The organism is Paenibacillus sp. EB106-04-04-XG159 (assembly GCF_058791835.1).
In genome coordinates, this window is record NZ_JBYTDY010000003.1 from 56098 (window position 1) to 113768 (window position 57671).

General features: G+C 47.9%; 49 protein-coding genes (2 of these 49 only partly in view). 13 read left to right on the forward strand and 36 right to left on the reverse strand.

Features of this window, described 5'->3' with window-relative positions; genetic code table 11:
- Positions 1–276, reverse strand: the 5' end (the start) of a protein-coding gene (locus AC3WTP_RS04605) for an asparaginase (RefSeq protein WP_492393410.1). The gene continues 729 nt to the left of window position 1, outside the view; only the first 276 of its 1005 coding nucleotides appear in the window; it begins with the start codon at positions 274–276; its stop codon lies off the left edge, out of view.
- A 297-nt stretch (positions 277–573) separates the two neighbouring features.
- Between AC3WTP_RS04605 and AC3WTP_RS04610 the strand changes: the two genes are divergently transcribed.
- Positions 574–2838 (forward strand): helix-turn-helix domain-containing protein, encoded by a 2265-nt coding sequence (locus AC3WTP_RS04610; protein WP_492393411.1) that lies wholly within the window; start codon positions 574–576, stop codon positions 2836–2838.
- A 67-nt stretch (positions 2839–2905) separates the two neighbouring features.
- Here the strand turns inward: AC3WTP_RS04610 and AC3WTP_RS04615 are convergent, their stop codons facing one another.
- The 5 genes from AC3WTP_RS04615 to AC3WTP_RS04635 form a co-directional block, all read right to left on the reverse strand.
- The gene (locus tag AC3WTP_RS04615; protein WP_492393412.1) at positions 2906–4498 is read right to left on the reverse strand and encodes a type 2 periplasmic-binding domain-containing protein; all 1593 of its coding nucleotides are present in this window, start codon (positions 4496–4498) and stop codon (positions 2906–2908) included.
- 123 nt (positions 4499–4621) lie between these two features.
- Positions 4622–5533: a carbohydrate ABC transporter permease gene (locus AC3WTP_RS04620; RefSeq protein ID WP_492393413.1), complete on the reverse strand. Its 912-nt coding sequence runs from the start codon at positions 5531–5533 to the stop codon at positions 4622–4624.
- 18 nt (positions 5534–5551) lie between these two features.
- Positions 5552–6511: an ABC transporter permease gene (locus tag AC3WTP_RS04625; protein ID WP_492393414.1), complete on the reverse strand. Its 960-nt coding sequence runs from the start codon at positions 6509–6511 to the stop codon at positions 5552–5554.
- A gap of 719 nt (positions 6512–7230) precedes the next feature.
- On the reverse strand, positions 7231–8553 hold the full coding sequence (locus AC3WTP_RS04630) for a D-arabinono-1,4-lactone oxidase (protein WP_492393415.1): 1323 nt from the start codon (positions 8551–8553) through the stop codon (positions 7231–7233).
- Positions 8538–9746 (reverse strand): amino acid deaminase/aldolase, encoded by a 1209-nt coding sequence (locus tag AC3WTP_RS04635; protein ID WP_492393416.1) that lies wholly within the window; start codon positions 9744–9746, stop codon positions 8538–8540. Before AC3WTP_RS04635 ends, AC3WTP_RS04630 begins: the two co-directional genes overlap by 16 nt.
- A gap of 227 nt (positions 9747–9973) precedes the next feature.
- Here AC3WTP_RS04635 and AC3WTP_RS04640 point away from each other — a divergent pair, with 227 nt between their 5' ends.
- A complete protein-coding gene (locus AC3WTP_RS04640; RefSeq protein WP_492393417.1) occupies positions 9974–11164 on the forward strand; it encodes an MFS transporter in 1191 nt (396 codons plus the stop codon).
- Positions 11165–11495: 331 nt separating this feature from the next.
- Here the strand turns inward: AC3WTP_RS04640 and AC3WTP_RS04645 are convergent, their stop codons facing one another.
- Positions 11496–12965 carry a phospholipase D-like domain-containing protein gene (locus AC3WTP_RS04645; RefSeq protein WP_492393418.1) on the reverse strand — a complete coding sequence of 490 codons (1470 nt, stop codon included), beginning with the start codon at positions 12963–12965 and terminating at the stop codon, positions 11496–11498.
- Between the two features lie 82 nt (positions 12966–13047).
- Positions 13048–14229: a cation:proton antiporter gene (locus AC3WTP_RS04650; RefSeq protein ID WP_492393419.1), complete on the reverse strand. Its 1182-nt coding sequence runs from the start codon at positions 14227–14229 to the stop codon at positions 13048–13050.
- A gap of 246 nt (positions 14230–14475) precedes the next feature.
- Between AC3WTP_RS04650 and AC3WTP_RS04655 the strand changes: the two genes are divergently transcribed.
- The gene (locus AC3WTP_RS04655) at positions 14476–14829 is read left to right on the forward strand and encodes a winged helix-turn-helix transcriptional regulator (protein ID WP_492393420.1); all 354 of its coding nucleotides are present in this window, start codon (positions 14476–14478) and stop codon (positions 14827–14829) included.
- Positions 14830–14903: 74 nt separating this feature from the next.
- Here the strand turns inward: AC3WTP_RS04655 and AC3WTP_RS04660 are convergent, their stop codons facing one another.
- The 3 genes from AC3WTP_RS04660 to AC3WTP_RS04670 form a co-directional block, all read right to left on the reverse strand.
- Entirely contained in the window at positions 14904–15437 is a 534-nt protein-coding gene (locus AC3WTP_RS04660; RefSeq protein ID WP_492393421.1) for a YceI family protein, read from the reverse strand.
- 246 nt (positions 15438–15683) lie between these two features.
- Positions 15684–16313, reverse strand: coding sequence for a DedA family protein (locus AC3WTP_RS04665; protein WP_492393422.1), 630 nt, complete (start codon positions 16311–16313; stop codon positions 15684–15686).
- A 291-nt stretch (positions 16314–16604) separates the two neighbouring features.
- A complete protein-coding gene (locus AC3WTP_RS04670; RefSeq protein WP_492393423.1) occupies positions 16605–17156 on the reverse strand; it encodes a nitroreductase family protein in 552 nt (183 codons plus the stop codon).
- A 162-nt stretch (positions 17157–17318) separates the two neighbouring features.
- On the opposite strand from AC3WTP_RS04670, the gene AC3WTP_RS04675 reads away from it, so the two are divergent.
- Positions 17319–18296 carry an S-layer homology domain-containing protein gene (locus AC3WTP_RS04675; protein WP_492393424.1) on the forward strand — a complete coding sequence of 326 codons (978 nt, stop codon included), beginning with the start codon at positions 17319–17321 and terminating at the stop codon, positions 18294–18296.
- Positions 18297–18399: 103 nt separating this feature from the next.
- On the opposite strand, the gene AC3WTP_RS04680 is transcribed toward AC3WTP_RS04675, so the two are convergent.
- Together AC3WTP_RS04680 and AC3WTP_RS04685 are read right to left on the reverse strand one after the other, a co-directional pair.
- Positions 18400–18612: a DUF3006 domain-containing protein gene (locus AC3WTP_RS04680; RefSeq protein ID WP_492393425.1), complete on the reverse strand. Its 213-nt coding sequence runs from the start codon at positions 18610–18612 to the stop codon at positions 18400–18402.
- A 16-nt stretch (positions 18613–18628) separates the two neighbouring features.
- Positions 18629–19933 carry an MBL fold metallo-hydrolase gene (locus AC3WTP_RS04685; RefSeq protein ID WP_492393426.1) on the reverse strand — a complete coding sequence of 435 codons (1305 nt, stop codon included), beginning with the start codon at positions 19931–19933 and terminating at the stop codon, positions 18629–18631.
- Between the two features lie 305 nt (positions 19934–20238).
- On the opposite strand from AC3WTP_RS04685, the gene hmpA reads away from it, so the two are divergent.
- The gene (gene hmpA, locus AC3WTP_RS04690; protein WP_492393427.1) at positions 20239–21459 is read left to right on the forward strand and encodes an NO-inducible flavohemoprotein; all 1221 of its coding nucleotides are present in this window, start codon (positions 20239–20241) and stop codon (positions 21457–21459) included.
- On the opposite strand, the gene AC3WTP_RS04695 is transcribed toward hmpA, so the two are convergent.
- The 11 genes from AC3WTP_RS04695 to AC3WTP_RS04745 form a co-directional block, all read right to left on the reverse strand.
- Positions 21420–21947, reverse strand: a complete 528-nt coding sequence (locus AC3WTP_RS04695) for a Crp/Fnr family transcriptional regulator (RefSeq protein ID WP_492393428.1) — start codon at positions 21945–21947, stop codon at positions 21420–21422. The genes hmpA and AC3WTP_RS04695 overlap by 40 nt on opposite strands.
- 206 nt (positions 21948–22153) lie before the next feature.
- Positions 22154–23068 carry an N-acetylglucosamine kinase gene (locus tag AC3WTP_RS04700; protein ID WP_492393429.1) on the reverse strand — a complete coding sequence of 305 codons (915 nt, stop codon included), beginning with the start codon at positions 23066–23068 and terminating at the stop codon, positions 22154–22156.
- Between the two features lie 62 nt (positions 23069–23130).
- Entirely contained in the window at positions 23131–24270 is a 1140-nt protein-coding gene (locus tag AC3WTP_RS04705; protein ID WP_492393430.1) for an exo-beta-N-acetylmuramidase NamZ family protein, read from the reverse strand.
- An 80-nt stretch (positions 24271–24350) separates the two neighbouring features.
- Entirely contained in the window at positions 24351–25055 is a 705-nt protein-coding gene (locus tag AC3WTP_RS04710) for a PIG-L deacetylase family protein (protein ID WP_492393431.1), read from the reverse strand.
- 2 nt (positions 25056–25057) lie between these two features.
- Complete coding sequence (locus tag AC3WTP_RS04715; RefSeq protein WP_492393432.1) at positions 25058–26026, reverse strand: GNAT family N-acetyltransferase; 969 nt, start codon at positions 26024–26026, stop codon at positions 25058–25060.
- Between the two features lie 62 nt (positions 26027–26088).
- A complete protein-coding gene (locus AC3WTP_RS04720; RefSeq protein ID WP_492393433.1) occupies positions 26089–27291 on the reverse strand; it encodes an anhydro-N-acetylmuramic acid kinase in 1203 nt (400 codons plus the stop codon).
- A 1-nt stretch (position 27292) separates the two neighbouring features.
- Positions 27293–28153, reverse strand: a complete 861-nt coding sequence (locus AC3WTP_RS04725; protein WP_492393434.1) for a carbohydrate ABC transporter permease — start codon at positions 28151–28153, stop codon at positions 27293–27295.
- Positions 28154–28173: 20 nt separating this feature from the next.
- Positions 28174–29076, reverse strand: a complete 903-nt coding sequence (locus AC3WTP_RS04730; protein WP_492393435.1) for a carbohydrate ABC transporter permease — start codon at positions 29074–29076, stop codon at positions 28174–28176.
- A gap of 87 nt (positions 29077–29163) precedes the next feature.
- Positions 29164–30594 carry an ABC transporter substrate-binding protein gene (locus tag AC3WTP_RS04735; RefSeq protein WP_492393436.1) on the reverse strand — a complete coding sequence of 477 codons (1431 nt, stop codon included), beginning with the start codon at positions 30592–30594 and terminating at the stop codon, positions 29164–29166.
- A 62-nt stretch (positions 30595–30656) separates the two neighbouring features.
- Entirely contained in the window at positions 30657–31571 is a 915-nt protein-coding gene (murQ, locus tag AC3WTP_RS04740; RefSeq protein ID WP_492393437.1) for an N-acetylmuramic acid 6-phosphate etherase, read from the reverse strand.
- Positions 31572–31731: 160 nt separating this feature from the next.
- Positions 31732–32595, reverse strand: coding sequence for a MurR/RpiR family transcriptional regulator (locus AC3WTP_RS04745; protein WP_492393438.1), 864 nt, complete (start codon positions 32593–32595; stop codon positions 31732–31734).
- A gap of 330 nt (positions 32596–32925) precedes the next feature.
- Here AC3WTP_RS04745 and AC3WTP_RS04750 point away from each other — a divergent pair, with 330 nt between their 5' ends.
- The 3 genes from AC3WTP_RS04750 (at position 32926) to AC3WTP_RS04760 (ending at position 36036) form a co-directional block, all read left to right on the forward strand.
- A complete protein-coding gene (locus tag AC3WTP_RS04750; RefSeq protein WP_492393439.1) occupies positions 32926–34227 on the forward strand; it encodes a 6-phospho-beta-glucosidase in 1302 nt (433 codons plus the stop codon).
- Positions 34224–35237 carry an N-acetylglucosamine kinase gene (locus AC3WTP_RS04755; protein ID WP_492393440.1) on the forward strand — a complete coding sequence of 338 codons (1014 nt, stop codon included), beginning with the start codon at positions 34224–34226 and terminating at the stop codon, positions 35235–35237. Before AC3WTP_RS04750 ends, AC3WTP_RS04755 begins: the two co-directional genes overlap by 4 nt.
- Before the next feature lie 127 nt (positions 35238–35364).
- Positions 35365–36036 (forward strand): hypothetical protein, encoded by a 672-nt coding sequence (locus tag AC3WTP_RS04760; protein ID WP_492393441.1) that lies wholly within the window; start codon positions 35365–35367, stop codon positions 36034–36036.
- A 192-nt stretch (positions 36037–36228) separates the two neighbouring features.
- Here the strand turns inward: AC3WTP_RS04760 and AC3WTP_RS04765 are convergent, their stop codons facing one another.
- The 3 genes from AC3WTP_RS04765 to AC3WTP_RS04775 all read right to left on the reverse strand — a co-directional run bounded on the left by AC3WTP_RS04765 (position 36229) and on the right by AC3WTP_RS04775 (position 38744).
- On the reverse strand, positions 36229–36750 hold the full coding sequence (locus AC3WTP_RS04765) for an AAA family ATPase (RefSeq protein WP_492393442.1): 522 nt from the start codon (positions 36748–36750) through the stop codon (positions 36229–36231).
- A 176-nt stretch (positions 36751–36926) separates the two neighbouring features.
- Positions 36927–38027, reverse strand: coding sequence for an SGNH/GDSL hydrolase family protein (locus AC3WTP_RS04770; RefSeq protein WP_492393443.1), 1101 nt, complete (start codon positions 38025–38027; stop codon positions 36927–36929).
- A 78-nt stretch (positions 38028–38105) separates the two neighbouring features.
- Positions 38106–38744, reverse strand: coding sequence for a histidine phosphatase family protein (locus AC3WTP_RS04775; protein WP_492393444.1), 639 nt, complete (start codon positions 38742–38744; stop codon positions 38106–38108).
- Positions 38745–38955: 211 nt separating this feature from the next.
- On the opposite strand from AC3WTP_RS04775, the gene yhbH reads away from it, so the two are divergent.
- A complete protein-coding gene (gene yhbH / locus AC3WTP_RS04780) occupies positions 38956–40110 on the forward strand; it encodes a sporulation protein YhbH (RefSeq protein WP_492393445.1) in 1155 nt (384 codons plus the stop codon).
- Positions 40111–40180: 70 nt separating this feature from the next.
- On the opposite strand, the gene AC3WTP_RS04785 is transcribed toward yhbH, so the two are convergent.
- The 4 genes from AC3WTP_RS04785 to AC3WTP_RS04800 all read right to left on the reverse strand — a co-directional run bounded on the left by AC3WTP_RS04785 (position 40181) and on the right by AC3WTP_RS04800 (position 48514).
- Positions 40181–40573, reverse strand: a complete 393-nt coding sequence (locus tag AC3WTP_RS04785; RefSeq protein WP_492393446.1) for a gamma-glutamylcyclotransferase family protein — start codon at positions 40571–40573, stop codon at positions 40181–40183.
- A 620-nt stretch (positions 40574–41193) separates the two neighbouring features.
- Positions 41194–44463, reverse strand: a complete 3270-nt coding sequence (locus AC3WTP_RS04790; protein ID WP_492393447.1) for a UvrD-helicase domain-containing protein — start codon at positions 44461–44463, stop codon at positions 41194–41196.
- On the reverse strand, positions 44456–47380 hold the full coding sequence (locus AC3WTP_RS04795) for a PD-(D/E)XK nuclease family protein (protein WP_492393448.1): 2925 nt from the start codon (positions 47378–47380) through the stop codon (positions 44456–44458). The genes AC3WTP_RS04790 and AC3WTP_RS04795 overlap by 8 nt, the downstream gene beginning before the upstream one ends.
- Positions 47381–47626: 246 nt before the next feature.
- The gene (locus tag AC3WTP_RS04800; protein ID WP_492393449.1) at positions 47627–48514 is read right to left on the reverse strand and encodes a LysR family transcriptional regulator; all 888 of its coding nucleotides are present in this window, start codon (positions 48512–48514) and stop codon (positions 47627–47629) included.
- Positions 48515–48740: 226 nt separating this feature from the next.
- Between AC3WTP_RS04800 and AC3WTP_RS04805 the strand changes: the two genes are divergently transcribed.
- Both AC3WTP_RS04805 and AC3WTP_RS04810 read left to right on the forward strand, forming a co-directional pair.
- Entirely contained in the window at positions 48741–49790 is a 1050-nt protein-coding gene (locus AC3WTP_RS04805; protein WP_492393450.1) for a YeiH family protein, read from the forward strand.
- A 179-nt stretch (positions 49791–49969) separates the two neighbouring features.
- Positions 49970–50650: a putative endonuclease domain-containing protein gene (locus AC3WTP_RS04810; RefSeq protein WP_492393451.1), complete on the forward strand. Its 681-nt coding sequence runs from the start codon at positions 49970–49972 to the stop codon at positions 50648–50650.
- A 902-nt stretch (positions 50651–51552) separates the two neighbouring features.
- Here AC3WTP_RS04810 and AC3WTP_RS04815 read toward each other — a convergent pair.
- The 3 genes from AC3WTP_RS04815 to AC3WTP_RS04825 form a co-directional block, all read right to left on the reverse strand.
- Positions 51553–52227: a restriction endonuclease gene (locus tag AC3WTP_RS04815; protein ID WP_492393452.1), complete on the reverse strand. Its 675-nt coding sequence runs from the start codon at positions 52225–52227 to the stop codon at positions 51553–51555.
- 79 nt (positions 52228–52306) lie between these two features.
- Positions 52307–52900: a YqaA family protein gene (locus tag AC3WTP_RS04820; RefSeq protein WP_492393659.1), complete on the reverse strand. Its 594-nt coding sequence runs from the start codon at positions 52898–52900 to the stop codon at positions 52307–52309.
- A 379-nt stretch (positions 52901–53279) separates the two neighbouring features.
- Positions 53280–54260, reverse strand: coding sequence for a phosphotransferase enzyme family protein (locus AC3WTP_RS04825; protein WP_492393453.1), 981 nt, complete (start codon positions 54258–54260; stop codon positions 53280–53282).
- Positions 54261–54447: 187 nt separating this feature from the next.
- Between AC3WTP_RS04825 and AC3WTP_RS04830 the strand changes: the two genes are divergently transcribed.
- Complete coding sequence (locus AC3WTP_RS04830; protein WP_492393454.1) at positions 54448–54921, forward strand: SRPBCC family protein; 474 nt, start codon at positions 54448–54450, stop codon at positions 54919–54921.
- Between the two features lie 77 nt (positions 54922–54998).
- Here the strand turns inward: AC3WTP_RS04830 and AC3WTP_RS04835 are convergent, their stop codons facing one another.
- Complete coding sequence (locus tag AC3WTP_RS04835; RefSeq protein WP_492393660.1) at positions 54999–55469, reverse strand: Uma2 family endonuclease; 471 nt, start codon at positions 55467–55469, stop codon at positions 54999–55001.
- Between the two features lie 335 nt (positions 55470–55804).
- Here AC3WTP_RS04835 and AC3WTP_RS04840 point away from each other — a divergent pair, with 335 nt between their 5' ends.
- A complete protein-coding gene (locus AC3WTP_RS04840; RefSeq protein WP_492393455.1) occupies positions 55805–57247 on the forward strand; it encodes a SpoVR family protein in 1443 nt (480 codons plus the stop codon).
- Between the two features lie 54 nt (positions 57248–57301).
- Here the strand turns inward: AC3WTP_RS04840 and AC3WTP_RS04845 are convergent, their stop codons facing one another.
- A protein-coding gene (locus AC3WTP_RS04845) for a TIM barrel protein (RefSeq protein WP_492393456.1) crosses the window boundary here: on the reverse strand, positions 57302–57671 show its final stretch. It continues 416 nt past the right edge of the window; 370 of the gene's 786 nt are visible here — the last part of the coding sequence; its start codon lies beyond the right edge, outside the window; its stop codon occupies positions 57302–57304.

The window sequence follows — 57671 nt, forward strand, 5'->3', positions numbered from 1 at the left end:
TTCAAGCGCATCAATATGATAAGCTTCGCCGCGATGAGAAGCCGCAAACAAGGCAGCTTCTTTCCCTGTTAAGCCGAAGGCTGCATCCACTCCGCGCTTTATTGCTGGAAGCGCTTGGAACGGCTTTGCGGCCGAGCGCAAGAACGTCATATGCTCTGGATCCCCGACATGGTGGATCACTTCGCCGCGATCATTTACTACACTAATTGCCCCATAGTGCACATTTTCCAATACATCCGCACGATATTCATGAACCAGTACTTTAAAACCTTCCAATGCGCACACCTCTTTTCTATATAAAGTTTGTTGTCATGACAGCATTCCTGTGCAATTAGATAATTCGAGGTTTACCGGTATCTTTCCTGCTGTCACAACTCTATAGGGAGCCCGTTCAACGAGCGTCGCTATAATAAAATAGAAGCCAGCACCCTCTATTTCCTTTAATTACCTCTGTGAAAAAATAACATTTCTCGACAAAACTATATCATTTTTCGATAGAATATATAAGGATGACTATTTTTTATTGCGAGTAACATTTATATATTCTTCAAGGCTCATTAAGGAGGCTGTCAATTGAAATGGAACCGCTTTAAATCCAAAATACTGCTTAAGTACACGGTGTCATATCTTCTCATCTTTCTTGTTCCACTGACTGTGGTGACAGTTACTGTCTTTAAGAACTCGGGAGATACACTGCGTTCAGAAATCGAGCAGTCCAATCTGAATCAACTGACACAGGTTATGATATCTATCGATGAACGAATGTCAAAGCTAAATGAAACAGCCGCCTTAATCGCATTCGACGAACAACTGACACCGTACAATCTCCGAGACCCGTATTACAGCCGTGAGGCCATAAAAGCATTAGACAGATATAGGGTAAACAATCCATCAGTAGAAGAAATCTTTATATATATTCGAGGCGATGAAAATATTTACTCATCTCGGGGATTAACGAATACAAAGTCTCTATTTGAAGATACGTATCAATTTGAGAAGTGGGCAGCCTCAGATCTGCTCCGAGAGCTGAACGAGGTCCAATATCCTTACTTGCGACCTGCGGAAAAAATGACTTCTTATTCTCGCGAGCAATCGTTGCTTGCCTATCTCGTACCTATAACACCGAATAGTCCGTATCCACATGCAACTGTCATGTACTTTGTAGATGAATCCTATTTGACAGGGCTGATGGATTCCATCTTGAGCGATTTCACTGGAAACAGCTACATTTTCGATCAAAATGGGCAGATACTGACTGAAAATAATCATGGCGATATATTGCCTGCAGAAGACCTTGAACAATTATCTGCACTTGAATCTGGTATTCACAGCTTGAAGCTGAACAATCGTATGCATTCGGTTGTTTCCGTACATTCTGAGGAGTTCGGTTGGACATATGTCACTGCGATGCCTAGCTTCCAATTTTACGATCGGATGATTCATGTGCAAACCTGGATTATCGCAATCTTCTTAATCGTTGTTCTGCTTGGCATCCCAATCGCGATCCGTGTTGCGAAGCAGCAGTACCATCCGCTTCAGGACTTGATGGAATTTGCGAAGCTAAATACGAATACAACCGTAGCGGATACAGTAAAATCACATAATGAATGGGATTGGATTCGGCAAACGATTAATGACTATAGCGCTCGTATCGATCTCCAAGAACCTTACGTTCGCAATCAATGCTTGATGCTGCTCCTCAAGCACGGCAAGCCGGATGATACCGAGATGGAGCAATTGATTCGTTCTCTCAAGCTCGAAGTGGACAATGGTCGTTACTTTGTCATCATGATGGCATGGGACATGCCTCCGGAGATATCTATGACGGATGAGGATCGCCAGCAAATCGCGTCTATGCTGTATGAGCTTGAGCTGCCTACCCAGAAGGCGTATGCTTACGGCATTGAACAATCTCATTCGGATCAGATCGCTATTATGATTAGCTTGGAACACGATCCCGAGCAGCCGCTTCCGCAGCGTAAAGAACAGATCGTCGAAACGATCAGAGCACTCGTGATGGAGAATTCGCATCTCATTCCTTCTATCGGAATCGGTACCAGCTATGATAAGCTTGATGATCTGGTCGAATCCTACATTGAAGCCGCAACAGCACTAGAAATGCGAATCATCAGCGGCAATGGCAGTATCACTTATTTTGAGAAGCTGATACACAATGCAGATGAAACGTACTGGATTCCGAAAAATATACTGCTTAAACTTACACAAAGCTTGAAGCAAGGCAATGAAACGCTGGCCATTCACATGCTCGACTCGATCATCCAAATGATTCAGTCACAGACGTTATCGGTAGCTCTCACACGCTGCATATGCTTCGACCTGCTGAACACCATTCTAAAAACGGCTTCAGAGCTCGATATGCACGATGTTGTTCATGATATACCGAACATCACTTCATTCGAATCGTTAACGGAATTGAAGCAGAAGCTTTCCTTATTGATGATGCAAATATGTGAACAGTCCGTTCGCAAAACGGAAGGCGATCAGTATTCGCTAGTGGACGATATCGTCACCTATATTGATCAATCGTATGCCGATTATACATTAAGCTTGGAACATGTTGCTCTCAAATACTCCATCTCGACTTCTTACCTGAGCCGTACCTTTAAGGAACGGACAGGTTATAACTTTTCGCAATATATATGGAGGCGCCGTTTGGATGAGGTGATCCGTCTATTACTGACAACCAATGAACCACTGAAAGACATCATAACGCGTGTCGGGTATCTGGATACACCGAATTTCATTCGTAAGTTCAAGAAGGAGACAGGCTATACACCAGGTCAATATCGGAAGCAATATTCTAAGCAAAATGAATAGCCGTATCTAAACCAAATCCCCGAGATAACCGAAGTTATCTACGGGGATTTAGTTTATTGCAATACGATTAGTTAGAGTCCCAACGATCGTAAGCAGCTTGATAGATTTCTACCAGTCTGTCTCCGCCCATTTTCTTAATTTGAGCTACGTAAGTATCCCAGTTTGCCACAGGCTCTTGACCTGTTACAAATTTCGCTTCCATCGTCTTCACATAAGTGTCGAGGTCAGAACGCAATTTCGCTACTTCTGCTTGCTCTTCATCAGACAAGAATACGTTTGGATAAGGTACTTTTGCGTAAGGAACCAATTTCGTTTCAGTTTGTTCATTGAGCCACTCGTCGAAATCGCCTTTCAAACCGTTATATATTTCATTACTTACGAGACCTGGTGAAACGATACCATAGTCAGGTGTCATAGTTCCACGGTATTCTTCGCGATCACCGCCGCCAGGTACTGGAAGCCATTCTTTTACTTTTGCATCTTTATCTTTATACTGCCACAATGTACCTTCTGGACCATGCATGAACAAAGATGCGCCGTCATAGGAGTAATGGTAGTCAATCCAACGCATGGAAGCTTCCGGATTCTTGTTAGCACTTGTAATTGCAAACGCACCTGTTGACAGACCTGGATGCTTAGCAATTGCTGGCTCTGGTGACATAGGGCTTGATACAGGCTTGTACATTGGGTCAGTTTTATCTGGTTCACCGCCAAGCGTGAAGTACGCATGCCAGTCATTGAACAGACCTAACTGATTGTTTTCACCTTTAGCTTTCTTCTGCTCGCCAGTTTGAGAGAACGTTTCTTTATCCAACAAGTCTTCAGTCCACAGTTTGTTCATGAAAGTCAGATACTCTTTGTAGCCTTCTTCCATTGGTGTATAGTGAACTTTTCCTTCTTTATCTGCGTAGTAGACTTCGTTGTAAATGCCCCAAGAAGAGAGCAACCACATGCGAGTATCATCCAGCTTACCAGATGTAAATGGAATTTCGTCAGCTTTACCGTTGCCGTTAGGGTCTTCTGTCTTAACGCGCTTCAAGTATGTGTAAAGCTCATCAATTGTTTGAGGCTCAGACATATTCAAAGCTTTCAGGAATTCACCGTTATACCACATTGGACCGCGGTACCATACTGCATCCAAATCAATGCTCGGCAAAGCATAGATGTGACCGTCTGGCGCAGTGATCGATTTGCGAATGTCTGGGTTCTCGTCAAGAACCTTCTTAATGTTTGGTCCATAATTCTCAATCAGATCTTCTAATGGAAGGAGTACACCTTGACCGCCGTAGTTCACTTGCTCATCAGACGTGATATTTGCAGCGTAGAATACATCTGGCAAGTCACCGCTTGCGAACACCAGGTTTTTCTTCGTATCGAAGCTATCCATCGGCGCGTTGCGGAAATCAATCTTGACATTTGTCATTTTTTCCATTTCCTGGAATACAGGCATATCTGCCCACTTTTTGATACCGGTATCAGGTCCCATCATACTGATTGTGATTGGCTCTTCTACGATTGGGAAGCCTTCTTTTGCTACTTTGTCAGCAGAACCAGCTGCTGCTTCTCCATCTTTTTTGTCCGATGAGCCGCAGCCTGCAAGCAGACCGAACACCATCGTGACGGACAGCAGCAATGCCCATGTCTTTTTCATTTTCTTCATTGCATTAACCCTCCCTGTTTTTCTTTTGCTACCGAAGACTGTCTAACATTTTTATAATAATCGAAGACTTAATGCCCTCAGTTATTATCACGCTAGGGTAATCTTTACGTATACGGGCTTCTATTAACCTTTAACTGAGCCGATCATGACGCCCTGTACAAAGTAACGCTGCAAGAATGGATATACAGCTATAATCGGCAACGTCGACACGATCATGACAGAGTACTTAACTAGTGAAGCTACCTCTGCCTTGTTGTTCATCGCTGTTGCTACAGATGCGTTAACTACCGCACCAGTTGTCTCTGCACTCATTTCCTGCAAGACGAGAATCTGACGCAATACCATTTGCAATGGATACTTCGCATCATCGTTCAAGTAGATAAGGGCATTGAAGTAACTGTTCCAATGGCCTACACCATAGAACAAGGCCATAACCGCAATGATTGGTGCCGACAGAGGCAATACGATCTTAATGAACAATCTCATGTTCGTACAGCCGTCAATATAAGCGGCTTCTTGCAATTCCTTCGGCATCGTAGACTGGAAGAATGTGCGTGCTACGATAATATTCCATACTGACGCTGCTCCAGGTAAGATAAGCGCCCACATGCTGTCGATCAACCCGAGGTTCTTGATAAGCAAGTAGCTCGGTACGAGACCGCCGCTGAAGAACATGGTAAAGAGGAACATTCCCATAAAGAAACCACGTCCATAGAAGTCTTGACGGCTTAGTGCATATGCAGCAGGCAATGTTACTAGCAAGTTTACGGTTGTACCGACTAACGTATATACAATCGTATTGCCATAACTATTCCATATCGCCGGATTATCAAATACTAGCTTGTATCCTTCCAAGTTGAGGCCTTTTGGGAACAGCCACATTTCACCTGAGTTTACTAGCTTCGGATCACTGATCGATGCGCTCATAATGTAAACCAATGGATAGAGCACCACGATAAGAGCTAAAGTCAAAAATATATAGTTGCAAGCCAGAAATATCTTATCTGTCTTTGATTCTTTTACTGCTATAGCCATGTAACATTTCCCCTCCTTCTACCACAAACTATTTTCACTTGTACGTTTCGCAATAAAGTTAACGGTAACAAGCAAGATTGAGTTAACAACTGAATTGAACAAACCGACCGCAGTTGAGAAGCTGTACTGTGCATCGATCAAACCAGCACGATATACAAAGGTCGAAATAACGTCGGAAGATTCCATATTAAGTGAGTTTTGCAGCAACAGAATCTTCTCGTAGCCAACACCCAAGATGTTACCCATGTTCAAGATCAGCAAGATTACAATAGTAGGAATGATAGCCGGAATGTTAATGTTCCAGATACGCTGCAAACGGCTCGCGCCATCTACAACAGCAGCTTCATGGAGCATCGGATCGACACCTGACAGCGCAGCCAAGTAAATGATCGTACCCCAACCTGTACTTTGCCATACACCTGATAATACGTACATCGTCTTAAACCAAGCCGGGTCGGTCAAGAAATCAGGAGCGTCGAAGCCTAAGAACTCAATAATGTGGATAATGATACCTGTTGATGGAGATAGGAAAGTAATAATCATACCTGCCATTACAACGACTGAGATAAAGTGAGGTGCATATGTAACCGTTTGCACCGACCGCTTAAAGAACCCATCCTTAATTTCATTGAAAGCAAGTGCCAAAATAATCGGCAGCGGGAAGCCTACGACTAGTTCGTACAAGCTGATACTGAGTGTGTTCCAGAGCAGATCCCAGAAATAATAGGAATCGAAGAATCGCTCAAAGTGTTCGAAGCCCACCCATGGACTCCCCGTAATACCTTTAGTAGGGATAAAGTTTTTAAATGCGATTTGAACACCATACATCGGACCGTAATGGAAGATTAAGAAATACAGAAACGCTGGAGCAATAAATAAGTACAGTTCCCAGTTCCGCCATATTTTCTTTTTAAACGTACTTTCTTTCTTTTTAGGACTAACGTTCATCGAAAGGGCACCTTGACCATTTCCTTGCATCGCGTCCACTCCCTCCTTTCAAATTGCAACAATCTAATCTTATCTATCAGCATTAAGCATTAATCTTGCAGCGCTTGTCTTGTTCTGCCGCGGCGACTGCTAACGCTTACATTCCATATTGTAGGCTTCTTGTACCAGTAGTGAAATATGTCGATTTCGTTTTTGAGGTTCAAAACGCCCGAACACCGCGCCGCTATTGAAGTATACGCTTTCAAAATAGTATTTGTACATCATAAATGACATGGTAATTATCGACATTCAGAACTCGAAGGTACTCACAATATGTCGATTCAATCCAATGATTTACATACAATTATTCAATTCTCACAGTTATTTTTGTTCGTATTTACAAGCGACAATCACAGCTAGTTCATCTTTTATAGTGAAGTTCAAGTGCGTTTAGAACGCTATCTAGGCATTTCAGTCTATTATTATTGATCTATTGGATATATTTGATATATTTCTCGGGAAATATTAGTCGAATTATCGATTGTTACCGAAGCTGAACTCAACATTGTCATAAAAATAGCCCCGCTTCTAACTCGAAGCGGAGCAAACTATTCTTGCTATACATATGTTTTAGGCTGTTCGATCAATTTCAAGTATACAAACGCTTGCTCGGCTGTAACCGTGCAGCGCTCTGGCTGATCCAGCGAATCTCGTAAGTGAACGATCACGCCTAGAAATTGTCGTTTAAACAGCGTTAGTCAGGTCAAAAATTACAGAATTCCGAACAGTGATTTCAAATATGGATTAAGCAATACCCCTTTAGGGTCCAATCTGCGGCGAACTTCAAGGAAGTCATTCCATCTCGGATATAAGGAGGCCAGCTGCTCAGCCTTCTGCGTATGTAACTTCCCCCAATGCGGTCTGCCTCCATAGCTGAGGAGAATATCTTCCATAGCCTTGAAATATTCCTTATACGGCATACCTTTAAACATATGAACCGCGATATAAGCCGAATCTCGACCATATGCAGGGCTTAACCAGATATCATCACCACGGACATAACGGCATTCAATCGGAAAATGTACCGCGAAGCGACGCTTCTCCACACATGCGCGTATGTCCTCGAGTGCCGGCTTCATCGCTTCGGCAGGAATATTATATTCCATCTCACTGAAACGAACTAATCTTGGGGTTGCAAACAGCTCATGAGCATAACCGACCTCTTCCATCATGGGTATAAGCGCAGCCGATAATTTGCTTGCTGGGGCGGTAAGTTTAGGGACTATTCGGCACGCTTGGGATAAACACCAGAAGGAGTAATTCTCCAGAATAAGCTTATTAAAATGATTCCACGCTCCATTTTTCGTTGGCTGCTGGCTTGTTGCGTTCATAATCTTGACCTGCACTTGATCCGTGTGAGGGAACCAGTAAAACTCAAAGTGCCGATTGTCTCTGTTTAATGATGAGAGGTCGTTTAATACTTGCTCATGAGTCATGCGATAACTCTTAAAATGCATTCGAGAGGCCGGAATCACCTTCACTTGTACGTTGGTGATCACACCAAGCGCGCCCAGCGATACGAGCATCGCTTTGAACACATCCGGATGTTCGGCCTCACTGCATGTCAGAACCTCACCGCTGCCTGTCACAGCGGTAATTTGTGCAATTTGCGTGGAAATAATTCCATAGTTCGCGCCTGTTCCATGTGTGCCCGTGCTAAACGCGCCAGCAATCGACTGCTTATTAATATCGCCCAGGTTCTCTTGTGCGTAGCCTCTCTTGCACAGTTCATCTCCAAGAGTGTGCAGCTTCGTTCCCGCCCATACATCGGCCACGGAACGGACCTGATCAATTCCTGATATGCCCTGCATCTTGTCAAGCGATAAGTGAATATGATCTGTTTCCAGCAGCGGAGTGAAGGAATGACCGGAGCCCATAACGCGAACCGTTCTTCCACTGGTATTCGCTTCGCGAATAATTCCTTGCACCTCTTGTACGGATTCAGGATATACGAGTTGTTCTGGGGTGCTGTGGGCGAGTCCTGACCAATTGCTCCAGGCCCGCTGTTCTACCTTAATCACACAAAACACCATCCTTCTCCCCGATACGTCTTCATCGTGCCCGTTACTTGACCATCTGCGTATGTATGCAGTACTGTAAATCGTTCACACAGCTCTCCTGCCTTGCTGTGGCGCATAAAGACCGGGTCGCCAAGCATTAATGGCTCGGATCCTGCATAGTGAAGCGGCGTTTGCACTTCACCCGCCCCTTCCATCGCCAGCAGCTTGGCTCCATGCGGAAGATATGGCACAGGCAGCTTATCCGCTCCTGCGGCGCCAGAGCCAATATACCCTCCGCCGTGGCAGGTATACACTTGCGGCTTCGGGCGGCGCACGATCTCGATCGCGAAGCCTGCGGCGGGACCGTTGCGGAAGTCTTGATAGTTGTCGAATAAGCCAGGCGAATAGAAGCCTGATCCGACCGTCACTTCCGTAACGGCCTCCTCTGCGCAGGTGGAGGCGATGCTGCCGGTTCCGCCGCCATTAACGAAGCGAACGGCGATGCCCTTCTCTCGCAGGCGCTGCAGGATGTGCGCTCGCTTCGCAGCGAGCTCGACGATCGAGCGCCGCTTCATATGGCGGATAAGCGCATTCTTCAGCGCCTTACGCGGCGCCGCATCGCCGATACCCGCGATCTGCGCTTCGTAGCCCATGATGCCGTCCAAGCGCACATATTGAGATGCGGCAATCCGTTCAGCCAACTCTACTGCCGCTTCGACCGTCCTTACAGGTGAGCGCCATACGCCGAAGTGGATGCCGTATAGGTCAGAGGACATATCCACATCCAAGCATAGCGGGATAACGACGCCGGATAGTTTCGCTAGCTTCTCTAAGTGCTGCACCTGATCCCATTCATCCACCATGAATATGATCGTCTTGCCTTGCGCGATCATCCTCGCGGCTGACTTGACAGCTTCGACCTCCCAGGCCGGATAGCCAATCAGCAAGTCATCCAAGCCGCGCTCGGCCAAGCATACCGCTTCGCGCGGTGAGTAGCACATCACCCCGCGAATGCGCGCATCCTGCCGCAGGATATACTGCAGCACCTCCACAGATCGAATCGACTTGCTGGCGATTCGAATCTGCTTGCTGCCGCTGCGGCGAAGCGCATCCTCGATATTGGACTGCAGGATGTCCATATCGAGGAATGCATACGGCATTGGCACATGGGCGAATGCCGCCTTGTATTGCGCATACGACCTTCGGTTTAGCTCTAACTCTGCCATATACGGTCAGCCTCCTATGCATCTCCGTCCTCTAACGTTTGCTAAACATGCAATCGTTTCCATTTTAATCGATACTAAATGGAAATTCATTCTATTTTTAAAAGAGTTGTATGATCATTGCTGGACAGTCATATTTTAACAATATGATCTGGTAGAATAATTTATAGATCCTGAACTCCTGAACTGTTGATCACAAGAACTATAATATTCGGGAAGGAGCCTCATCCATGCGCATATGGCAGGACTTTAAAAGCTTTATGAATATACGCGGAGCAAGAATACTTATATTCGTTCTATTCATATATGGAATGGGAACAGGCATACTCGCGCCGATGAACGCCATCTATCTGCAAGACTCTATCGGGCTCGAGAAAGCCCAGATCGCCAGCATCTTTGCGTCCTCCCTGCTGCTTAATATGGTGCTCACCATCACTGTCGGCTTCTTCAGCGACCGCATGATACGCAAGAAGACGATCCCATTGATCGCATCGCTGCTGTGCGTCAGCGGGCTACTCATCTACATGCAAGCGGACAGCTATGCTTCAGCACTTATTGGAATGATCTTGGCTGTCGCGCCATCCGGCATGGTAAACGGGCAGCTGTTCGCGATGTCGCGCAATCATTTTACAAGATACGCTCCTAACCTGGTCGAGATCTCACAGATCTGGCTGCGCGCTTCATTAAGCATCGGCTTCTTCCTCGGACTTCTCGTAGGCGCTAATCTGTTCCTAATTGCTACATTTCAGGGTGTGCTATGGGGAAACCTAGCGGGGTATGCATCACTATTTATCCTGCTGCTGTTCTATAGAGAGGTTACGATCGAAACAGCCGCCAAAAAGAGCAGCGGTGGAGAAGCCTTCTCCCTCCTCATGCTGTTCGCTATCCTGCTGTTGTCCTGTGCGGACGCGATCCGCGGATTATATCTGCCGCTTGTCGTCAACCAGCTGTTTGGCGATCCGCGTCTCATGTCATACATATGGAGCATTCAAGCTGTATTCGAGCTGCTGTTCATGACAATGGCCGGCTACTGGGCGGCTAAATACGGCAGCAAGCCGATCATCGGGCTCAGCGCCATATTCGCGCTGGCCGCTTACTTAACTTACAGCAGCAGTACATCACTGCTGGGCTTCTTCCTAGTACAGCCGCTGTATTCTTTCTTCGTCTCCGTCTTATACGGAGTCGGAATGGGCTATGTCCAACGAATGTTCATCCATAAAGCAGGCTTCGGCGCCAGCTTGTACGTATTCATCTCGCAGACCGCATCCTTAATCGGTTATTTTCTCCCGTTATTTATTGAAGGTGTGACACCGAGCATCTTCTGGATTCCGTCTACCCTGATCATTGCCTCACTCGGATTGATGGGGTATATTCTGAGGCGAGATCGTTCGCTTGGCGCCAATATGAAGATGAGCAGCTAATCTTTGCGGTTGAATCGGGACGTTGATCAGGCTGCGCGCGCATCCCCTAAGACGTCAAAAACATGCACCTCAGCTCCAAATCAGCTCGCGCGAGGGCTGAGATGCAGAAATTTGACGTCTCAGCTGCAAAAACCACTGCGGCGAGCCAAAAAAAGCTAAGACGTCAAAATTTTACGCCTCAGCTCCAATATCAGCTCGCACGAGGGCTGAGATGCTCAAATTGACGTCTCAGCCTCTAAAACCACCGCGGCGAGCCAAAAGGGCTTGCCCTCATACATATAGGACAAGCCCCCTTTTGGCTTCATGGATGATTGCCTGCTATAAACTCACTCTACAGCAGAAATTTATACAAAGGCGACAGAACCGATAATATTCCTACACCAATCTTCTTGAATTCAGAGACTTCGCGCTCTGCCAGATCATCATTAGCTTCATAGTTATTCTGTTCATTTACCAGGAGAGACTGGGACTGATAAACATCCATCTTCTGCTCCAGCAGATCTGCGAACTCTTCCCCATGTATAACCAACATGACCTCCGTGTTAATATATGTGCTTCTGATGTCAAGGTTATAAGAGCCCACAATAGATAGCTCATCATCCACGATAAAGGATTTGCCGTGAATCGAGTGCTCTCCTTGGTATTCGTACAATTGAACACCCGTACTTGCAACGCTCTCTCTTTCGCCCATATAACTGGAGAAGGCTGCCACATTCGGTGTGGAGGCTAGTGAGTTCGTCAGCAAAGTATACTCATCGAGGTCACTGCCAATCTCCGTCATCGTGTCCCGCATGGATGAATTAAGAACCGTATACGGGCTCTGTATCTTCACCTTGTCTTCTGCATTCAACAGTAGAGAGCTAATCTGATACCATACATGCGGCTCCTTCTTACCATTGTGGATCGGATTATGAATGAAGCTGATCTTATGCGTAGGAACGGTAACGTCCATATAATCGAAACTTCCATTGAATAGACTCGCCTTATTTGCCTTCAGTTCAGCATATTTATGCTTCAAACGAACCGCTTCGGCTTCGGCATCCCTTTGATGCTGTGCTGACAGATTACGATAAGGCTTCTTACTTATGTCTAGATTCCATATTTCCTCAAAGTACTGTTTAACGGAGAATATAACGCTGTCCTTCACCTGTTCCGTATCATAAGCTGTATTGTATACCAATACATCCCGATCCAAGCTTAAAGTCTTCTTATATCCTTCCGTATCAAAATATTTATCGCCTATGTTGCGTCCGCCTAGTATGAGAAGCTTGTCATCTGCAATCAAATATTTGTCATGCAGCCTGCCATTGAAGGTCCACGGTTTAAGAAACATAGGTTCATTATAAAATTTCAGTTCAATGTTAGGATGGATAGACAGCGCATGTGCAGCAGCTTCAGCATCCCTCTTCAAATGGTGAGCTACACCGTCTATGATAAATCGAACATGAACGCCTCGATCGGCTGCATCCAGCAAGGCTCCCATGAAATATTCCGTACTATCGCCCCAATGTGTAGCGTAGCAGGATATCTCAATGGTGTCCTCCGCTGAATTAATGAGACGCAATCTATCATCAAAGCCATCCTTGCCATCTTCAACAATTCCCGCCCTGTCTACCGACGGGCGATCTGTTCCGTAAAATTGCTCTGCATTCGTGCTACGACTAAATTCATCATTTACATCCAGATATGAAGCATAGGGAAGAATGCCAAAGGCAAGCACATACAACATGTATACTGCTGCTAGAAGGACAAGCACTTTGCCTACTTTGTACTTTTTCAACGTTGCCTTAATCTTGTTCAACTGCAATGACCTTCCCCCGCTTATCCTATACCAAGATGCTCATCATGAGATATTATTAACATGCTCATATGAATTAGACGACTTAGGCTTCTACTGCCCCTTCATTCTTAACCTGCGATCTTGTTTGTCCCTTATCGCTAAACACAATCTTCAACATAGGAGGAGTCACTAGTGTAGTGATGATGACCATAATAACAACTGAAGTGAAATACTCTGGCTGCAGCAGCTTAGACTGCAATCCTGTAGCAGCGATAATTAACGCAACTTCTCCTCTTGATACCATTCCAGCGCCAATAGCCAATGAAGAATGATTGCTAAAGCCTGTCAGGCGAGCACCTATCCATCCTCCTGCCAGCTTCGTTATGATGGCTACAACTGTCATCACGATCAGGAGACCAAGCTGATCGCCAATCCCCGCGAAGGACACATTTAATCCGATACTCACGAAAAATACAGGTACGAATATGCCGTATGCAATCGGCTCAATCTTCTTCTCTACCTCATGCTGGAACGGAGTTTGGGAAACGGCAATTCCAGCTGCAAAAGCGCCGATAATGCCGGCCAGCTCCATCCAATCCGCAAAGTATGAAAACGAAAAGCAGACGATCAAGGCCGCACTAATCTTTGCCTCGGTTATCCGAAGCTTAGACAGCCATTTCATAAACACAGGAACGGCGAACACACTCGCAAGCAGGATGATAACAAAGAACAGCACTTGCTTGCCGACCAGGAGACCGATCGAAGTGTCTGAACCTTCACCCAGCAGGCTCATAATGAAGGCTAACAGAATGACCACGAGCACATCATCGACGACGGCTGCCCCGAGTATCGTGGTGCCTTCTCGCGTACTGAGCTTATTCATCTCCTTCAGTACTTGTACGGATATGCTCACGGAAGTTGCGCAGAAGAGAACCGCGAAGAATAACGCATACTTCGATGAGAACCCGAAACCAATCGCAGTATAATATCCACCGATAAATGGCAAGATGATGCCGCCGACCGCTACCGCAAAGGATGATTTCCAATTACGTCGCAATTGGTCCAGATCCGTCTCCAAGCCTGCGATGAACATAAGCAGCAGCACTCCGATCTCGGACATATAATGGATAAAGTCGTTGTTTTCGATCCAGCCTAGAACCGCAGGTCCAAGCAGAATACCAACGACGAGTTTGCCTAAGACAGCAGGCTGACCAAGTCTTACAGACAAGTCCCCAGCTATTTTGGTACTGAACAGAATTAAAGCAAGATACAACACAAATTCCATCTTAAGTTCACACTCCTTGTTGATAATTATTGAAAAAAAGACAAAGAGGAGCCTGCAATGACAGGCTCCTCCAGATCAATCTGATTCAATTGTCTTTAATTATAAATAAAAATTCATGAATACTCAATATTTTATTTCATCTTCGCTAACATTTACCATTACATGAAATTGGATGCTGCGAAATATTGTTATATAATCAGTATTATAGTGCTTGTTAAATTATGCATAGGGGGGCTCAGCTCGATAATGGATGCAGATTCTTCACAATGCAAGGTACCCGAAACATTGAGCATCATCGCCGGAAAGTGGAAACCGACGATTCTGTATTATTTATATCGCAACGGTACGATGCGGTTTAGCGAGCTCAAGAGTCAGATCCCGAATATTACACAGAAGATGCTGACATCACAGCTCAGAGAGCTTGAGAAGGAGGATCTCATACATCGAGATGTTTATCCTCAGGTTCCGCCTCGAGTAGAATACTCCATTTCTCATCACGGCAGGACTTTGTTTCCGCTCTTAGATGCGATGCATGCATGGGGCTTAACTCATCTTGAGCATATGAATACGAAACAATCGGACGATACAGAGGCATTATAATCTGTATCTCTTATACAAGTCGAAGAGCCGCGGATATGTCCGCGGCTTTCTCTTAATCTAAATCTATTATGTTATTAGGCTTGCTTAGCAGCCTCTATACCAATCGTAATCTTAACCGTATCCCCGATCAGAATACCGCCTGTTTCCAGAGCCGCGTTGTATGTCAGTCCATAATCGCTTCTATTAATACTTCCAGTACCGCTGAAGCCGGCTTTCTCATTGCCCCATGGATCTTTGCCCGCACCTTCAAATGTCACGACAAATGTTTCTGAGCGAGTAACTCCGTGCAATGACAGATCGCCCGTTACATCATAATCGCCGTCTGCGCGTTTAACGATATTTGTCGCTGTGAAAGTCATCTGAGGGAACTTCTCGATGTCAAAGAAATCAGCCGAACGCAAGTGGTTGTCACGATCATTGTTGCGAGTATCAATACTCGAAAGATCTACTGAGAATTGAATGTCTGCTGTAGTTAGATCGCTTGGATCTGCGCCAATTGCTGCTTCGAAGGAATGAAACGTTCCTTTTACATTGGCTACCATCATATGACGTATGGAAAAATCAAGACTGCTGTGCGCTGGATCAACTGACCATTTGGATTTATTCACTGTACATTACTCCCCTACATTAATTTTATCAGATAGTTACTTCGTGTAACTATAAGTATACAGCTCCTATTTTAGTTGTGAAGTACGCACTTTTTTGTATGATAGTTACTTAAAGGATACTATTGCGCCTGGCTTGAGCTTTGAGCTTAGGGGCAATATCCCATTAAGACATAAAAAAGAAGCTCCACATTACAAGTAATATGCAGCCCCTCTATGATTCATGTAAACTACGATATCGTGTTAGACCTAATCCACTTTCTTGTCTTTCTTGGCAATTCGCTTGAAATAGTAAACAACTGCCGCGATGACAAATAATGCGACCAATACGTAAAGTGTGATGGATGAGTACGTGTCGATGTAACCCGCAATAACTTCCCAAGAAGCTCCAAAGAATGCCCCCAAATAAACGAGCACGATGTTCCAGATGCATGTACCAATCGTTGTCAGCAGCGTAAAAGTAATAAAATTCATACGTGCCATACCAGCCGGGATCGAGATGAGACTCCGCACGATCGGAATGAATCTGCAGAAGAATACGGTTGTTTTACCCCGTTTAGCAAACCACCCTTCTGCCTTTCGGACATCCTCTACCTTAAGACGAAGCATACGCCCCCATCTGCTCTCCAACCAGCGTTCTAAGCGTTCTCTATTAAGGAAAAGGCCGATGCAGTACAGCACAATCGCTCCAAACACCGAGCCAAGCGTTGCAAACAGAATAACTCCCCAGACTTCCATGTTCGTATAAGTAGTCATAAACCCGCCGAAGGTCAAGATGACTTCAGAGGGAATCGGAGGAAATAAATTCTCTACTGCAATGAGCAAGAATACCCCCAGATACCCGAAATCATTCATAATCTGAATAATCCAATCTTGCATTATTGAAATCTCCTTTACTGCAATTAAGTGATATAGTCACACCAGAAATTCTTCATTCAAAACTTATCATATAAATGATCATCATTTCAACCTAATGCCTCCGTGCTCGTGTTGAATCAACAATGATGCGGTTGACCAATATGTAACAACTGTACTTTATCTCCTATCATATTTCAATTAGAAAAAGGGACGTCCCTTAGTTACTCACATAACTTGTTGAGACAATCCCTGTTTCGTGCACCTTATTCATTTAGATATTATCTAAGTCTATAAAACCGTTTCATTTTCAATTTATAGCGATATCGAATCCACAACCTTAAGCTTCTGCTCGATTGGCGTACGTTCACGCGGTTCAGGAAGAGCATTTGGATAGCCTACTTGCAGCACACCTATGAGCTTCTCTCCGGCCATAACTCCTACTTCCTCTAAAAAGCTAGGTGAGAAGATATATGGGCCTGTCTTCATGATCGATCCAATCCCTCTTTCCCAAGCAGCTAATTGAAAGTTTTGAATAAACATAGCTGCAGCCGTTTGATCCTCTTCCCGCTCCTTCTGGCGCGGATCTTGCTTCACGATAAAGAGCAGGAACGCTGGAATCTGGAGCAGCGGTTCCGGGTCGCTCTTCTTGGCTCCATTGTTGGCAATAGCGTTTGCGATAATCTGTTTACCCTCGCCTGTGAACAGCACAACACGCCACGGCTCGCGCAATCCGTGATTGGGTGCCCAAGCGGCGATGTCCAGCAACTCGCTGATCGTTTCAGTAGGAACGGGATCCGTCTTAAACTGCTTGATGGAACGTCTTGTACGAATAAGCTCAGCCATAGGATATGTTGTCGTTTGCATGTTTTCATTCCTTTTTCATCATGATATTGATATTCATTATCAGACTATTATACCTTACTTCATTAACAATTAAAATAGATGCAACCTTTTTGGCTCGTTCACGTCAGAAATAAACAAATTCAAAAAAATATGGTAAATTTACAATAAGGAGGAGTATCCACCATGAAGAAGCTCAAACTATGGACTAGACTAGCACTGATGATGATCATGGTCATCTGCTTTACGTTTAGCGGAACAGTATCGGCTTTCAGCGATGTGAAGAATGATCCAGAGAAAGACGCTATCGAGCGTCTGCAGCAGCAAGGAATACTATCTGGGGACACATCAGGTCTGTTTAAACCAACCGCCAAGCTGAACAACGCATCCGCTATCGCACTAATTGTCAACGCGATGGATCTGAATCTCCATCACATTAAATTCGTGAAAGAGCCTAAAGCCGGCGACTATTTCACGAAGGTGAAGGATAACGTCTGGTACTCTCAAGCCTTCATCGTCGCCCTGCACAATAGTCTAAATCTGGATGAGACTATCGATCCTGCTGCAGAGGTATCCAGAGAACAATTCAGCCACTGGCTGTTTCAAGCGCTCAGCAAGAAAGGCGATTATGCTTGGATTGAGGTGTATCGAATGATTAATGACGACGAATCCATTAACCCCGCATTTGCGGACAGTATTCAGAAGCTGTTGATCGCGGATATCGCCAAGCTGGACTCGAAGCAGAATTTTCGTCCGAAGGATGCGATTACTCGCAGTGAAGCGGCAGGTATGATCGATAGAGCTCATCAATTTCTAAGCAAAAATAATCCAACATTGCCTATCGAGGAGAATCCGTACGAGGTTAGTCTGACATCAGAGAAAGTTAACGATGATATACTTCTCGTCACGATCACTGCTACGCTGCCTCATCCGGGATACGGGCTGGAAGTGTCCTCCATCGACTTTGACAAGAAAGAAGCCGTGATCAACTATCGGATCCTGCCGCCTGAACCAGGCATGTTTTATCCGCAAGTCATTAAGGAAGGGAAAGCGACAACTTATATATCCACCAAGTATACTCCTAGATTGGGCAGTCAAGAGTCTGGACTGCAGCTGATCCCTCCTGGTTCAAATACGCATTCAGCTCCTCCAGCAACGAAATAAGGCGACTTGAATAAAGCCGCATCCCGAATACAGCTCAGGCTGTCGAGACACTCTCGACAGCCTTTTAATGCTGCACCGGTATACGGCTGCACCTGTTTACTTCTCAATCTTCCCACACATCATCCATCAGCTTCTTCATATCCTGTGTTCGCCGCTCAGTCGCTGACTTATTTGTGATCCAGATCCCATTCAGAAGCTCGACCACATCTCCTAAACTTACTGATCGTGCGACTTGTTCTCCGGGGATGTCCTTCATCACGCCTTCGATCTCTATGACAACGTAATTGTTCTCGAATCGATCAACGATCCCGATCATCACTTGTTCCCTCCGATCATTGCGGTGTAAAGGCGACCTGAGCTTCACTCGACTTTCCATTATGTGTCACGGAGATATCTCCGTTAACCGTAAATCCTTTAGATGCTTTACCAATCTCAAAAGTTAACGCTGCTTCTCCCTTGGCATTTGTGATGCCTTCGTAAGGAGTATCCTTCGATTTATAATGCAGGTTCAACGCCACGTTCGCTCCGTTTACCGGCTTCCCCTTGCTGTCCTTCACTGTCACAGTTACCGTAACAGATGAATTCTGCTTAGGCACATCGTTATCGATAATCGCCTGAACCGTTAAGCCTTCATCAGCCGCTTTCTGCTGCGGTGCCGTTGATGTTCCAGCCCCCTTAGCCTTAGCCTTCCCGCTCCCCGATTCGGTCGATGAAGCAGCTTGCTCATTCCATGGATTCACGTCAGCGGTGATCTGCTTCCCATCCGTCGTAAAGACGATATTACCCTGCTCATCATTGCGATAAATCTTAATCCCTTTCCCTTGCAGACGATTCAGCACTTCCTGCTCAGGATGACCATATTTATTATCCTTGCCAACCTGAATCACGGCATAGCTTGGATCGACCTTATTCAGAAACTGTGGACTTGTCGATGTCTTAGACCCATGATGACCTACAAGCAGAACATCGGATTCAATATCTTGACCTGAAGCTAACATATCCTTCTCGCTCTCTATTTCTGCATCCCCTGTAAAGAGGAACTTCGTCTGCCCGTAAGTTAGATGTACAACAGCGCTCATCTCATTCGGATCATCATAAGTATGGACTGGGGCGATCATCTCCACTTCAATCCCAGGCTCCCAATCCAGCACCAAGCCCGCCTTAGCTGTAGTGACCTTCAGCCCCTTATTCTTGATGGATTGAAGCACAGATTCGTATGTTTTTGTGTTTGCTTGGATCTTAGGCATATATATTTTGCCAATATCAAAGTTGTCAATAACTTTGTCTAATCCCCCAATATGATCCGCATCTGGATGAGTACCGATTAAAATGTCGATCTTCGAGACTCCCATATGCTTCAAGTAACCTACAACCGTATCTTCCTGACTGTTGTCGCCGCCATCAATCAACATCGTTTTGCCCGTCGGTCCGATTAGAAGCTGCGACGCTCCCTGTCCGACATCGATATAATGAACACTAAGTTCTCCTTCCGCCTGCATACTGCCTGAAGCTGTGTTAGTGCCTGCTTGATCAAGCTGCTTAATCTCATCCGCGGCGACTGAACAACCGGCAAGCAGCGGAATGAGCAGCATGAACATTAGAAGCGGCCACTTCCAGCGCTTGTTGAAGCTTTTCATATTCTCTAATACCCCCTATTTCTTGATGTATAAGCACTCTGCGCAAGGAGAATAACTCTGGTATAGAGTTTAGCCTACATTACCCACTATTGTAACCTACAATATGAAACAATGTACATAGATGGCCATAAGCATACTTAACCTTCCGGACAAATCAAAGAAAGACTAAGTTGACAGCCTTAGCCGATCATCATTCACAGATTGTTAGCATTTGGTGTGATCTACATCACAATTTCGTTTTTATACGGATTCTATAATTTTTAATATATACAAATTAAACTATGCGTGCGAAAGGACGAATGAATATGCTTAGTGAGAAGACGATACAAATTATTAAATCAACTGTTCCAGTGCTGGAGGTTCACGGGCAAGAGATTACGAAACGATTCTATCAAATGATGTTCTCCAAACATCCTGAGCTGTTGAATGTGTTTAACCATGCCAATCAGAAGCAAGGCAGACAGCAGGCGGCATTAGCTAACGCGGTATATGCGGCGGCCATGCATATTGATAATCTTGAAGCGATCCTTCCGGCTGTGAAGCAGATCGGACACAAGCATCGCAGCTTAGGCATTAAGGCAGAGAGTTACCCGATCGTCGGCGAGAATCTGCTTGCGGCGATCAAAGATGTGCTTGGCGATGCCGCGACGGATGAGATTATTAATGCTTGGGCTGAGGCTTACGGCGTTATCGCAGATGCCTTTATCAGTGTAGAAGCCGAAATGTACGATCAAGCAGAGCACCAAGAAGGCGGATGGAGTGACTTCCGCGCCTTTACAGTCGCCAAGAAAGTGAAGGAAAGCGACGTTATCACTTCCTTCTATCTCGTGCCTCAGGATGGCAAAGCTATAGCTTCGTTTATTCCAGGACAATATGTGACTGTTAAGATCGATATACCAGGTGAAGAATATACCTTTAACCGTCAATACAGCTTATCGGATGCGCCAGGCAAGCCATATTACCGCATCTCAGTGAAACGTGAAGACACAAACCCCGACCTGCCTGCGGGCAAGATTTCGGTTTATTTGCACGATTCCATCCAAGAGAATGATACCTTGCAGCTGTCGGCTCCAGCAGGTGACTTCACACTTCAGCAATCTGACGATCAAGAAGTTGTTCTGATCAGCGGCGGTGTCGGTCTGACTCCAATGATCAGCATGCTCAACTGGTTGGTTGAACATCAACCGCAGAGATCCGTTAAATATATTCACTCCGCGATCAACAGCAGCGTACATGCGATGAAAGAGCATGTGGACGCATTAGCACACCAGCATCAACAGTTGTCCGTATACACCTGTTACGAACGACCAACTGAGCATGACGTATTCGGAACAGATTATCATAAGGAAGGGTTCATCGATCAGAATTGGCTGCAGTCCATCGTTCCTTCAACAGATGCGCAGTTCTATATCACGGGACCGCGGCCATTTATGAAAGCCGTGTACCAAGCACTGCTAGCGATGAATGTATCCGCAGCAAATATTCATTATGAGTTCTTCGGTCCAGCAGGCAGCTTATTGGATTGAGCCCGCAGCAGGCGATTAACCGTCTCTCGACGCAAACCGATAAATTGCGCGATCTCATCCTGAGTTAATATGTCTGTCAATCTGGCTGGCGCGATATAGCTGTCAAACCATTGCTGCAGCATCTCGAGCTTTTGCGCGGAAGTGACCTGGGTCAGCTGATCTATGCGCTGCTGCATCATTTTCAACTTGTCTTGCAACATTATAGCGATGTCACGGTACTTCTCAGGATCCTGAGCCAGCATGCCATACCATTCCAACGAGGTAATCATCTCAATCTCACAGGGTACGAGAGCGATAGCTGTGCCATGATAAGGATTAGGACTTACTAAGGAATGGTGAGGAATAACTTCACCCGTTACGATAATGTTCATGAGAAGCTGATGCCCGTCTTCGTGAATACGGACAATCTTTAGCAGACCGCTCTTTACACGATATAGGGGACCGCTGTCCCCTTGATGAAATAATATTTCACCTCTATGCAAATGCATATTGATCACCTCGTTAGAATCAATGGAGCTGTCTCGTATGTGGATAATACAACACTATGGGACAGCTCCTATAAATTAAATCCATTATGCAACACTCTTATAAACAAAACAAAAGGACTGCCCGTTAGCCTTCTGGATGACTAATCGATCAGTCCCTCAATATGACACAATCTGTTGGAATAAGATTATACCCAGCTTATCTTATACTAACCTAAACCCTTCAGTGCCATCAAGACAGCCCCGTAAGAAGCATCTTTCTTTGGAGTAAAGCAGTGTAAATCCGGATAATTCTGCATCAGCAGATCCATGAAGGCAGTCCGTACATATCCATTGTTGAGCAGCACACTCCCGGCGATAGCTAGATCTCCCCATTGCAGTGACAAGGCTTCAATGACGGGAAACGCCAATTCGTACAAAGCATGAGCACTTCGATTCGCAATCATCATCGCCGTCTGGTCACCCTTGGCGCATGCCTCTGACAGAATCGGCGCTAGAGCCGCGATATCCTTCTTATGGGTTCGCTTATCGTAGACAAAGCCAATCAGCTGCTGAACCGACTCCAGCCGCAGCTGGTCGTATACCATTCGAGTGATCAAGGTTTCGGGTATGCGGCCGTCATTCGACCGCACCACAGCAGAGATCAGGTCACGGCCGATGCTGTACCCGCTCCCCTCGTCATCTATCAGATGACCGCAGCCACCTGTGCGGTGTGTCTGACCGGATTCGTTATGTCCACAGCAGATCGATCCTGTTCCCGCAATAAGAATGATGCCGTATTCGCTCTCATGTGCGCCGTATAACGCGGTTTCATGATCTCCCTTCAGGAGCAGCCCGCCTCGGTAGCCGCATGCACGAATCAGAGAGGTCAGCCGATCCCTGACAATTGGATTGCTGATGCCTGCCGTACCGATGCAGATGTGCTCGCAGCGATCAAGATCTCCGCATATGCTGGCAATCGTATCTACGATATCTTTTACATGACGATGAACGCTGGCCTCATCCATTCCATTATAGTTAATGGCCCCAGAGGTAAAGGTGCGCACCACCATTCCATGTTCATCTGCCACCGTCACAGCAGTCTTGGTCCCGCCGCCGTCAATACCAGCCACATATCTCTTCATCTCATCACGTCCTTCTCAAGCCAATGCCTAGCAAGTTCCCGTTTCGAAGCTTCCCCGCTCGCTTAATACAAATGATACTTCTCTTTGCGAACAGCAAATTCCCTGCTCTCCTCACGGAATTGCGCAAGCAGCTCTGTTACGTCAATAGACTCATTCCGATACAGATTATCCCCGCACAACAGGTCGATGAATGGTCTGCCGTTCTCCCGGACAGGCGGGATGAAAGAGAATGCCTCGTATCGCTCCTTAATCGTATACATCAGCTTGACACCTGTTTCATAAGGCTTAAGGGCGCGCGCATCTGTAACGTGGAGCTGAACCCCGCCGCACATCTCTCCCGTATGCTTCGAGAATGTCGGCTTAAAATAGGCAGGTCGAAACACGACTCCAGGGAGCTTCTTCTTGTTCATCTCGTCCGCCAGCTTCTCTGCTTCAATGAACGGAGCTCCTATCATCTCAAAGGGCGCTGTCGTTCCTCTGCCTTCCGATAGATTCGTCCCTTCAAATATACAAGTTCCCGGATACAGTAGAGCGGAGTCGAATCTCGGCAGTCCCATAGAAGGCATTACCCAGGGCTTGCCTGTGTCCGTAAGCAGCATTTCTCGTTCCCAGCCTGCACAAGGAACGACATGAAGGTTAGCGTTCCAGTTCATCTCGTCGTTGACCATTAATGCTACCTCGCCTGCAGTCAACCCGTAGCGTACACATAAAGGATAGTTGCCTATGAAGGATTGATAACCATCCTTGAGCACATTGCCTTCTACCGTTACGCCATCCAACGGATTGAGACGATCCAAAACAACGAACTCCTTGCCTGCCTTAGCGCAGTCCTCCAACGCATATAGCATCGTATAGATGAAAGTATAGTATCGAGTGCCTACATCCTGAATATCATAAATGACCATGTCGACAGCATCCAGCATTTCTTGGCTCAGCCGTTTCGAATCCGTTCGATATAAGCTGTACACCGTGATACCTGTATACGGGTCCACATAGGTATCGACCATCGCTCCAGCGGCTAAATCGCCGCGCACCCCATGTTCAGGCGAGAAGAGCGCAGTCAACTGATAATGCTCATGCAAAATGTTAATGGTCGAAACGAAGTCGCGATTCAATCCGGTAGGGGCCGTAATCAGCCCCAAGCGCTTTCCTTTAAATAAGTGAGCGTACTGGGCGATGCGATCAATGCCATTTTCGATCATAAGCAGGAATCCCTCCCCATCTTATCGTGCATAACGGTCAAAATGACCGCAAATAGAAGTCACGGCCATTTATTGTACGACTATAATTCAGTTTTAAGCACACGCATACTTTCTTCTGGAATCATGAACGTTTGCGCATATTGCTTGCGCGCTTCAATCCCGCGAACTCTCGATAGATGCTTATAATATTCGAGATAAGGGAACGACTTGCTGCCCGTCACGAACCAATGCTGGGACACTGCCTTGATCCAGAGCTCGTACGCTTCTTCCGAATAGTCCACGTAGATGTAGGGTTTATAACCAACAGCATCCTCCCAGTTCTCCGCATAGTACAATCTTGAGGCGAAATGAGACGGCTTCTCCCGCTCGATCGTCGGCAAGCCCGCATAGAAACGCGCGTCATTCACGATTCGATGCGTTGTCATATGATCTTTATGCATACTGTTCTTAAAATGCGTTATGAGAATGGTGGGACGTACGTCGCGAATGACATCGCATACTCTGAAGCGAAGTTCATCGTTGTCTGGAAGCTCGCCGTCAGGAATATCGAACACGATCGCTTCACCGCCTAGCATTTCGGCAAATGCCTTCGCCTCATTCACTTTCTGCTCTCGGTATTCCGCTACGTCTCTCCCAGCAGGCGCACCACGCTCGCCGGCAGTTAATGCTAACGTGACAACACGGCCGCCCTTAAGGGAATGACTCGCTAATACCCCGCCCGCTGTCAGCTCCATATCCCCTACATGGGCGCCTATAGCTAGAATCGTTACTGGCTGATCGCTCATCGTTACAACTCCCTTCTCATAACTGAAAATTGCTTCACTATGGTAAAGCCAGCCTTCTCATAGATTCGAAGCGCTGGATTCGTAATGCCTGTATAGAGCGACATATATTCTGTGCCGATACTCTTAAAGGCATCACACAGCTTGAAGAACAACAGACTTCCTAATCCATGCCCTTCATGATCAGGATGCACGCCGATTCCTGTGAAGTAGCCGCGACCGTTCTCCTGACGAATGACGGGTCCAGCGAAGCCAACTGTCTTGCCCTGATGCGCTGCGATCACGACTGGCACGCCATTAGCTGTGCAGTCCGAAATCTCCCGCTGCCACAGCTTATTGTCGAAGCCAGCGAGCATCTCCGTTATGCCCCTGTGCTTGCTCGCGTCGAATAGCTCCACGCTGTAGCCATCCGCGCCAGCTCGAGCTTCTTTCAGCTGGATCTCCTCTGGAATGGAGAACTCCGCCAGATGGAGATACATCGCGCATTGCAGCGCGCGCTCACAGTATCCTTGCGACAGCAGAAACTTATGCAGCCTGCTGTCCACTGGCACGCCGGGAGCATTGTTATGCTCATGCCGAGGCGTATTTGGTATGTACCATGGAAGCATCATCGGATTAAAGAACAGAAGCTCCGCTTGCTGCTTCCCTTTCTGTCGAAAGCCATCTTCAAGGCCATCAAGCATCATCCGATAGTGCTTAGGTGAACTGCATTCACTGGCCAATATGATGCAAGTGATGTATCCTGCTGCATTTCCCAGCGGCAGGTCATCGCCTGTGCAGCCGCAGGCAAAGCCTGTGACCCGATCCTGATCCAGCAAGACAAAGGTAAGATTCCGATCGAAGTAAGGATTGTTCTCGAATATGCGCTGGAAGCTTTCCTCTGTCAGCTCCTTATAGCCGTCTCTCACTGCTTCTTCATTCCACAGCGCGATTACTCCATCCATGTACTGACGATCCCAAGCTGCAATGTTCATCTTTCGATCCCCCTGATATCTCCAGACCTGAAACCACCTGACAGCTTCGCGCTTGCAGGAATCTAATAGGATATCTTCCCCATGATGACCTGGCGCTCCGCTCCCGTAACGCTCGGCAGATTGTTAGGCTGCTTCCTCATCGTATAATCCGCCAGCAGAGCAAACGCGATGGCTTCCTTAGCATCGCTGTTGAAGCCGATCTGCTCCTGCGTCTTTACCTCTACGCCCAACGGCTCCAGCTCTTGCTGCAGCATCGCGAGCAGCACCGGATTATAGCTTCCGCCGCCGCCGACTATCATCAGATCAGCTGGATGCTGGTGGTGAATAAAGCTCCGATAGGCGTCAGCGATCGACCAAGCCGTGAGCATCGTGACCGTGGCCACAGTATCCTGTGGCGCGAGCCCCTGTTCACGCGCATAACGAAGTACCTCTTCGGCATAAGCAGCGCCGAATCGCTCTCTGCCCGTCGACTTCGGCTGCGGCAGCTTATAATATGCATCCTGCTGCAGCCGTTGAAGCAGACCTTCGTCGACACGGCCCGTTCGCGCGATCGTGCCGCCAACATCCATCGTCAACTGCCCCGGATATAATCGCTCAACGACACCGTCGATCAGCATATTACCGGGACCGGTATCGAAGGCATAGACCTGCTCGGGTGAGCTGTTAGTGGGAATTACCGTGATGTTGCCGATGCCGCCGATATTTTGCAGCAGCAGCGTCTGATTCGGACTCCGATAGAGCAAGTATTCCGTAAACGGAACGAGCGGTGCACCCTGTCCGCCAACGGCCATGTCTGCGGCACGGAAGTCAGATACACAAGGAATCCCTGTTCGCGCCGCAATAATAGAGCCTTCTCCGATTTGCACCGTGTAATGCACATCATAGCCGAATAACTGAACCGTATCTGGTGCATGATAGATCGTCTGCCCGTGAGAGCCGATAACTGCAATATCACTAGGCTGTAATCCCGCCTTCTCGATTACCCACAGGGCAGCCTCCGCATACAGCTCACCCAGCAATACATTCATCCTGCCTACTCGATCTACTGTAGCTTGAGCAGGGTCAAACAACTCGAATATCGCTTGCCGAACCGGAGCCGGATAAGCTCTATTCACGAATGCGATTAGCTTAACATCTGATCGCTCGTCAAACGACAGATCGCTAATCTGAATAACAGCCGCATCGATGCCGTCTACGGAAGTGCCTGACATGATACCAACTGCGTATCGACAATTAGAGCTCGCTGGATTAGCGCGCTGCGTCATATCAGCCCTTCACCGCCCCAACGGTAACACCTTCAAGGAAATATTTCTGCAAACTGAAAAATAGAATGAACATTGGCAGCGCAGAGATCACAGCGCCCGCCATCATCGGCGCGAAGTACGTCGTATTCGCGAATCTGAAGTACTTCAAGCCTACCTGAATCGTCTGCATCTCCATCGAACTCGTCATCAGGAACGGCCAGAAGAACGTATTCCAGCTGTCCATGAACGTAAGAATGGCCATCACGGCGAGCACGGTCTTGGATAATGGGAATATAATCTTCGAATAGATCTGGAATTGGTTGCAGCCTTCAATCTTCGCACACTCCAAGATCTCATTCGGAATGCTGCTCATAAACTGCTTCGCCAGAAAAATATTATATACAGTCACAATACCAGGAAATATCAAAGCGCCGTACGTGTCCTTCATATCGAAGATGTTGACCATCAGGATGTATAATGGCACTTGAGTCACCTGATAAGGAATCATCATCGCGACTAATAGAATCGAGAACAGGACTGCTCTGCCTTTGAAGCGTATCTTGGAGAAAGCATAGCCTGCCATACTAGCAAAGATTACATTCGTAATCATGACAGTGGTTGCTATAAACAATGAGTTGCCAATCCACCTGAGCGAATGCTTGCTGTAGTCAAAGAAAAACTTATAGGAATCTAGCGATATTTTGGTAGGAAACAAATCATAGCTTATTGCTCCGGCTTCGACGGGATCGCCAAAGGAGGAAATGATCATGAAATAAATCGGGAACAGCGTTGCTAGAGCGAACAACAACAGTACAATCACGATGATCGTATTGCGGATATACTTTGCCTTTGCATTGCCTGTATGTTGGCTGTACAGCGACATATGGATGTCTCCTCCTCTCTTTAATACTCCACGTCTTTACCTAGATACTTAAATTGCACCAATGAAATCGTGGCAATGATACCCGCTAGTACGAGAGACTGAGCAGCTGCTTTGCCGAATTCAAAGTATTTGAAAGCGTTGTTAAAGATAAGCAAGCCTACCATGGTCGTGGCATTGTCCGGTCCACCGCCGGTCATCAGATACGCATTCTGGAACACTTGGAAAGAACCGATAACTCCTGTGACCAATAAGAACAATGTGGTCGGCTTGAGGCATGGGAGGACGATATACCACAGCTTCTTCAAGAAGGATGCGCCGTCGATCTCAGCAGCTTCATAATACGTATTGTCGATTCCAAGCAGCGCAGCCAAATAGATGATGATGCTCGTGCCGTGACTGGACAGCCAGGACATCAACACTAAAGAGAACATCGCTGTCGCGCTTGATCCGAGCCAGTTCTGATTCGAAATACCAAACTGGGCGAGCAGCTCGTTCAATATGCCGGTCGGCATCGGATCATAGATCCATAGCCAGACGACAGACAAGGCAACGCCCGATGCGACAGCAGGCAGATAATAGATCGCTTTGAAGGTAGTTTGCCATCTCTTCTTCAGCGGAAGAATCAAAATAGCGACACCGAATGATAGAAGCAGATTCACTGGGACGGTTAACAAGGTGTACACGACGGTATTGACGATCGCCTTCCAGAACAGCGAATCGTTAAAGCTAGCCACATAGTTATCAAAACCAATGAAGGTAGAACCGAGCGGTTTATATTCCTGCAAGCTGATGACAAATGCACTGAGCACCGGATATGCGGTAAATAGAGCATACACAACTAGGGCGACAGCGATAAAAGCATATCCCCAAGCCCCATCGGTCATTTTAAACCGCCTCTTGCTTGACTTGGCGAGCTGAGTCATGTGACGTACCTCCTTTCAAGCACTCGATTAATGAAAAATGTTCGGATAGCCGTATGAACATGTCACAGGGCTATCCGAAACGTAAGCTTATTCTTTAACTACTCCGTCTTCACCGAATGCTTGAATAGCTGCGGTTTTCACAGCGTCAAACATCGCTTCAGGTGTAATCTCATTTGCAAGCAGCGCCTGCAGCTTCGGAATGATGACCTCATCTTCGAGCTTGATTGCTTTCGCAGCCAGCTCCGTAGGGATGTCTGGACGAGCAGGCGTTGCTTGAGCAAGCAGCGTTTCAACAGCTGCTTTGTTGTCAGCGTCTCTCGTAACTGTCATGCTTTCTGCCGCTTTCTTAGCGCTATTTGTAATGTGTGCTACGAAGAGCTCGTTGTTCGTATGTGCCGCTACATTGCCGCTAGCAAGGAAGTACGCTGCTTTCACAACGTTAGCCTTGTGCTCTTCAGATGGCTCCTTCTTGCCACGGAATGTCACGAAGCCGTCAACAGCAGCGCTTGCTTGCTGCTTCTCTCCAAGGAATGTAGGTACAGGCAACACAGTGTATTGTACTTCAATGCTATCTTTCACGGCGCTGCCGTCATTTGCTTTAATCTTGGCGTTGTTCTTGTTCGCAGAGTTTTCGAATGTTGCCAGACCTTTACCTGTAATCATCGTTTGGCCTGTCAGGAACATATTCCAGCGCTTGCCGGCATCAACAGAGCTGAGCTCCTTCGGCATTGAGCCGTCGTCGATCATCTGGCGGACTGCTTTCAATACTTCCAGGTAATTTTTGCTCGTATAAGCGTACTTAAGATCTTTCGTGAATGCATGCGGCATGCCTGCATTCTTTACGAGAATATTCAGATAGTCCTTACCGGTAACGCCCGCAGTCGCGAATACGAAGCCGTAGCGTGTCTTGTCGCCTTCCTTGACGACACCCTTCTTGATCGCTTCACGGAACTCCTCGTAAGTCCAGCCGTCCTTCTGAACCTTCTTCCAGTCAATGCCTGCCTTATCTAGGAATTCGCGGTTGCCGCCCAATGCATGGATCTCCATGTAAGCTGGGAAGCCGTACAGGCCATCGCCTTTCTTCATGTATTCAAGTGGAACCGCGTCAAAGTCACTAATCATGTCTTTCGTTGCAATATCCTTGATGTCTATTAACATGTCTTGCTGCAGATACTTGGAGATGCCGTCAGAACCGATGAACGCAATATCAGGAGGGGAGCCCGCATTAACCTGTGTATCGAGCTTCTGGGTCATATCCTCCCAGCTTGCAGGTTCAATCTTCAGTGTCAAATTCGGATATAAAGCGTTAAAGTCCTTCTCAAGCTGTTCAAATGAATCTTGGAACGTTGCAGAAACTGGAGGAAGAAGTGCTGTAATGGTGTCTTTCGCATCTGACTTGCCACTCTCGCCTGACTTGCCGCTCTCGCCGCTGCCGCTTCCGCCACCGCACCCTGCTAACACGGATAGTGCTAATGTTACTGCCATAACTGATGCTAATACTCGAAGCTTCATTTTCATCAAAATAACCCCCTTGATCCTATTTAAAGTTATCGTGAAACCGCATTGTACCGAGCCTCAAGTTAAGGAGCGCTGACATAATGGTGTATGGCTCTCTTCAAGCTGCCGTCGCTTGATTGTAATACTTGTTCAGAAGCTGCTGCATCCAAACCTGTCTTTATCATCATAATCGCTAACTTGCAGTTCATGGAAGCGTTTTCTAAATATTCAGCAGCAGTAGCGGCATCTACTCCTGTCGCCGACTGAATGATCCGTACGGAGCGATCATGCAGCTTGTAATTGCTAGCCTTCAAATCTACCATAAGGTTGTTATAGGTCTTTCCGAGTTTAACCATCGTACAAGTTGTAAGCATATTAAGAACTATCTTCTGTGCAGTACCCGCTTTCAAGCGAGTAGAACCCATGATGACCTCAGGTCCAACTACAGGCGCTATACAGACATCGGCAACATGCTCCAGCTTGGAATTGTTATTGTTGACAACACCGATCGTAACGGCGCCCAAGCTCTTCGCCTTCTCCAATCCAGCAATAACGAATTGCGCGCTGCCGCTGGCTGTAATGCCAATCACGACATCCTTGCTCGTTACGCCGCAGCGTTCAATTAGTGCGACCCCCTCCTTTGCATTATCTTCGAAGCCTTCCACCGCTGTCCTCAGTGCGATATCTCCCCCAGCAATATGCCCTTGCACCAGCAAGGGATCGGTTCCGAAAGTAGGCGGACACTCAGATGCGTCGAGAACACCAATCCTGCCAGATGAACCAGCGCCGATGTAGAACATTCTGCCGCCATTCTTAAGGGCTTGATGCAGAAGATCAACTGCCTTCGCGATTTGCGGAATAACGGCGGCTACAGCGGTCGGAACCTTTGCGTCCTGCTCGTTCATGAGAACGAGCATTTGCTCCGTCGTACATTCATCGATCATGAAGGTCTTCTCGTTAATCTCTTCGGTCGTCAATCCCGCAAGGTACTCATCCATAGCTATCCTCCTATCAAAGTTTTCCATTTTTAATGTTATAGTAACGAAAAATTTCATATTGGTCAATATGTTTTGAAATTTTATTTTAGAATCAAAATTTAAATTCATTCTCATGAAAAAAAACACCGGTTCTCTATCGGGAAGCCGGTGTTGGCAATCTTTATTTGCGGTATTTGGTCGCAATGACATTGTGGGTCGTCGTCAAATATTTCTTCACTTCATCGTATTCCACGCTGGCAACCCCAGCAAACAATATATCAATAACCGTCAACATCGCAATCCGCGATCCCATAGCGCCGCTGCGAATCGTTACTTCGGGTGTTGAAATATGGAGTACTATGCTGGCCTTGTCAGCCAACATGCTCTTAGTGTATTTCGTGATCGCAATCGTACATGCGCCATTCTTCTCCGCGAGCTCCAGCGCATCCAGTATGTCTATGGTTTCACCAGAGTTCGAGATGAAGATCGCAACATCGCCCTTCTCGAGCATCGTCGCGGCAGTCAATTGACTATGCCCGTCTACATAAGCGTGGCATATCTTCTTAATTCGGGAGAACTTCTGTTCCGCATCGATTCCGACCAAGCCGGAAGCCCCGATGCCGAAGAATACGATGCGCTTGCACTCGCGAAGCACCTTGACAGCACGATCGACCTCGTTCTTGTCGATGACGCTTAAGGTGTCTTCAATCGATTTCATATTGTTTCTCGAAATGTTCGAGATAATGATAGACAGATCATCACCAGGCTGAATATCCGTATATTGATCCTTCTCCTCATCGTCCATTGAGCCGATGGATGCAGAGATGCTGACGATAAAGCTGCGGTAGCCTGGATATCCCATCGTCTTGCAGAACCGCAGGACAGATGCGTCGCTAGTCTTCGTCAGCTGCGCAAGATTCTTGATCGAAAGATGCGGGATCTCTTCTACATGGTCCAGCACATACTCCGCGACAAGTCTCTCAACGGGAGTCAAGCTGTCTCTCATATCCCGAATCTTAATTAGAATATTATCGTTGATTGACATATGTACTCTTACTCACCTCTGCATTCTATGTGTATCATGTTTAAGCTATATGAAACATTCGCTAAGCGGAACAACTCATCATGATTCATTGGATTAACGATCTCAAAATCATTATTATCATAAGCGGATTATCTCCGAAACACAATAATGCAAGTTCACTAGAACAGGGTAAATTCATCTTTTTTTTGAAATTTTATTTCGAAATTATTTCATAATTATAATATTTTATTTCCAAAAGTCATTGAATATCTTCTTCTACCGGTGCTATAATATCTCCGAAAATGGTAATGATTAGTCTATTTCATTTCTTATAGAAGGGGCGTCATGTTCATGAATAACAAGTTGAAGATCGCGATCATCGGATCAGGCAGTACCTATACACCTGAATTGATAGAAGGCATGATTAAGCGGAAAGACAACTTGCCCATTGACGAGCTTGTGCTGATGGATATCGACGAGCGGAAGCTGGATATCGTTGGCCGCCTATGCGAGCGCATGATACAGGCTGCTCATCTCCCCTGCAAGGTTACGATGACGATGGATCTGGATGAAGCACTGCGGGATGCAAGCTTCGTGTTGGCACAGATCCGTGTTGGCAAGCTGCCAGCGCGCGTGCTTGATGAACAGATCCCGTTAGCCCATAACATGATCGGCCAAGAAACCTGCGGCATAGGCGGGTTCTTCAAAGCTATGCGCACCATTCCAGTCATGCTTCATATTGCGGAACGCATGAAGGAGCTCTGTCCAGACGCCTGGCTCATTAACTTCTCTAATCCCGCTGGAATCATTACGGAGGCGTTGTTGAACCATAGTGAGATTAAGATGCTTGGCCTATGCAATGTACCGTTTAATATGTTCAAGAGCATAAGAGAAACGCTGCAGCTGGAAGATCCTCAATTTACCTATGTTGGGCTGAACCATTTGAGCTGGATAACCGCTATAGAGCAGGATGGAACGGATTATCTGAAGCAAGCCTTACAGATGGGACTCAACAGCGAGGCGATGAAGAACATTCCTTCCAGCGGCTTTAGCAAAGAGCTCATTCAGATGGTTGGAGCGATACCTTCCTCCTATCTTGAATACTATTATTTCAAGAATAAGAAGCTGAACACGCTTCATGCTAGTGAACAAACACGCGGACAGAAGTGCATGCAGATTGAAGAGGAACTGTTAGCGATCTATGAAGATTCTGAGCTGCATACGAAGCCGGATCTGCTCTCCACACGCGGAGGCGCCAATTATTCGGAGGTTGCGATCAGTCTAGTGGATGCCATCTATAACGACAAGCAAGAGGTGCATGTCGTGAATCTGCTGAACAACGGGGCGTTAGACTTCATGGAAGATAGCGACGCCGTTGAAGTGTGCGCGATCGTCGGCAAGGATGGAGCTAAGCCGATCAAGGTTCCTCACTTCGACAATCGCCATATCATCGACTATATGCGCATGGTAAAGGCGTACGAGCGCGAAACTGTTGCTGCAGCCGTCTCGGGAAGCGAGGATGCGGCCATGCGCGCGCTGCTTATGAACCCATTGGTTGGCGATTATGATGCTGCTTATTCCTGTTTTCAGGAGATGAAGGAAGCGCATAAAGCGTACCTTCCGCAGTTCTTTTCTGAGGCTGTGAAGCTATGACGAGCTTGAGTCGACCGTATATCATCGGCGTTGACGGCGGAAACAGCAAGACGGATTACTTTCTATTCGATATTCACGGCGGCTTCGTTGACCATCTCCGTGCAGGCACTTGCAGCCATGAACAATTCCAAGATGCCTATGAAAGCTCCTACCGCATCATGAATGAGAACATTCAGCTGCTGCTGCAGCGCAATCAGCTCACGATGGCGGATTGTGCCGCGGGCGCCTTCGGCTTGGCCGGAGCCGATGTTCCTACACAGAAGAGCAAGCTGCGCGAGGTGATCGAGCGAATCGGCTTTACCCTATATGCCGTGGACAATGATTCATTCCTCGGCGTTAAAGCGGGAATCGAGAAGGGCTATGGCATCTGCTCCATCAATGGCTCCGGCACTTCTACCGGCGGCATCTCCCCGAGTGGGAACCGCCTTCAAGTCGGCGGGGTCGGCAGCGAGCTGTCCGGTGACGAGGCCGGCGGCTTCTATCTCGCGCGCAAGGTGATTCGCGCGGTGTATGACAGCTTCTACCGGATGGGGCAGCCGACTCAGATGACCGAGCCGGTTATGGCGCTGCTGCAGATATCGGATCGAGCGGCATTCATCGAAAGCGCGCTGGAGGGCGTGCTGAAGCAGACGCTTCCCAATACGGAGCTGATGCGGATTCTGTTCTCCGCTGCTGACAATGGAGATTCAGCAGCGCTCGATATCATCGACAATTGTGCGCAGCAGTTGGCCCGTTCAACGGTCGGCTGCATGCACAATCTCGACTTCGATCAGGACGTCGAGATCGTGCTGGCGGGCTCCGTCTGGGTCAAGGCGGAAAGCCCGCTGCTGCTGAATAAGTACAAGCAAGCGGTTGCGGAATTGACCAACCACCGCTGCCATTACATCATGCTGCACATACCGCCTGCGACAGGCGCTGTCCTATGGGCGTTGGAGCTCGCTTACGGGCATCCGGTAGATGCGGATACCCGCGGGCGTGTCATCAACGCCGTCATGAGCCTGCAAACGTAGCAGCAATAACCCATATGCAAGTGACGAAGAACGTCCCGTTACACTCCTGCGAGTGCGAACGGGACGTTTTGGCGTTATGACGGCAATGCTGAATCAAGCTAACCATTTCCTAGAGAGGATGAGAGCAATGAACTTCGAAGAAGCACAAGCTTCATTTCACGAGCACCATCTAGCCGTCAGGTCTGGTGAACGGCGCGGGCGTTTGGAACGAGGACAGCGGCACGCTGAAACCTTATTCCTGCGCAACGTGTGGTGGCCGCTGCAAGGCCATTTCCACGATCTTCATCCCGAGTATGAAGTATTGGATTGGAGAGGAAGATCTTATTTCTCTGAATACGCATGGCTGCCGGGCCATGTCAGGTTACTAATCGAGATCAAAGGCTACGCCTCTCACGTACGCGATATGGACAGACAGAAGTATTGTAATGAGCTCAATCGAGAAACCTTCCTTTACGCTATGGGTTACCACGTTATCTCCTTTGCCTACGATGATGTGGAACTGCGGCCCGAGCTGTGTATGACCCTGCTGCGTATGGTGATGAGCAGACATCAACCCTCATCCATCTCTGTAACAAGAACTCTCATGACCGAGAAAGAAATGATCCGTTTCGCGATTCAGATAGCCCGTCCCATCCGTCCAAAGGATGTGGAGCAGCACTTCGAGATCAGTCATCGAACAGCGATCAAGATGCTGCATCGCCTATGTCAGAAGGGTTGGCTCTCGTCCGTTCAGCGTGGCAAGGGAGTGCGAGTCGTTCAATATGAGCTAGCTCAGGATGTGCTGAAGTATTTTGATTAGTTGATTAATGCATATCGTGCAGTTAATTTGCAGCATTCATCTTTATGGCACAGCTAACTGCATTTCCTACAGTTAATTCGCCCAACTTTCCGCCAATTCAACCAAAGCTTCTGAATTAGATGCAGGATTTGCAGTTAATTCATCCCATTCCGCAACATGAAGCATAAATAACTGCACAAAATGCTGTTATTCTCAAGCATATTGCAGAACCCATTTTTTAATTTGAGCTGCCACATCAGCTACGTCGGTATTCGTAGTGTCCACGATCAGCATTGGCGGCGTATACTCCTTATCCGCGTTATCTACCAACCATTTTGCAAAATTGATGTACTCTTGAATCATTTCATCCGGCCAGTTTCTGGCACGCAATCGTTTCTCACGAGTGTCATCATCACAATGTAAGTTCAGGTAATAGACATGCCTAAAATAAGAATAGTCTGGACACTTCTCGATATCCCAAGACATAGCTGTCCCGCATATTATCGTCATCCGTCCGCTTTCAGCCGTATTTCGCGCAACACGCAGCCAGACGTTACGGATCTGCTGCTCATCTGTTACGCCTAGCTCGCGGAGATTATCGATATCGAAGATATCGTATTCCGGCAATATTTTGCGCAGCTCCGTAATAACGTAGGTTTTCCCTGAGCCGCTAGAACCTGTCACGATAAATAGGGGGATCTTCCGCCTCATGATCGAACTCATTTGGTTGCCCATTTACGACTCCACCTTTGCTGAAGATGTACATGCTCCATTCATCTTATCTACACGAACGATCACTAACAATTGACTATATAGTTATAGTTAATTATTACGTTCAGAACGCACAAAAGCGGCTTACCTCCCGACCTAACCGATCAGGAAGCAGCCGCTCTTCTCATTCATTTCCTTAACTAGAGCTTTACCAGTTCAGCGATAATCGGAGTCAGCTTCTCCGCCATGCGCATAAATCCGAGGTCTGTCGGGTGAACGCCATCCACAGTCGACTCAAAGTCTGTGCCTGCAATCTCTTCGCCATCGCAGAAATATATATGCTCATCCCCCGCATGACGCAATTCCTCGATCAAGTCGATCTGGAACTGCTTGCGCTCCAAACGAATCTCTTTCGCATCCTTCTTCAGCACTTCGTCAGATGTCGCAATCTTCGAGACGACCAGTATCGGCACTTCTGGATACTTTGATCGATAGATGCGAATAAATTCAGGCAGTGTCTGCCTGAATAGCTCTATGTTCACGCAGTTCGCTTCATAATCCAGCACAAGCAGGGCAGGATTCTCAATCTCGCAGATCAGCTTGGCGAGCTCAGGTTCTCCTTTGCCGTTTCCAGAGAAGCCCAGATTGATATGCTCCAACGGTATTGTGCGGCTCACAATATTGGTATAAGCCATGCCCGGTCTATTGGCGCATCCGCCTTGAGTGATCGAAGTTCCATAATAGATAATCTTCTTATCGCTAACGTATGGAATAGGTGCGGCAAGCTCCGCCTCCCTGTTAAATCCGATCTGTACTTCCTCCACTCCTGAGTACAATGGGAAGTTCAGCGTAATATGCCGCATCTCAGCTTCCGGGATATCGATCAGCACGCACTCATATTCTTTATTAAATATGCTGAATCGAGTAGTCGAGTAATACTGCATATCGCCGATCGTACCAACATAGCAATCGAAACCGCATTGCCCTGTAGCCGGCATATGATCCATCAAGGAAGGTTCACTCAGCTTAACACGTACGCATAGCTTAGTTGCATTCGTCTGAAAACGAAGCTGCCCTCCAGCCGTACAATTCGCTAATAGATTAACCGGACCCGTAATGCCGTACTCATCGTGTACAGGAAGTCTGCGGTAAGCATGATCGCGCTCCCACCAAGCGAAGCCCGCAATCTGTATAGGCTCATCCATAGGTGTCAACCAGATCAATTCGGAATCATACTGCTCATTTGTCTTCATATTCGAATCCAGATCGCTAATGCGTATGACTTTCGTTGAATTAGACATGAAACAAGACCTCCATATCGTAATGTGAAATGAATGCTAGATAGTCTAAGCTCATCGCTGCTCATTAAGCGTCACCTGCTAACGAACAGTAGGCTCTTCCTTATAATGCTGAATATCTCCATGCAGCAAGATCTCAGAAACATGATCGGTTAGCTCAACCTTGCACAAACAAGCTGGATGAATATACGGCGGATTCCAAATATCCTTCAGTTCGCGACCTTCAAAATAAGCCATCAGTACTTTAACGACGACGGAATGCGCGACAATTAATATGGTCTTGCCCTGTTCCTCATCAACGATCTGCTGCAGCTTACGAACAGCACGCTGAGATACCTCTTGAAAGGTCTCGCTCTCATGAACATGGAATTGTTCAGGGTTATTCCAAAAATGATGAAATTGCTCCTCGTATTCACGCTCTTCAGTCTCTTGCAATTGGCCTTCCCAGACGCCAAGGTTAATCTCCTTCAAATCATCGCTTTCGATAATCTTCAAGTCTCGCGGAGTGATAATGATTTCTGCTGTTCTGCGTGCCCTTGGACTTGAGCTTGAGTACACCGCATCGATCCGCTCATGCTGCAGGGATTCACCCAGCCACTCCGCTTGTCTAACGCCTAATTCGGTTAAAGGAGAATCTTGATGACCCTGGAATCTGCGAGCAACATTCCACTCCGTCTGTCCGTGTCTTACCAACAAAATGGTCGTTTTCTGCTTCACCATCCACCCTTCTTCCTATCCCAAATATTTCAATATCTCCTTATAGCTATTCGCCAGTATTTTGTAAATACCTTCATATTGCCTGCGGATGCCATCGGCAGACTTCATCTAGAATAATATCCTTCAGCTCCCTACTCTCACATATCTCCCCCTCTCCTGAATACATTAAGTAACAACGCGCTTCGCGCGGTTTGAGCGCTGGGAGGTGTCAGATATGGATAACAGCAGCTTCAGAAACTTTGTCGTGTCTCGAGAGGACTGGTCACTGCATCGCAAGGGATATCAGGACCAAGCCCGCCATCAGCAGAAGGTGCGCGAGGCGATCAAGCAGAATCTGCCCGATCTCGTAACCGAGGAGAATATTGTCATGTCAGACGGCAAGCAGATCATTAAAGTTCCGATTCGCAGTCTGGATGAATTCCGTTTCGTATACAACTTTAATAAGAAGAAACATGTTGGCCAAGGAGACGGCGACAGTAAGGTCGGAGACGTCCTCGGCACCGATAAGGAGCAAGGACCAGGTAAGGGACAGCAGGCTGGAGATCAGCCTGGCGTGGATGTAGTCGAGGCGGAAATTAGCATAGCGGAGCTGGAAAGTATGCTGTTCGACGAGCTCGAGCTGCCGAATCTGAAGCCTAAGGATAAAGATCTTATCGAAGTGACGGATATTCGTTTCAACGATATCCGGAAGAAAGGCATCATGTCCAACATCGATAAGAAGCGTACGATTCTGGAAAATATTAGACGCAATGCGATCGACGGCAAGCCGGGTATTCATCATATCAGCCCCGACGATCTGCGCTACAAGACGTGGGAGGAGATCGTGAAGCCGCAGTCCAATGCAGTCATCATCGCAATGATGGATACGTCAGGCTCCATGGGCTCCTTCGAAAAGTATTGCGCGCGCAGCTTCTTCTTCTGGATGACCCGCTTCCTGCGCCGCCAATACGAGAAGGTCGAGATCGTCTTTATCGCTCACCATACCGAGGCGAAGGAAGTGACCGAGGATGAATTCTTCACCCGCGGCGAGAGCGGGGGGACGATCTGCTCATCTGCATACCTGAAAGCGCTGGATATCATCGATCGCCGGTATCCGCCTTCCAGCTATAACATCTATCCATTCCATTTCTCGGATGGCGATAATCTGACGAGCGACAACGAACGCTGCGTGAAGCTTATTAAAGAACTGCTGAAGCGCACCAATATGTTCGGATACGGAGAAGTGAACCAATATAACCGCAGCAGTACACTGATGTCTGCCTATCGTAATATCACATACCCGGACTTCATGTATTATGTGATCAAAGAGAAGGCAGAAGTATATAAAGCGCTCAAGCATTTCTTCAAGAAGCAGCCCGTCGTTCAATAGTAATCGTGAACCTTAGGAGGACGCACCCATCGTATACTGGTATATGGTGTGGTGTGTCCTTATAGGTTACTTACTCATTTCCCATACGCTTAAGCCAATCCCCAGATTCGATCAGTTCAAGCTGTGAAGCCTGCTCCTCTAGGAAAATGTACGTCCAGACCTGCATATCTCCTTGATCCGTATGAACCGTGACGGACACACGCTCATACAGATTACGAGGATCACCCTCAACATAATAGTCCTCCAGCTCATCCAGCCGCTTCAGAGTAGGGATATCTATCCGATACACCTCTCCTTGCACGCGTTGATGTCCTGACAGGGTTAGAGCAGGATAACCACATCCAGTATCATACAACCCACCTCTTACATAAGCCTTTTCTGAAATGCATTCCGCATCCCGAAGCAGTCCCGCATTCACCTCATCTCTTCGCAACGTACCGTACACAAATACAAGCTCCAACATCTGATTACTTCCTCTCCGTGCTGTCTGTGATCAGTTCCTTATAAAGATAATACTCGAAATCAGCTCATTACCTCCAACCGACTCCCCCTTGCCTCCTGCTCAGGAGCGGACATACAAGCCGTTATTTGCAGCTAAAACTACTAATTCGCCATATTCGCGGACCGTAGAGCCGCTATTTGATCTAAATCAGCAGAAAATGGCTGGATTTGAAGCCAATAACGTCCTCTGTGTCCGCGAAACTCAAAATAGGCCGCAATAATCACAAATAGCGTCCCCTGTGTCCGTTACAGTAAGCTAAGCTGCCTATCAACCACTTGCTGCCCAACGAAATAAGGCTTCCTGCTCGGGAGCGGACACACAAGCCGTTATTTGCAGCATAAACCTCTAATTCGCCATATTTGCGGACCGTAGAGCCGCTATTTGATCTAAATCAGTAGAAAATGGCTAGTTTTGAAGCCAATAACGTCCTCTGTGTCCGCGAAACTCAGAATAGGCCACAAATATCAAAAATAGCGTCCCCTGTGTCCGTTACAGTAAGCTAAGCTGCCTATCAACCACTTGCTGCCCAACACCAAATGGGAACCGGACAGCCCATGCCATCAATCGGTTCCCGTCTCAGCCTAAAGCACGATATATCGTCCTGTATCTATAAAATACAATCCCGCTTCCTTCACCCTACCGCCAATCGTACGCTCCCATTCATCCTTATAAGCAAGCACCTGCGGCTTGTAATACTCAACAAACTGCTGCTCTTTCGGCATATCGTAGCGATCTGTCTTAAAGTCCACGATGACCCAGCCATCTACCTCCTCGAAGACGAGGTCTATGACACCGCGCAGCAGAGTAGGCATCGCCGTATCTGAACCACTGGCTTCAAGAGGACGAGCGGTCATGAAGGAGAATTCGTGATACTTGCGCCGCGCATTCAAAGCACGCTTCCACAGCTCTGACTCCGCTACCTGCAGAACTGCTGCTTCTGCCGCTGAGAGCCACTCCACTTCGAAGTCCTCGTCCTTCTCTGCAGCCAAGCGGCAGAAGTCGGGCAGATCGCTGCGCTCCATCCCTTCCCCCAGCGCCTGAAGACAACTGTGAACGAGCGTGCCGTACGCCAATCCTCTGCCATCGGCGGAACGCTCCAGCACAATTCCGCTCGCCGCCTTCGTCAAGCCGGTTACGCTGGCGATCTGATAGCTGGGCTGCACGCTTGCCGCCAAGCGCTGTTGCCACTCCGCCAAGCTGCCCGCGACATCCGGGATCGCCGACAACTCCTCCGCGCTGGCAGGCGCGACGGCTGGAATGTCCAGCTCCAGCTGATTGCGCAGCGAGTCCGCGAGCATGCCCCACGGATCAATGGCTGGACGCGTCGGGTACTGGCTCACGATCAAGAGCTGCATCGCGCGAGTCGCTGCTACGTACAGCAAGCGTTCCGCTTCCGCGTGCATGAACTCCCGCTCCTTCTCGCCGCGCTCTGCCCAGCCGAAGGGCTGGGCTACGATCTCGGACGTGTACATATCCCGCTGCCTTGAGATCGTGAAGTACCCGCGCGGCGGCTCCGCCATGCGGTCCACATGCTCCGCGGCATCGTGGTCCTTGTTGCCGCACGGGCATGCGAGCAGAACGACCGGAGCTTCCAAGCCCTTCGCCTTGTGCAGATTCATGATCCGCACAGCGTCGCCGCTGCCCACGAATAGGCTCGACGCTTCCATGCTGTCCGTCTCGGTCAGCTGCTGCAGCCGGCTCGTCAGCGCCTGCCACTCCACCGAGGCGGCCGCATCGCTCTGCAGCACCTCGAGCAGCTTGATCAATGTCCCGCTGCGAATGGCTCCTGACTCGCCGCAGGCCGCAGCCTGCACGAGTCCGATGTCATCCACGATGCGCATAAACGCCGCAAGCGCAGGAAGCTCCACTGCCCAAGCCGCATATTGGCGCAGCTTGCCTAACGCCTGATCGACCTTGCGGCCTTTTGCAGACAGCTTATCTGGGTCTGCCGCGATGTGCAGATGAATCTCGCCGCTCTCACAGCGGTAATGATACAATTCATCGTCGCTGATCCCGAACAGCATACCGCGAAGGACCGCTAACAGCGGGATGCGGTCTGTCGGGTCGCTGAGCGTCAGCGCCAGCAGAGCCAGCGCGCGCAGCTCCTTCGATACCGCTATACTGCCGGAAGTATCGGCAGCGACGCCGTACTTCTCCAATCTCTCCGCGTACAGGTTGATATACTTGCGATACTTGAGCAGGATCATAAAGTCGCCCGCTCGCGCCGGCCGCATCACAGGCTTGCCGTCTGCTCCAGCTCTCTCCGCGATCTTCAGATTGCCGGAACAAGCCCAAGCCACATACCGCGCCAACTGCTCGGCATCATAGTCCGCAATATGATCCTGCTTATCGCGTACCTGCCCGGGGATGGTGACAGTATACACACCGTGCAGCGCGCCCTTGCTGCCCGGGTTGTTTCGCTGCGTAATCATTCGCACAAACGGAGCCTGACTGTCGGATGCGGCTCCAGAAGTCACAAATTTACTCTCGAATGCATAATTGACATAATCGCCGACCGACTTGACCGAGCGAAAATTGCGTGTCAGCTGCAGCACATCCCCGCTCTGCTCAATTCGCTGCTTTACATAATTGTAGGTGGAGATATCTGCGCGGCGAAATCGATAAATGGACTGCTTCGGGTCACCCACGACGAACAAGGATCCTTCTCGCGGCAGCTGCTTGCGCCAATCCGACTCCTTCGCGTCCGCTCCGGTCAAGAGCAGCATCATCTCAGCTTGAATCGGATCTGTATCCTGGAACTCATCAACAAACAATCGGGCATATCGCCGTCCGAAATAGGATCTAACCTCTGGGTACGAACGCAGCAGCTCAGACGCTTTCATCAGCAGATCCTGAAAGTTAAGCTTGCCAGCTTCCATTCTCTTCTGTCTGCAATAGCGCACGGCAGGCAGGACGAAAGCGATCAGCTTCGGATGCACATACTCCTGCCAGCTCTGTAGAAAGGGCTTGAGTACATTGATTTTCCAATCCTGAAAATGCTGTTTAAACTCCTTGGCCATCTTGGCATCTGTCCAGCGATTCTGAGTCACATCCAGTGTACGGTCGAACAGCTTCGCCACCGACAACACGTTCATGTCATCCGCCATATCCTTGCTCCGCACATGACGCATCGCCTGCTGAATCGTCTTCTGCAGCGAATCCCAGCCTTTCTCAGGCTCATTCGTGCCAATATATGGAGCAGCTGACTCCATCAATGAGAACAACGTATCGCGAATTCGATCAAAATTCGGACGATCGATTTCACATGTATAGATTTCAATGTCCTCATATTCAGAGACTCGATTGTAAACCGCTCGCAACACTTCAACATCGATCTGCAGTGCCGCTATCTCCGCTATCTCTTGAGCATCGCCGCGTAAGCGCATTTCCTCCAAATAATTATCCCAGCAGCGATCGCGAAACTCCTGGTCCTCATCTTCTTCCATTTCTCGAAATGCGGGATCAAGCTCCGCCTCAACCGGACGTTCTCGAAGCAGTCTCCCGCAGAAGGCGTGAATCGTCCCGATAAAGCATTCCGGCATCTGACGCAGCGAAGCTTCAAGCTTCTCACGCTCCTGTCCATCCGATGCTTGCGCCAGCTCCTTCTCCAACTGGATGCGGAATCTTCCCTTTAGCTCAGACGCCGCTTTATTCGTAAAGGTAATCGCAGCGATGCTGCGCGCTTCTGCTCTGCCTGCCTGAATCAATGCGATCATTCGACCGACGATAGAGGTCGTCTTGCCTGAACCCGCTCCAGCTTCAACGAGAAATGTCGTATCCAGATCTGTCGCAATTCGAGCGCGTGCAGCGGCGTCTTCCATCATTAGCTGTTCGGTATTCACCTTAGGCATATCGGTTCACCTCCAGAATGTGGCTCAAGCGATCAGCATTCTCGGAAGCCTCCAGCTTCTCTTGAAATTGCTCCGCATGGCTTCCGCATACATCCGCATAATGACACCATGCGCAGCCCATCGGATCGCTTGTCGGAGGGTATAGACCCTCACGCATCGCTTCCAGCATGTGATGGAGCAGATCAGCTAGATCACCTCTGCGCTCCTGCGATCGCTTTACTTCCTCGCCCATTCCACGCTCCGTCGGAAACAAGTACGCTGAATCAACGACCTGCGCATGCACATCATAACCAGTCTTCATCATCCACTGCTCAACTGCGGCACCGTACAGCGGAAGCTGCAGCTGCGTGCCCTTGGAGAAGCATTCGTTATGCTTATACGTCTTGGATTTGCCTGTCTTGTAATCGTATATCTTATATTTGTGCGGTGCGATCTCGTCGATCCGGTCCACGAAGCCTCGAAGCGGCAAGCTTAATCCGTTATCCAGTGCTACTTCGAAAGGTATCGAATCTTGATGAAGCGGAAGCTCTGTTTCCTTATAGGTTGTACTTGAACCCCGCTGCCGTTCCCCTGCTAGGAAGATCTGCACATCCTTGCGGATGCTCTCTGCTTCCTTGCGGAATATGTGCTCGCTTGGCGCGGGCACAGCGTCTGCATATCGAGCGATGACGTTCTCGGTCATGTCACGAAGTATGGAGGCATCATGGCTGATCGGACCTTTCGAGTCTTGCCGCAGCTCCTTCATCGTCATCATATACTGATTAAAGATGTCATGAAGCAAGCTCCCCCGCTCCATCGCATCCAACCACCTTGTGCGATCGTAGACTGCGACCTCTTTCGCGCGAATGCCCAGCACTTCCTGATAGTAGTATTGAAGCGGACATCTACCGTACTGTTCCAGCTTGCTTGCGCTGAAGGCGTCTGAGGCCGCGCCTGGTTCACCGGGCAGCGCAATCGGATACTGCGACGTGTCAACGATCCCATCGTAAGGAGACACGTTTGCAGCCAGCCTCGCCTGCGCGGCCTTCACTCCATCCTGCAGCAGCGGATATGCGGCATACAGGCTCTGCTGCGCAGACTTCAAGCCCGCATGCTCTGTCAGCAATGCGCGCAACCAGACGTCCGTCGCTTCCGAGTCCAATCCGGTCGGACTGCGATAATATCGCACAGCTTCTCCCATCGCGCGGTGCAGCGCGACATAATCTGCGTCAGCCTGCGCGGCGCGGCGTCGATAGGCTTGCAGCATTTCATGCGCTGGCATGTCTTCCCTATGATCCGCCACGTTGTATGAGCAGCAGCTCAGCGTACAATGCCCTCGCAGCATGCCGAAGCGCTCATATCGCTCCTGCTGTCTCCGAGCCGCTAATTCAGAACTCAAGCTTAGATTAGGACTGATGTGACCGCGCTCCTCATCAAGCAGGACAGGATCTTGGCGCAGAGCCAAAGACCAGTTCGTCTCTGACATCCCCATGATGAAGCTGTATGGACGTCCGCTGTGTCCGCCGCTATTCAGGGAAGTCACATGAATCGCACCAGGTGCAGGAGTCGCCGCCTGAACCCGAATTCCGTCTACATTTTCCTGTACGTAGTGCAGCGCCAGTTCACTACTCATCACGATATCACCAGCCGCACCTATCGACTGCCGCAGCAGCTTTAACTGCTTGATGACCGATCGATCATGCTTGTCATGTGGAACATACGATTCAACGAAGCGAATCAGTTCGCTAAGCAATCTGCTCGGTGATCTGAGCGCTTCCTCTGTCAGCGGCTGCAGCAGCCTCTTGAATACACGCTGTAACTGGCTTAGGACAACCTTTCTTTCATCAGACATATGCTCTGCTTTCGCCAATTGTTCAAGAAGAGCGTACCGCTCTCTCCCCCAGCCTATCCCCGATTGCTCCAACTCGCGAATGAACCGCGCCGATGAAATGCTGTTCGACTCGTCACCCTGAAAACGAACGACTCCTTGCTTCAAGGCTGTCAGAATCGGATTCAGATCGAATCCGGAACGCAGCCATTCCAGATACAGCTTCGCTGCTTTCCCTGCATTCGTCACCCCAAGCGGCAGTCCATCTGCATAAGTGCACGGGATCCCCATTGCTGCAGCTGTCGTATATATTGCAGACGCATTCGCTTCATAGTCAGAAGCGATAATCTCCACTTGATCCACGCGCACATCCCGCTTCATGATGCGGCGGATAACCTCGCGCGCTTCAGCAAGCGTCCCATTTGCATGAAAGAATTCAATGGAATCAGCATGAAGTATGAACTCCTGCTCCGCCTCAGACGAAAGTGGATGCAGTGAACTATATTGCCCGCCCGTCGTGAGCGTATGGAGCAGTCTTCTCTCGATCTCATTGCGAATCGCATGTTCATCGATGATGATAACGTCCTTTGACACGGTAAGCTGCGAGGCATAATCGAGTATTCGAGCCAGATCTACATAACGTTGCTGCTCCAGATATGCCTCGTATCTAGCAAGCAGCTCCTTGACCAGCAAGCCTTTGCTCAGCTGTTCGAACTGCCTCGGCTCCAGCTGCTCCGCCTTTACCCCAGCTTCACGGAGCTCAACGACCGCTTGATGAAACACCCTTGTTAACCCAGGTGTTAACGCGATTCCTTGTATATAAGGAGCTTTGCCGGAAAGGGACATATCCTGCAGCAGCTTGCATACGATCCACTGCGATTCAGAGGATGTGAGATAGCTCAGCTTCTGTCTAGCTAGCATCAGTCTGCTGCGCTCCAGCACCCATGATTCAAGCGTACGCACTTCAGTATGGATGACCGGACCATGGAGTCTTATTATTTGCTCCAGCCATTGATGGCCTTGCGCATAGCTGCTCACGAGCAGGCATTTTCGTTCAATCGGATTGCCGTTCATGATGTCGTACAACTGTTGAATTGTCGTATTCAACATACACGCATCAACGCTCCTCTTCATCTATCGATTGTCGTGCAGTGCTTCTATATATTCAGCTGCTTCATCTTCGGCATATGTTCATATTATTGGTAGTAATTTCGACCTATGCCTAAAAGTATCCTGCTATCGCGATATTGTCGAGACGGTGTACGTCCCAACGCAACAAAAAAAGCCAGCCTAGTACATGTTCTACATGTCATTGACTGGCTTGTTCGTATGCGGCTCCTAATAGATGGGTTTCATTTAAATATCCAACTGACGCAGCTTCTGTAGAAATACCTTCTTCGCCATTGTTGACGAATGCTTCGCACTTTGCAATATGTAAAACTGCCTAGCCGAACGAGGTCCTGCAAGGTTTATCTGGCTTAGCTCGCCTGATTCGAGTTCTCTGCGAATGACCCAGCGAGATAATATCGCGATCCCTAACCCTGCCATAACCGCCTCCTTCACACCCTGGTTGCTGCTGAACACGAAGCTGCGCTTTACATTAAGCTCTAGGTTCTGAATATATTGCTCGCAATAGGATCTGGTGCCTGAACCGCTCTCGCGCATAATCCACACCTGATGCTGCAGCATGTCGGGATCTATCTTGGGTATCGTAGATAACGGATGATTAAACGGCGCAACTAACACCATCTCATCTTCCATAAATGGCATCTTGACCTGTATATCCGGATAGTCGACTTGGCCTTCTACAAGTCCCATATCCAGTTCATCTCCGCGCACTGCTTGCGCGATGTCTTCCGTATTGGCTATCGTCGTCTGAATATCGACATGCGGGTAGTCCTGCGAGAATTCCGCAATCAATCGCGGGAGTATATATTCGCCGATCGTATAGCTTGCCCCAATCTTCAATGCGCCTGTCACTTCATCACGCAGCAGATGAATCTTTTCCTTCGCCTCTTCATAACGAGTCAGCATCTCTTTAGCGCTGTTGTATAGAATCTTGCCAGCCTCAGTCAGTTTAACGTATTTGGATGTTCGATGCACCAGAGTTACACCGAATTCATTTTCCAGATTGCGAATATGTAAACTAACCCCAGGCTGAGATAGATTCAGCACTTTGGCAGCTCTAGAAAAGTTGCTTTGCTCCACTACAGTTACGAATACTTTCAGTGTGTCCACGATCATGCTCATTCCCCCTGTTCTTGCTAGTCAGTATCAGAAACATGCGTAATACAAAGCTTATAGCTAGTACCATAAGTATTGCTAATGCTTTAGATAGTATATCGGTATTTCCATTGTTAAAGCATCCTCATTATAGTAAGGGTTAAGCGAAAGATTCAAGTTCAATTTAAATTGAGTAATGGATTATTCGATTCTTACTACATGTTTTATTCGAGAGGTGTCGTTCGATATGAGTCTTGCAAAACATTATAAAGCAGTGAAGCCGCAACGCAAAGCAAGAGTTGACTTTGCACTCGGTATTGGACTAACGCTGGCGATCTCGTTGGCGGCAAAGTACTTGGCTGGATTGCCATTTCTGAATATTATGGGGCAATTGGTCATTGCGATCCTAATCGGTATCACTTGGCGCGCAGTCATTGGCCTGCCTGAAAATCTCGTCGCCGGGACCAATTATTCGAGCAAGAAATTGCTTCGACTAGGAATCATCCTGCTTGGGATGCGGTTGAATCTAATAGATATTGTAAATGCAGGACCAAAAGTATTTCTTATAGCTGTTATCGTTATCCTGTTTACCATCCCTGTCGTGTACGGACTGGCACGTTACTTCAAGGTCGAGAAACGCCTCAGTATATTGACGGCTTGCGGTACAGCTATCTGCGGTGCGGCCGCAGTTGTTGCGATTGCGCCTGAGATCAAAGCCAAAGACGACGAAACCGCGATCGGCGCGGCCTTGGTTGCTATCCTGGGAACCATATTTACGTTGGCGTATACATTCTTGTACCCTGTATTAGGTTTATCTCCGACTGGCTACGGCATCTTCGCAGGCGCAACGCTGCACGAAATTGCCCATGTCATAGCAGCGGCTGATCCTATCGGAACCGAGGCTGTAGATATCGCGATTATCGTCAAATTAACCCGAGTCGCATTGCTCGTACCGGTTGCCATTCTCGTCGGGCTCTGGGCGAAACGCACGGATCCAGAGCGGAAGGATTCACACACGAAAACAACCTTGAAATCATTGCCCATTCCTTGGTTTATCGTCGGATTCCTGCTCGTCAGCGCATTCAATTCACTTGGAATCGTTCCTTCACACGTCGCTGAAATGATCGTTACGTTGGCTTATCTGCTCATTGCGATGGCAATGGCGGGTCTCGGTCTTAATGTGGATCTCGTCACCTTCAAACGCTTAGGCACGCGTTCCTTTGTAGCAGGGCTGATCGGCTCTGTGCTGTTATCGATACTCGGCTTCGCATTGGTACATCTATTTGGGCTCGCTTAGTGGTGGATGTAAGGTATTACTATGAGAATTGGAAATATCCCCCTTTATTTAGACGATTGGTTGTGCTACACTGAACTCATCTAAATAGTGGTTGTGAAGAACACACCGTCTAACCCTGAGGCTTTAGGTCTCTTTGTTGGCGGTGTTTTTTATTACTTAGTCGAAGGATGTGAGGGTGAGTGTTTCAATCCATGTATGAGAGGTGGTATCAGGAGCATATCAAATTAAGCAGCGGCAATCGGAAAATGAGGCTAGTGGAGGGGCACGGTTATGCGGAAAAGTTATTTTTAGAGCGAGTATGGTTTCCTGCATTCAAACGCTTTGATCATCTGTATCCTGAATATGAAGTCGCCGACTTTCGTGATGGCAGCTGCTTTCTCGACTTTGCCTATATCCGTTATCCGCTGCAGCTAGCCATCGAGATCGATGGTTATGGAGCACATTCAGCAAAGGCTTCACGCTGGCAGTTCACAGACTCGCTCATTCGTCAAAATCATCTCGTCATAGACGGCTGGCGAATTCTTCGCTTCTCCTGCGATGATGTGGAGGAGAAACCTCGTATGTGTGAACAACTGCTGCAGCAATGCTTGGGAAGCTGGGTCAGTGTTGAACCCTCAACGCTTACTGACTCATCGGAATTGTTGGAGCGCGAGGTGCTGCGTTACACCTTAAGCTTGGGACGCAAGATTCGTCCACATGATGTATGCGGGCTGCTTAACGTTAGTATAGACAAAGCCTATTCTATTCTGCACACCATGCTTAAGAAAGGCAGCTTGCTTCCAGGTGGTAAAGGTGAGAAGCGCACTAAGCTGTACGAGGTAAATAGAAGCTATATCGATAAAACGCGCCTGTTCGGCTAGTTGAAACCCTAGACCGCGCGGCGATTCTTGCGAGCACCACTCTCGCTATTTCCCTCCCGCTCGCATAACGCGGTTTTCCCCCCGCTATCTCACCCCCACAGGCGCTTCCAGGTATCTCACTCCAGCAGTCGCCTCCATGTGCGCCCCCTTGCGCACACGTAACGTGGTTTTTCCCCGTTATCTCGCTCCAACACGCGCCTCCCGGCGCTGTTACGGGGTAAAAACCTGTTACAGTGCGCGCGGCGCATCAAGCGCATCCCCCCATGCGCGCGTAACACGGTTTTTCCCCGTTATCTCGCTCCAACACGCGCTTCCCAGCGCTGTAACAGGGTAAAAACCTGTTACAGTGCGCGCGGCGCATCAAGCGCGCTCCCCCTCGCGCGCGTAACGCGGTTTTCCCAGTTATCTCGCTCCAACAGGCGCTTCTCGGCGCTGTTACGGGGTAAAAACCTGTTACAGCGCGCGTGGCGCAACTTGCGCGCTCCCCCTTGCGCGCGTAACGCGGTTTTTCCCCGTTAATCTCGCTCCAACAGGCGCTTCCCGGCACTGTTACGGGGTAAAAACCTGTTACAGCTCCCGCGGCGCAGCTTGCGCGCTCCCCCTCGCGCGCGTAAAGCGATTTTTCTCCGTTATCTCGCTCCAACACGCGCTTCCCGGCGCTGTTACGGGGTAAAAACCTGTTACAGCTCCCTCGGCGCATCAAGCGCTCTCCCCCTTGCGTGCGTAACACGGTTTTTACCCGTTATCTCGCTCCAACACGCGCTTCCCGGCGCTGTTACGGGGTAAATGCCTGTTACAGCGCGCGCGCCGCACCGCGCCCACCCTCAGCGCAAGCGCATCGCACAAAAAACTCCAGTACCGCAACACATTCGCGGAACTGGAGTTTCATCATTTCGCCACGATCAAGAATCGCTGGCGTACATTTGGAGCCACTTGTACAAGGTCGCTCCATCAACTAACGTTATCGGCTTATCCCGTACATATTCCATCGCTTGAGCTGAGAAATCCCCTGCCGTAACGTAGAATCCTTGCTTCACGTCCAGCTCAGCAAGACGATGAGATAGATCCTCAACGTCCACAAGGCCAATCTCCGTACCGTCTCCCAGCTTGCATTCGACTAGATACTGCTCGCTGCCCTTTCGAATGAGAATATCCTTGCCGCCGTCTTCTGTCGGATCAGTCTCCTCATTGCGATATCCCATAAGCGCGAATAATTGAGCGACGTATTGCTCGAACACATACGGATCCAGCTCCATCACATGTTCCCGTGAAGCCAAGTGACACCATTCTTCTCTAACCCTTGCCGCTAGCTGCAGTTCATCGCTGCGTTCTGCTTCCTCCTGGCGCTGCTTGATAATGCCTCGATACTTCAGAAGCCCATAGATGGTTAATAGTACGAATAAAACTACTACCGCCCATTCCAACAATGTCAGCCCATATAAGAAATCTCTTGATTTATTCAGAAGTTCAATCATCTTCAACACTAACAAGCAAGTTAATAACAGTGCTCCAAATAAAAACGCAATCAAAATCTCTTGAGATTTATTGCTATAAATTCTGCGTCTGCCGCGCGCCACAATACATCCCTCCTAATCATGGATTATTGTTCCACAAATCAGAAGGTTTTACACACGGCTTCAAAAATTTCAATATTTGCTAGACAGTCTGGTCAGGTTCACTCTGCTTGATCTTTCGACTTGCCATCCTCCTCTTGGTGTACACGACTATCAACAAGATCGGAACCGCTATTAAAAAGATATAGACTGACACATTTTTGACCATGCCCTCAGCTGCTCGACCATATAAATAGATTAACCCGCCGACCACATAGAACTTCACCGCTCTGCCGAACGCTGCATAAGCCATAAGCTTCCACAGTGGAAACTTCATGCTGCCCGACAGGATCGTGAACACCTTAAACGGTATCGGCGTAAATGACCCGATGAGAATTGCTGCCTCGCCGTTCTTCTTAAACATCTTCGTAGCGCTGTCGATCCATTCTTGCTTAAGCAGCTTGCGAAGCACCTTTTCACCTAACAATCTGCCGATCATATATCCGATTGGAGTTCCCATTAAACAGGCGATATACCCAATCGTCGCCAACCACAGCGCATTCGAAGGATCCAACAAGCTTAACGACACCTGCAGCACAAATGCAGGTATTGGAAATATTATGGCATCAACGAACGAATGAATAGCTAAGCCCCAAGCACCAAAATCCATAAAAAAGTTAATAATATTCTGTACCAATTCGTTCATTGCCCCTTTTCACTGGCTAACATTGCTCTTACACTCAGAAACCCACCTTAAGCTATAGACCTAGGTGGGTTATATAATAAATTATACCTATTAATACCAAGCGGTACAACCACAGAAATACGTCAAAAGGTTAGTAAAGAGTGTCAATATCGTAATCTTTACGCATAACTTTTTACAAACCATTTACTTATAATACGTAATTGATCGAGCACAGCCCTTCAAGCGCAACACATCTGTATTTGAATATACAAATATACTTTATCTTAAGAATATTATTTTTCCGGTATTAGTAGAACTTCATTTCACCATAAAACAAGACCGCAGGAATCTCTCCCACGGCCTTTCGCAACTGCAATATACAGAGAACGGACTAAAATTGATAAAATATTCGTTCACCCGATAGGAATGGCATGCAGCGCTTGGCGCATAATTGCGGCATTCGCTCGCGCATCCATGGATGTACATCCTCATTTTCCATTTGAAATGCATAATAACCGAAAATACTTACAAGTATAAGTCCCTCCACTACCGTTAGATCAGCATCGCTTAATTGGCTCTGACCATAATACCCTTCGAGAAGTGCATCTCTCTGCTCAGAGGGAACCATTGATGATCCCATGGCAACATCCATACCATAATATCCGTATCCAAAGAAGCCATAGTCAATAAAGCTGATATCTCCTGTAGGGGTCAAGAGTATATTGTTCTTTGCCAAATCAGCATGTATGATACCCCATTGTTCCTCTGAACGACCTAGAGCTTCGAGTTGAGCATTAATCGCATGCATCGTCTTCTCTACAACTGCATAATCGGAATGGGGAAATAAACCCAACTCGACACCTCGATGAATCTTATGAAGCATCACGATGTTGCTCTCAGCATCATAATGCGGTCTTGTTTCAGGCTTCACGCGATGATAACTTCGTAAGAAACGATGGAGTTCCGCTATTTCGGCCCCTATTTTCCGAACTAAAATGTCATCCGACACATCATCCTTGCTCAGAATATCCCCCTCAATCCAAGTGAGCAGGGAGCAGCAAACCTCCTTGTCATGGTATTGAAGCTTCGTGATATATTCTCCGTCGCAATTGCGAATGGGCGTCTGAACGATAAGGTTGGTCTGGTCTGCCATATCCTGCAGCATCTCTAGTTCGCTTAATATACCACTGTAAGTATGCTGAAGATCGACCATATTCTCTTTCACGGATTGATGAATACGAAATAAGTAGGAGGCTCCACTATTCGGATCTTCGACTTTATAAGTTCTATTTTCGTTGTGTCTAATAAACGTAATCTTCGGTTCATGAACTCCATACTTGCTTAGAATCTCGATCAGTACGTCATCCCTCACGCGGTAACATCCTCTCATTCTTAGATGAAATAACAGTTCGTCATAACTTAGATCTATTCTTTGCATTCCCATCAATATCCTGCTATATCAAAACTGTCAAGAAGAGAACTCGATTTACATACACTAGCAGAAATTAGACCGTTTATAATAGATAGAGAATTCCGTTTAGCGAAAAGGAGTACAAGATATGCCTACTATACAAACATCCGTTCACATCCATGCTCCAATTCAGATCTGTTTTGACCTAGCTAGAAGTATTGATATTCATATGGAATCCACATCTCAGACGCGTGAGCGCGCCATAGCGGGAAGAACAAGCGGATTAATCGAACTTCATGAGACTGTGACTTGGGAAGCCGTTCATTTTGGTATTCGTCAGCATTTAACGGCTAAGATAACAGAGATGGAGGCCCCGAACTATTTTGTGGATGAAATGGTGTCGGGAGCATTTAAGCGATTTCGGCATGTTCATGAGTTTATTCCGCAGGATGGCGGGACTTTGATGCTCGATACCTTCGATTACACTTCTCCGCTCGGCTATATGGGCAAGCTCGCAGATGCGATGTTCTTGAAGAACTATATGAAGCGCTTCTTGCTGACTCGCAATGAGCATATTAAGAAGGCGGCGGAAGAGATGGTTAGCGGGAATAGGAGCATATAGCTTGATTTCCTAATTGCCCCACATATCTTCCTAGACAACAAAAAACCGGTCGGGAGATACTCCCGCCGGCATTCACATTACAAATGAAACAATTTATCTAGTGGTATCTGAAGATGCTCAAAGATCGTTGAATGCACTATGTCCTGCTCCATGTACATATTCTGTATGGCGTATGTCCCATTCTTTAATGCACATACATGTATCGCTTGGTTCCCTGGGTCAACAATCCAATACTCTTGTACTCCGTATTTTTCATATAAGTTGAACTTTTCATTGAAATCTTTCAATGTAGTCGAAGGTGATAATACCTCGATGATTAAAGAAGGAGCACCCTTACATCCTAGTTTAGATATTTGATCCTTCGAACAAATAACAGAAAGATCAGGTTTTGTTACATGATCTGCAGAAGAGTAATCCTCACTTTCACTGAAATACACATCAAAGGGAGCGACAAACACAAAACAATTCTGATTTTGTAATAAATTCCGAAGAGCGAAGTATAGTTCGCCTACAATAAATTGATGATTCGTAAAGGGGGTTGGGGACATGTCGTATGCTTTACCGTTAATTAATTCCCATGAACCTTCCCATGTAAGCCAATCATGATAGGTGTATGATCTCGTTTCATCTAGATCTGGTATTTCGTTCACCTTCCTTTCGGATACTTAATGCATTATATTCAACAATAGGTTGGAATGTGGAAAACTTATTATTCTCTTTTCTCTGTGGATTGTGTTGTGGTAACTTAATTCTACGCTCTCCACAAGACTCAGCATAAATAGTTATGGTTTACCAGCTAATAGCCATAATTCTATGGAGATATCTCATGGTTATCCGCATACATATGGTAAGAAACGTATTATGGGCACGGAGGGATCATGATATGAATCAAGACGATATGCGACAGTTGGAAAGGTCGATCGATGAGATTACGGAGATTGCTACCGGATTCGGCCTCGATTTCTACCCGATGCGGTATGAGATCTGTCCGGCGGACATCATTTATACGTTTGGCGCATACGGAATGCCTACGAGGTTTCATCATTGGAGCTTTGGAAAAACTTTCAACAAGATGAAGATGCAATACGACTTCGGACTTAGCAAGATCTATGAGCTCGTCATCAATTCCAACCCCTGCTACGCCTTTCTGCTGGAAGGCAATTCCCTCATTCAGAACAAGCTGATCGTAGCGCATGTACTCGCCCACTGCGACTTTTTCAAAAATAACTACCGCTTCTCCAACACCAACCGCAGCATGGTCGAGAGCATGTCTGCAACCGCTGAACGGGTATCCAACTATGAGCTCGAATACGGAGCGCAAGCTGTCGAGAGCTTCATCGATGCGGTGCTTGCGATCCAGGAGCATGTGGACCCTCAGCTTCACAGACCTCGCAAGCTGGATAAGAAGCAGTACATGGAGATGAAGACGCGTGAGCTGAAAGATAATCAGCCGAAAGCGCCAGGTCTCTACGACGATCTGTGGAACATGGATAATGCCGCTAAGGCCGCGAATAGCAGCGTTCGCAGCGACGCTTCAGAACGACCATTCCCGCCGGAGCCTGAGAAGGATCTGGTCTGGTTCATTCAAGAGTTCTCACCTGTGCTCGAAGATTGGCAGCGCGACATCATGACGATGCTGCGCGACGAGATGCTCTACTTCTGGCCGCAGCTCGAGACAAAGATCATGAACGAAGGCTGGGCCTCCTACTGGCACCAGCGCATCATGCGAGAGCTCGACCTCACGACCGACGAAGCCATCGAGTACGCCAAGCTGAACTCATCCGTCGTGCAGCCGTCGCGCCACAGCCTCAATCCGTATTATCTCGGCTTGAAAATATTCGAAGATATCGAGGAGCGCTGGGATAAGCCGAGTAAGGTAGAGCAGGAGCGGCTTGGACGCGAGACTGGGCAAGGCCGCGCCAAAATATTCGAAGTCCGGGAGTTTGACTCGGATCAGTCGTTTATTCGCAACTATTTGACGAAGGAATTGACGGATAAGCTGGACCTGTATGTTTTCGAGAAGAAGGGACCTGAGTGGAAGATTACCGACAAGTCTTGGGAGAACATCCGCGATCAACTGGTGTATGCGCGGGTGAACGGCGGGTTTCCTTACTTGGTTGTGCAGGACGGTGACTATCAGCGCTCTGGCGAGATGTATCTGAAGCATCAATATGAAGGCTTGGAGCTGGATCTCAAGTACTTAGAGCGTACGCTGCCTTACGTTTACACACTGTGGGGAAAGTCCGTGCATCTGGAAACAAAGGTTGAGGAGAAGAGCGTGCTGTTCACATACGATGGCAAGAAGGTATCACGTAAGTTTTTATGAGCGAAGAAAGCCGAGAACCTATCGACTATAGGAACTCGGCTTTTGTCATTCATTTCAGGACGAACGAAGCATCCAAGGATACGCCTCACTGAAGCGGCGCAGCCCTTCTGTTGGATCCTGTCCAGGCGGAGGCATGTATTCCAGAGTCAGCATATCGTTATACCCTGCGGTGCGAAGCGCTTCGATCATTACATCGTAATTCACTTCACCTGTATCCAGCTCATGGCGCCCGGGGTAGCCCGCAGCATGCAGGTAAGCGATCTGATCCAGATTGTCCAGCATCGAAGCTGTAATGTCCCCGCCATCTTCAGTCACGAGCTGATGATACATATCGTACAGCAGCTTCACATGGTCACTGCCGACCTTTCGAATGATCTCGAATGCTTCATCTGATTCGTATAAATAATACCCCCGATGATCCACC

Coding starts and splice junctions, on each gene's coding strand:
- AC3WTP_RS04615 (WP_492393412.1), bottom strand. CDS start 4,498: ATGAAGAAAATGAAAAAGACATGGGCATTGCTGCTGTCCGTCACGATG.
- AC3WTP_RS04620 (WP_492393413.1), bottom strand. CDS start 5,533: ATGGCTATAGCAGTAAAAGAATCAAAGACAGATAAGATATTTCTGGCT.
- AC3WTP_RS04625 (WP_492393414.1), bottom strand. CDS start 6,511: ATGCAAGGAAATGGTCAAGGTGCCCTTTCGATGAACGTTAGTCCTAAA.
- AC3WTP_RS04630 (WP_492393415.1), bottom strand. CDS start 8,553: ATGGTGTTTTGTGTGATTAAGGTAGAACAGCGGGCCTGGAGCAATTGG.
- AC3WTP_RS04635 (WP_492393416.1), bottom strand. CDS start 9,746: ATGGCAGAGTTAGAGCTAAACCGAAGGTCGTATGCGCAATACAAGGCG.
- AC3WTP_RS04640 (WP_492393417.1), top strand. CDS start 9,974: ATGCGCATATGGCAGGACTTTAAAAGCTTTATGAATATACGCGGAGCA.
- AC3WTP_RS04650 (WP_492393419.1), bottom strand. CDS start 14,229: ATGGAATTTGTGTTGTATCTTGCTTTAATTCTGTTCAGTACCAAAATA.
- AC3WTP_RS04655 (WP_492393420.1), top strand. CDS start 14,476: ATGGATGCAGATTCTTCACAATGCAAGGTACCCGAAACATTGAGCATC.
- AC3WTP_RS04665 (WP_492393422.1), bottom strand. CDS start 16,313: ATGCAAGATTGGATTATTCAGATTATGAATGATTTCGGGTATCTGGGG.
- AC3WTP_RS04670 (WP_492393423.1), bottom strand. CDS start 17,156: ATGCAAACGACAACATATCCTATGGCTGAGCTTATTCGTACAAGACGT.
- AC3WTP_RS04675 (WP_492393424.1), top strand. CDS start 17,319: ATGAAGAAGCTCAAACTATGGACTAGACTAGCACTGATGATGATCATG.
- AC3WTP_RS04680 (WP_492393425.1), bottom strand. CDS start 18,612: ATGATCGGGATCGTTGATCGATTCGAGAACAATTACGTTGTCATAGAG.
- AC3WTP_RS04685 (WP_492393426.1), bottom strand. CDS start 19,933: ATGAAAAGCTTCAACAAGCGCTGGAAGTGGCCGCTTCTAATGTTCATG.
- hmpA (WP_492393427.1), top strand. CDS start 20,239: ATGCTTAGTGAGAAGACGATACAAATTATTAAATCAACTGTTCCAGTG.
- AC3WTP_RS04695 (WP_492393428.1), bottom strand. CDS start 21,947: ATGCATTTGCATAGAGGTGAAATATTATTTCATCAAGGGGACAGCGGT.
- AC3WTP_RS04700 (WP_492393429.1), bottom strand. CDS start 23,068: ATGAAGAGATATGTGGCTGGTATTGACGGCGGCGGGACCAAGACTGCT.
- AC3WTP_RS04705 (WP_492393430.1), bottom strand. CDS start 24,270: ATGATCGAAAATGGCATTGATCGCATCGCCCAGTACGCTCACTTATTT.
- AC3WTP_RS04710 (WP_492393431.1), bottom strand. CDS start 25,055: ATGAGCGATCAGCCAGTAACGATTCTAGCTATAGGCGCCCATGTAGGG.
- AC3WTP_RS04715 (WP_492393432.1), bottom strand. CDS start 26,026: ATGAACATTGCAGCTTGGGATCGTCAGTACATGGATGGAGTAATCGCG.
- AC3WTP_RS04720 (WP_492393433.1), bottom strand. CDS start 27,291: ATGACGCAGCGCGCTAATCCAGCGAGCTCTAATTGTCGATACGCAGTT.
- AC3WTP_RS04725 (WP_492393434.1), bottom strand. CDS start 28,153: ATGTCGCTGTACAGCCAACATACAGGCAATGCAAAGGCAAAGTATATC.
- AC3WTP_RS04730 (WP_492393435.1), bottom strand. CDS start 29,076: ATGACTCAGCTCGCCAAGTCAAGCAAGAGGCGGTTTAAAATGACCGAT.
- AC3WTP_RS04735 (WP_492393436.1), bottom strand. CDS start 30,594: ATGAAAATGAAGCTTCGAGTATTAGCATCAGTTATGGCAGTAACATTA.
- murQ (WP_492393437.1), bottom strand. CDS start 31,571: ATGGATGAGTACCTTGCGGGATTGACGACCGAAGAGATTAACGAGAAG.
- AC3WTP_RS04745 (WP_492393438.1), bottom strand. CDS start 32,595: ATGTCAATCAACGATAATATTCTAATTAAGATTCGGGATATGAGAGAC.
- AC3WTP_RS04750 (WP_492393439.1), top strand. CDS start 32,926: ATGAATAACAAGTTGAAGATCGCGATCATCGGATCAGGCAGTACCTAT.
- AC3WTP_RS04755 (WP_492393440.1), top strand. CDS start 34,224: ATGACGAGCTTGAGTCGACCGTATATCATCGGCGTTGACGGCGGAAAC.
- AC3WTP_RS04760 (WP_492393441.1), top strand. CDS start 35,365: ATGAACTTCGAAGAAGCACAAGCTTCATTTCACGAGCACCATCTAGCC.
- AC3WTP_RS04765 (WP_492393442.1), bottom strand. CDS start 36,750: ATGGGCAACCAAATGAGTTCGATCATGAGGCGGAAGATCCCCCTATTT.
- AC3WTP_RS04770 (WP_492393443.1), bottom strand. CDS start 38,027: ATGTCTAATTCAACGAAAGTCATACGCATTAGCGATCTGGATTCGAAT.
- AC3WTP_RS04775 (WP_492393444.1), bottom strand. CDS start 38,744: ATGGTGAAGCAGAAAACGACCATTTTGTTGGTAAGACACGGACAGACG.
- yhbH (WP_492393445.1), top strand. CDS start 38,956: ATGGATAACAGCAGCTTCAGAAACTTTGTCGTGTCTCGAGAGGACTGG.
- AC3WTP_RS04785 (WP_492393446.1), bottom strand. CDS start 40,573: ATGTTGGAGCTTGTATTTGTGTACGGTACGTTGCGAAGAGATGAGGTG.
- AC3WTP_RS04790 (WP_492393447.1), bottom strand. CDS start 44,463: ATGCCTAAGGTGAATACCGAACAGCTAATGATGGAAGACGCCGCTGCA.
- AC3WTP_RS04795 (WP_492393448.1), bottom strand. CDS start 47,380: ATGTTGAATACGACAATTCAACAGTTGTACGACATCATGAACGGCAAT.
- AC3WTP_RS04800 (WP_492393449.1), bottom strand. CDS start 48,514: ATGATCGTGGACACACTGAAAGTATTCGTAACTGTAGTGGAGCAAAGC.
- AC3WTP_RS04805 (WP_492393450.1), top strand. CDS start 48,741: ATGAGTCTTGCAAAACATTATAAAGCAGTGAAGCCGCAACGCAAAGCA.
- AC3WTP_RS04830 (WP_492393454.1), top strand. CDS start 54,448: ATGCCTACTATACAAACATCCGTTCACATCCATGCTCCAATTCAGATC.
- AC3WTP_RS04835 (WP_492393660.1), bottom strand. CDS start 55,469: ATGTCCCCAACCCCCTTTACGAATCATCAATTTATTGTAGGCGAACTA.
- AC3WTP_RS04840 (WP_492393455.1), top strand. CDS start 55,805: ATGAATCAAGACGATATGCGACAGTTGGAAAGGTCGATCGATGAGATT.